The 54,871-nt window shown below is 57.8% G+C and carries 62 protein-coding genes, 3 tRNA genes and 1 pseudogene (1 of these 66 cut by a window edge); 59 read left to right on the top strand and 7 right to left on the bottom strand.

The window, feature by feature from the left end:
• From VFO93_RS20865 to VFO93_RS20680, 38 genes are all read left to right on the top strand, one after another.
• Positions 1 to 40: transfer RNA gene (locus VFO93_RS20865), tRNA-Gly, on the top strand (it extends 33 nt beyond the left edge of the window).
• Positions 41 to 69: 29 nt separating this feature from the next.
• Positions 70 to 141: transfer RNA gene (locus VFO93_RS20860), tRNA-Thr, on the top strand.
• 173 nt (positions 142 to 314) lie between these two features.
• Positions 315 to 1,502, top strand: coding sequence for an elongation factor Tu (gene tuf / locus VFO93_RS20855; protein ID WP_144846808.1), 1,188 nt, complete (start codon positions 315 to 317; stop codon positions 1,500 to 1,502).
• A gap of 161 nt (positions 1,503 to 1,663) precedes the next feature.
• Positions 1,664 to 1,737, top strand: a tRNA-Trp gene (locus VFO93_RS20850).
• 55 nt (positions 1,738 to 1,792) lie between these two features.
• Entirely contained in the window at positions 1,793 to 1,990 is a 198-nt protein-coding gene (gene secE, locus VFO93_RS20845; RefSeq protein WP_325136309.1) for a preprotein translocase subunit SecE, read from the top strand.
• Positions 1,991 to 2,001: 11 nt separating this feature from the next.
• A complete protein-coding gene (gene nusG / locus VFO93_RS20840; RefSeq protein WP_325136308.1) occupies positions 2,002 to 2,559 on the top strand; it encodes a transcription termination/antitermination protein NusG in 558 nt (185 codons plus the stop codon).
• 114 nt (positions 2,560 to 2,673) lie between these two features.
• Positions 2,674 to 3,117 (top strand): 50S ribosomal protein L11, encoded by a 444-nt coding sequence (gene rplK / locus VFO93_RS20835; RefSeq protein WP_208131242.1) that lies wholly within the window; start codon positions 2,674 to 2,676, stop codon positions 3,115 to 3,117.
• A 20-nt stretch (positions 3,118 to 3,137) separates the two neighbouring features.
• On the top strand, positions 3,138 to 3,836 hold the full coding sequence (gene rplA / locus VFO93_RS20830) for a 50S ribosomal protein L1 (protein WP_198990950.1): 699 nt from the start codon (positions 3,138 to 3,140) through the stop codon (positions 3,834 to 3,836).
• Positions 3,837 to 3,851: 15 nt separating this feature from the next.
• Positions 3,852 to 4,406: a 50S ribosomal protein L10 gene (gene rplJ, locus VFO93_RS20825; protein ID WP_325136307.1), complete on the top strand. Its 555-nt coding sequence runs from the start codon at positions 3,852 to 3,854 to the stop codon at positions 4,404 to 4,406.
• A gap of 62 nt (positions 4,407 to 4,468) precedes the next feature.
• Positions 4,469 to 4,849, top strand: coding sequence for a 50S ribosomal protein L7/L12 (gene rplL, locus VFO93_RS20820; protein WP_144846826.1), 381 nt, complete (start codon positions 4,469 to 4,471; stop codon positions 4,847 to 4,849).
• A gap of 419 nt (positions 4,850 to 5,268) precedes the next feature.
• Positions 5,269 to 9,135 (top strand): DNA-directed RNA polymerase subunit beta, encoded by a 3,867-nt coding sequence (rpoB, locus tag VFO93_RS20815; RefSeq protein ID WP_325136323.1) that lies wholly within the window; start codon positions 5,269 to 5,271, stop codon positions 9,133 to 9,135.
• Between the two features lie 298 nt (positions 9,136 to 9,433).
• Entirely contained in the window at positions 9,434 to 13,786 is a 4,353-nt protein-coding gene (gene rpoC / locus VFO93_RS20810; RefSeq protein WP_325136305.1) for a DNA-directed RNA polymerase subunit beta', read from the top strand.
• A 419-nt stretch (positions 13,787 to 14,205) separates the two neighbouring features.
• Entirely contained in the window at positions 14,206 to 14,532 is a 327-nt protein-coding gene (locus tag VFO93_RS20805; RefSeq protein ID WP_144846832.1) for a DUF3467 domain-containing protein, read from the top strand.
• 132 nt (positions 14,533 to 14,664) lie between these two features.
• Positions 14,665 to 15,093, top strand: a complete 429-nt coding sequence (gene rpsL / locus VFO93_RS20800; RefSeq protein ID WP_173116037.1) for a 30S ribosomal protein S12 — start codon at positions 14,665 to 14,667, stop codon at positions 15,091 to 15,093.
• 98 nt (positions 15,094 to 15,191) lie between these two features.
• On the top strand, positions 15,192 to 15,659 hold the full coding sequence (rpsG, locus tag VFO93_RS20795; protein WP_144846837.1) for a 30S ribosomal protein S7: 468 nt from the start codon (positions 15,192 to 15,194) through the stop codon (positions 15,657 to 15,659).
• A gap of 110 nt (positions 15,660 to 15,769) precedes the next feature.
• Complete coding sequence (gene fusA, locus VFO93_RS20790; protein WP_325136304.1) at positions 15,770 to 17,908, top strand: elongation factor G; 2,139 nt, start codon at positions 15,770 to 15,772, stop codon at positions 17,906 to 17,908.
• Between the two features lie 46 nt (positions 17,909 to 17,954).
• Entirely contained in the window at positions 17,955 to 18,260 is a 306-nt protein-coding gene (gene rpsJ, locus VFO93_RS20785; RefSeq protein ID WP_144846844.1) for a 30S ribosomal protein S10, read from the top strand.
• A gap of 1,004 nt (positions 18,261 to 19,264) precedes the next feature.
• The gene (locus VFO93_RS20780; protein ID WP_325136303.1) at positions 19,265 to 19,468 is read left to right on the top strand and encodes a hypothetical protein; all 204 of its coding nucleotides are present in this window, start codon (positions 19,265 to 19,267) and stop codon (positions 19,466 to 19,468) included.
• Positions 19,469 to 19,480: 12 nt separating this feature from the next.
• Positions 19,481 to 20,068 carry a hypothetical protein gene (locus tag VFO93_RS20775; protein ID WP_325136302.1) on the top strand — a complete coding sequence of 196 codons (588 nt, stop codon included), beginning with the start codon at positions 19,481 to 19,483 and terminating at the stop codon, positions 20,066 to 20,068.
• Complete coding sequence (locus VFO93_RS20770) at positions 20,065 to 20,643, top strand: phage baseplate assembly protein V (protein ID WP_325136301.1); 579 nt, start codon at positions 20,065 to 20,067, stop codon at positions 20,641 to 20,643. The genes VFO93_RS20775 and VFO93_RS20770 overlap by 4 nt, the downstream gene beginning before the upstream one ends.
• 21 nt (positions 20,644 to 20,664) lie before the next feature.
• Entirely contained in the window at positions 20,665 to 22,281 is a 1,617-nt protein-coding gene (locus tag VFO93_RS20765; RefSeq protein ID WP_325136300.1) for a polymorphic toxin-type HINT domain-containing protein, read from the top strand.
• Positions 22,282 to 22,294: 13 nt separating this feature from the next.
• On the top strand, positions 22,295 to 22,747 hold the full coding sequence (locus VFO93_RS20760; RefSeq protein ID WP_325136299.1) for an SMI1/KNR4 family protein: 453 nt from the start codon (positions 22,295 to 22,297) through the stop codon (positions 22,745 to 22,747).
• The gene (locus tag VFO93_RS20755; protein ID WP_325136298.1) at positions 22,747 to 23,199 is read left to right on the top strand and encodes an immunity protein YezG family protein; all 453 of its coding nucleotides are present in this window, start codon (positions 22,747 to 22,749) and stop codon (positions 23,197 to 23,199) included. Before VFO93_RS20760 ends, VFO93_RS20755 begins: the two co-directional genes overlap by 1 nt.
• A gap of 351 nt (positions 23,200 to 23,550) precedes the next feature.
• Positions 23,551 to 24,171 carry a 50S ribosomal protein L3 gene (gene rplC / locus VFO93_RS20750; protein ID WP_325136297.1) on the top strand — a complete coding sequence of 207 codons (621 nt, stop codon included), beginning with the start codon at positions 23,551 to 23,553 and terminating at the stop codon, positions 24,169 to 24,171.
• A gap of 19 nt (positions 24,172 to 24,190) precedes the next feature.
• Complete coding sequence (rplD, locus tag VFO93_RS20745; RefSeq protein ID WP_325136296.1) at positions 24,191 to 24,838, top strand: 50S ribosomal protein L4; 648 nt, start codon at positions 24,191 to 24,193, stop codon at positions 24,836 to 24,838.
• Positions 24,838 to 25,125 carry a 50S ribosomal protein L23 gene (rplW, locus tag VFO93_RS20740; protein ID WP_325136295.1) on the top strand — a complete coding sequence of 96 codons (288 nt, stop codon included), beginning with the start codon at positions 24,838 to 24,840 and terminating at the stop codon, positions 25,123 to 25,125. The genes rplD and rplW overlap by 1 nt, the downstream gene beginning before the upstream one ends.
• A gap of 33 nt (positions 25,126 to 25,158) precedes the next feature.
• Positions 25,159 to 25,986 carry a 50S ribosomal protein L2 gene (rplB, locus tag VFO93_RS20735; protein ID WP_325136294.1) on the top strand — a complete coding sequence of 276 codons (828 nt, stop codon included), beginning with the start codon at positions 25,159 to 25,161 and terminating at the stop codon, positions 25,984 to 25,986.
• 3 nt (positions 25,987 to 25,989) lie between these two features.
• Positions 25,990 to 26,268, top strand: a complete 279-nt coding sequence (rpsS, locus tag VFO93_RS20730; protein WP_068340444.1) for a 30S ribosomal protein S19 — start codon at positions 25,990 to 25,992, stop codon at positions 26,266 to 26,268.
• Position 26,269: 1 nt separating this feature from the next.
• Entirely contained in the window at positions 26,270 to 26,695 is a 426-nt protein-coding gene (rplV, locus tag VFO93_RS20725; RefSeq protein ID WP_305018565.1) for a 50S ribosomal protein L22, read from the top strand.
• A gap of 6 nt (positions 26,696 to 26,701) precedes the next feature.
• Positions 26,702 to 27,589: a 30S ribosomal protein S3 gene (gene rpsC, locus VFO93_RS20720; protein ID WP_325136293.1), complete on the top strand. Its 888-nt coding sequence runs from the start codon at positions 26,702 to 26,704 to the stop codon at positions 27,587 to 27,589.
• Between the two features lie 93 nt (positions 27,590 to 27,682).
• Positions 27,683 to 28,111 (top strand): 50S ribosomal protein L16, encoded by a 429-nt coding sequence (rplP, locus tag VFO93_RS20715; RefSeq protein WP_068340453.1) that lies wholly within the window; start codon positions 27,683 to 27,685, stop codon positions 28,109 to 28,111.
• A 4-nt stretch (positions 28,112 to 28,115) separates the two neighbouring features.
• Positions 28,116 to 28,325: a 50S ribosomal protein L29 gene (gene rpmC / locus VFO93_RS20710; protein WP_173116020.1), complete on the top strand. Its 210-nt coding sequence runs from the start codon at positions 28,116 to 28,118 to the stop codon at positions 28,323 to 28,325.
• A gap of 2 nt (positions 28,326 to 28,327) precedes the next feature.
• Entirely contained in the window at positions 28,328 to 28,627 is a 300-nt protein-coding gene (rpsQ, locus tag VFO93_RS20705) for a 30S ribosomal protein S17 (RefSeq protein WP_151086037.1), read from the top strand.
• A gap of 9 nt (positions 28,628 to 28,636) precedes the next feature.
• Positions 28,637 to 29,005, top strand: coding sequence for a 50S ribosomal protein L14 (rplN, locus tag VFO93_RS20700; RefSeq protein ID WP_068340463.1), 369 nt, complete (start codon positions 28,637 to 28,639; stop codon positions 29,003 to 29,005).
• Positions 29,006 to 29,008: 3 nt separating this feature from the next.
• The gene (gene rplX, locus VFO93_RS20695; protein ID WP_208131281.1) at positions 29,009 to 29,272 is read left to right on the top strand and encodes a 50S ribosomal protein L24; all 264 of its coding nucleotides are present in this window, start codon (positions 29,009 to 29,011) and stop codon (positions 29,270 to 29,272) included.
• Between the two features lie 14 nt (positions 29,273 to 29,286).
• Positions 29,287 to 29,844, top strand: a complete 558-nt coding sequence (gene rplE, locus VFO93_RS20690; protein ID WP_173116018.1) for a 50S ribosomal protein L5 — start codon at positions 29,287 to 29,289, stop codon at positions 29,842 to 29,844.
• The gene (gene rpsN / locus VFO93_RS20685) at positions 29,844 to 30,113 is read left to right on the top strand and encodes a 30S ribosomal protein S14 (RefSeq protein WP_144846881.1); all 270 of its coding nucleotides are present in this window, start codon (positions 29,844 to 29,846) and stop codon (positions 30,111 to 30,113) included. The genes rplE and rpsN overlap by 1 nt, the downstream gene beginning before the upstream one ends.
• 84 nt (positions 30,114 to 30,197) lie before the next feature.
• The gene (locus VFO93_RS20680; RefSeq protein WP_325136292.1) at positions 30,198 to 30,605 is read left to right on the top strand and encodes a hypothetical protein; all 408 of its coding nucleotides are present in this window, start codon (positions 30,198 to 30,200) and stop codon (positions 30,603 to 30,605) included.
• Between the two features lie 33 nt (positions 30,606 to 30,638).
• On the opposite strand, the gene VFO93_RS20675 is transcribed toward VFO93_RS20680, so the two are convergent.
• The 6 genes from VFO93_RS20675 to VFO93_RS20650 form a co-directional block, all read right to left on the bottom strand.
• Positions 30,639 to 30,860 (bottom strand): hypothetical protein, encoded by a 222-nt coding sequence (locus tag VFO93_RS20675; protein WP_325136291.1) that lies wholly within the window; start codon positions 30,858 to 30,860, stop codon positions 30,639 to 30,641.
• Between the two features lie 182 nt (positions 30,861 to 31,042).
• Positions 31,043 to 32,155: an efflux RND transporter periplasmic adaptor subunit gene (locus VFO93_RS20670; RefSeq protein ID WP_325136290.1), complete on the bottom strand. Its 1,113-nt coding sequence runs from the start codon at positions 32,153 to 32,155 to the stop codon at positions 31,043 to 31,045.
• 51 nt (positions 32,156 to 32,206) lie between these two features.
• Positions 32,207 to 35,464, bottom strand: a complete 3,258-nt coding sequence (locus VFO93_RS20665) for an efflux RND transporter permease subunit (RefSeq protein ID WP_325136289.1) — start codon at positions 35,462 to 35,464, stop codon at positions 32,207 to 32,209.
• Between the two features lie 37 nt (positions 35,465 to 35,501).
• Positions 35,502 to 36,899: a TolC family protein gene (locus VFO93_RS20660; protein ID WP_325136288.1), complete on the bottom strand. Its 1,398-nt coding sequence runs from the start codon at positions 36,897 to 36,899 to the stop codon at positions 35,502 to 35,504.
• A gap of 82 nt (positions 36,900 to 36,981) precedes the next feature.
• Positions 36,982 to 38,358, bottom strand: a complete 1,377-nt coding sequence (locus VFO93_RS20655; protein ID WP_325136287.1) for a HAMP domain-containing sensor histidine kinase — start codon at positions 38,356 to 38,358, stop codon at positions 36,982 to 36,984.
• Between the two features lie 42 nt (positions 38,359 to 38,400).
• Positions 38,401 to 39,075, bottom strand: coding sequence for a response regulator transcription factor (locus VFO93_RS20650; RefSeq protein WP_325136286.1), 675 nt, complete (start codon positions 39,073 to 39,075; stop codon positions 38,401 to 38,403).
• A 300-nt stretch (positions 39,076 to 39,375) separates the two neighbouring features.
• Here VFO93_RS20650 and rpsH point away from each other — a divergent pair, with 300 nt between their 5' ends.
• The 15 genes from rpsH (at position 39,376) to rplQ (ending at position 48,012) form a co-directional block, all read left to right on the top strand.
• Positions 39,376 to 39,774 (top strand): 30S ribosomal protein S8, encoded by a 399-nt coding sequence (gene rpsH, locus VFO93_RS20645; RefSeq protein WP_144846899.1) that lies wholly within the window; start codon positions 39,376 to 39,378, stop codon positions 39,772 to 39,774.
• A gap of 23 nt (positions 39,775 to 39,797) precedes the next feature.
• The gene (gene rplF / locus VFO93_RS20640) at positions 39,798 to 40,355 is read left to right on the top strand and encodes a 50S ribosomal protein L6 (protein ID WP_325136285.1); all 558 of its coding nucleotides are present in this window, start codon (positions 39,798 to 39,800) and stop codon (positions 40,353 to 40,355) included.
• A 9-nt stretch (positions 40,356 to 40,364) separates the two neighbouring features.
• A complete protein-coding gene (gene rplR, locus VFO93_RS20635) occupies positions 40,365 to 40,715 on the top strand; it encodes a 50S ribosomal protein L18 (protein ID WP_144846905.1) in 351 nt (116 codons plus the stop codon).
• A 6-nt stretch (positions 40,716 to 40,721) separates the two neighbouring features.
• A complete protein-coding gene (gene rpsE, locus VFO93_RS20630; RefSeq protein WP_144846908.1) occupies positions 40,722 to 41,339 on the top strand; it encodes a 30S ribosomal protein S5 in 618 nt (205 codons plus the stop codon).
• Positions 41,340 to 41,346: 7 nt separating this feature from the next.
• Complete coding sequence (gene rpmD, locus VFO93_RS20625) at positions 41,347 to 41,526, top strand: 50S ribosomal protein L30 (RefSeq protein ID WP_173116012.1); 180 nt, start codon at positions 41,347 to 41,349, stop codon at positions 41,524 to 41,526.
• Positions 41,527 to 41,541: 15 nt separating this feature from the next.
• Positions 41,542 to 41,988, top strand: coding sequence for a 50S ribosomal protein L15 (rplO, locus tag VFO93_RS20620; protein ID WP_173116010.1), 447 nt, complete (start codon positions 41,542 to 41,544; stop codon positions 41,986 to 41,988).
• A 22-nt stretch (positions 41,989 to 42,010) separates the two neighbouring features.
• On the top strand, positions 42,011 to 43,327 hold the full coding sequence (gene secY / locus VFO93_RS20615) for a preprotein translocase subunit SecY (RefSeq protein WP_325136284.1): 1,317 nt from the start codon (positions 42,011 to 42,013) through the stop codon (positions 43,325 to 43,327).
• A gap of 9 nt (positions 43,328 to 43,336) precedes the next feature.
• A complete protein-coding gene (gene map / locus VFO93_RS20610; RefSeq protein WP_325136283.1) occupies positions 43,337 to 44,119 on the top strand; it encodes a type I methionyl aminopeptidase in 783 nt (260 codons plus the stop codon).
• 5 nt (positions 44,120 to 44,124) lie between these two features.
• Positions 44,125 to 44,343 (top strand): translation initiation factor IF-1, encoded by a 219-nt coding sequence (infA, locus tag VFO93_RS20605; RefSeq protein WP_035567874.1) that lies wholly within the window; start codon positions 44,125 to 44,127, stop codon positions 44,341 to 44,343.
• A 23-nt stretch (positions 44,344 to 44,366) separates the two neighbouring features.
• On the top strand, positions 44,367 to 44,483 hold the full coding sequence (gene rpmJ, locus VFO93_RS20600; protein ID WP_068340511.1) for a 50S ribosomal protein L36: 117 nt from the start codon (positions 44,367 to 44,369) through the stop codon (positions 44,481 to 44,483).
• A 114-nt stretch (positions 44,484 to 44,597) separates the two neighbouring features.
• Positions 44,598 to 44,975 (top strand): 30S ribosomal protein S13, encoded by a 378-nt coding sequence (rpsM, locus tag VFO93_RS20595; protein WP_144846922.1) that lies wholly within the window; start codon positions 44,598 to 44,600, stop codon positions 44,973 to 44,975.
• Between the two features lie 84 nt (positions 44,976 to 45,059).
• On the top strand, positions 45,060 to 45,452 hold the full coding sequence (gene rpsK / locus VFO93_RS20590; protein ID WP_144846925.1) for a 30S ribosomal protein S11: 393 nt from the start codon (positions 45,060 to 45,062) through the stop codon (positions 45,450 to 45,452).
• A gap of 26 nt (positions 45,453 to 45,478) precedes the next feature.
• Entirely contained in the window at positions 45,479 to 46,084 is a 606-nt protein-coding gene (rpsD, locus tag VFO93_RS20585) for a 30S ribosomal protein S4 (protein ID WP_325136282.1), read from the top strand.
• 182 nt (positions 46,085 to 46,266) lie between these two features.
• Positions 46,267 to 47,256 carry a DNA-directed RNA polymerase subunit alpha gene (locus tag VFO93_RS20580; RefSeq protein ID WP_325136281.1) on the top strand — a complete coding sequence of 330 codons (990 nt, stop codon included), beginning with the start codon at positions 46,267 to 46,269 and terminating at the stop codon, positions 47,254 to 47,256.
• Positions 47,257 to 47,436: 180 nt separating this feature from the next.
• The gene (gene rplQ / locus VFO93_RS20575; protein WP_325136280.1) at positions 47,437 to 48,012 is read left to right on the top strand and encodes a 50S ribosomal protein L17; all 576 of its coding nucleotides are present in this window, start codon (positions 47,437 to 47,439) and stop codon (positions 48,010 to 48,012) included.
• 51 nt (positions 48,013 to 48,063) lie between these two features.
• Here rplQ and VFO93_RS20570 read toward each other — a convergent pair whose 3' ends face one another.
• A complete protein-coding gene (locus VFO93_RS20570) occupies positions 48,064 to 48,570 on the bottom strand; it encodes a hypothetical protein (RefSeq protein WP_325136279.1) in 507 nt (168 codons plus the stop codon).
• A 163-nt stretch (positions 48,571 to 48,733) separates the two neighbouring features.
• Here VFO93_RS20570 and VFO93_RS20565 point away from each other — a divergent pair, with 163 nt between their 5' ends.
• The 6 genes and pseudogenes from VFO93_RS20565 to VFO93_RS20545 all read left to right on the top strand — a co-directional run bounded on the left by VFO93_RS20565 (position 48,734) and on the right by VFO93_RS20545 (position 54,845).
• A complete protein-coding gene (locus VFO93_RS20565; protein ID WP_325136278.1) occupies positions 48,734 to 49,309 on the top strand; it encodes a sigma-70 family RNA polymerase sigma factor in 576 nt (191 codons plus the stop codon).
• Positions 49,310 to 49,441: 132 nt separating this feature from the next.
• On the top strand, positions 49,442 to 50,233 hold the full coding sequence (locus VFO93_RS20560; protein ID WP_325136277.1) for a hypothetical protein: 792 nt from the start codon (positions 49,442 to 49,444) through the stop codon (positions 50,231 to 50,233).
• Positions 50,223 to 51,425, top strand: a complete 1,203-nt coding sequence (locus VFO93_RS20555; RefSeq protein ID WP_325136276.1) for a hypothetical protein — start codon at positions 50,223 to 50,225, stop codon at positions 51,423 to 51,425. Before VFO93_RS20560 ends, VFO93_RS20555 begins: the two co-directional genes overlap by 11 nt.
• 108 nt (positions 51,426 to 51,533) lie before the next feature.
• Positions 51,534 to 52,688: a hypothetical protein gene (locus tag VFO93_RS20550; protein WP_325136275.1), complete on the top strand. Its 1,155-nt coding sequence runs from the start codon at positions 51,534 to 51,536 to the stop codon at positions 52,686 to 52,688.
• Positions 52,689 to 52,880 (top strand): annotated as a pseudogene (locus VFO93_RS22420) (hypothetical protein); the annotation flags it as partial. It abuts the gene before it with no gap.
• A gap of 123 nt (positions 52,881 to 53,003) precedes the next feature.
• A complete protein-coding gene (locus VFO93_RS20545) occupies positions 53,004 to 54,845 on the top strand; it encodes a toxin-antitoxin system YwqK family antitoxin (protein ID WP_325136274.1) in 1,842 nt (613 codons plus the stop codon).
• Positions 54,846 to 54,871: the final 26 nt, after the last annotated feature.

Here is a 54,871-nt window from a genome sequence, read left to right as displayed (position 1 = left end):
TCCAAGCTGCAGGTCGCGGGTTCGAACCTCGTCTCCCGCTCTCGGTCAATACTTTAAAACACGTTTTAAGCCGTTTTAGCTCAGTGGTAGAGCACTTCCTTGGTAAGGAAGAGGTCATGGGTTCAAATCCCATAAATGGCTCAGCAAATACGGCGTTGCTTATCTTTGTGAGAAGAAGCGCCGGGTCAGCAATCGAAAGCGATACGCAGCACTCAAGCCTGAATTGGCCCAAGCTGGGTTTCGCTTTTCTTGTGTAGGGCCCTTTTTAGTTGCTTTTCAGTTTTTAATTCCCTCTTTTTTCTCAACTCTTTACAATGGCTAAAGAAAATTTCGACCGGTCGAAGCCGCACGTAAACATCGGCACCATCGGTCACGTTGACCACGGCAAGACGACCCTGACCGCAGCTATCACCACGGTGCTGGCTAACCAGGGCCTGGCTGAAAAGCGCGACTTCTCCTCGATTGACAACGCCCCCGAGGAAAAAGAGCGTGGTATCACCATCAACACTGCTCACGTAGAGTACGCTACCGCTAACCGTCACTACGCACACGTTGACTGCCCCGGTCACGCTGACTACGTGAAGAACATGGTAACGGGTGCTGCCCAGATGGACGGCGCTATCCTCGTAGTAGCTGCTACCGACGGCCCGATGCCCCAGACCCGTGAGCACATCCTGCTCGCTCGTCAGGTAGGTGTTCCTCAGCTGGTTGTGTTCATGAACAAAGTGGACATGGTGGATGACCCCGAGCTGCTCGAGCTCGTAGAAATGGAAATCCGCGAACTGCTGTCGTTCTACAACTTCGACGGTGACAACATCCCCGTTATCCAGGGTTCGGCCCTTGGCGGCCTGAACGGCGACGCCAACTGGGTTCCCAAAATCAACGAGTTGATGGACGCGGTTGACTCGTTCATTCCGATTCCTGCTCGTCTGACCGACCTGCCCTTCCTGATGCCGGTAGAAGACGTGTTCTCGATTACGGGTCGTGGTACTGTTGCCACCGGCCGTATCGAGCGCGGTATCATCAACTCGGGTGAGCAAGTTGACATCCTCGGCATGGGTGCCGAAGGCCTGAAGTCGACGGTAACGGGTGTGGAAATGTTCCGCAAAATCCTGGACCGTGGCGAGGCTGGTGACAACGTAGGTCTGCTGCTCCGCGGTATTGAAAAAGAAGCCATCCGTCGCGGCATGGTTATCTGCAAGCCCGGCTCGGTGAAGCCCCACCAGAAGTTCAAGGCTGAGGTGTACGTGCTCTCGAAAGAGGAAGGCGGCCGCCATACTCCTTTCTTCAACAACTACCGTCCGCAGTTCTACCTGCGTACCACCGACGTTACCGGCATCATCACCCTCCCCGAGGGCGTTGAAATGGTAATGCCCGGCGACAACATCACCATCACGGTTGAGCTCATCAACAAGGTGGCAATGGAGAAAGGCCTCCGCTTCGCTATCCGTGAGGGTGGCCGTACGGTAGGTGCCGGTCAGGTAACCGAAATCCTCGACTAGTTTTAGCGGAAACGCTAAATGCAAAAACGCCCCCGAGCAATCGGGGGCGTTTTTTTATAAAAAGTTGTTAACGCATTGTCTACAAGTTTGTAGTTTATTTGGCAAACTTTGCTTACCTTTGCACTCCCATTGACAAACAACGTCAATAAGGAGCCGCATACACGAGTGTAGTTCAAGGGTAGAATAGAGGTCTCCAAAACCTTTGATGGGAGTTCGAATCTCTCCACTCGTGCCACCTAGGGCCGCCGCTTGGCGGCTCTTTTTTACGCCGGTACCGGCTTGATTGCGACATGGCTAAGCTGAACAACTATTTCCGCGACACCATCGAGGAAATGCGTTACAACGTAACGTGGCCCTCGACCACCGAGCTGCAAAAGAGCGCCGGCCTGGTACTCATTGGTTCCCTGGTATTCGCTGCCGTAGTCGGCGTTATGGATGTGAGCTTTAACAAAGCTCTCGAAGCATTCTACCAGTCTTTCGCTCGCTAGGTTTATAAAGAATGGCAGAGCTAAAATGGTACGTGGTGCGCTCGGTGAGCGGCCAAGAGAAAAAGGCAAAGACCTACATGGAGACCGAAATCGGTCGCCACAACTTGCAGGACTTGCTGCCGCAAGTGCTGATTCCGGTTGAGAAGGTATTTGAGATGCGCAACGGCAAAAAGCGCGTGCGCGAGCGGAACCTGTATCCTGGCTACATCATCATTCACTCGGACGTAACGCACGGCGAGGTGCTGAACATCATCACCTCGACCCCCGGCGTAATTGGCTTCCTAGGCGATAAGGAAACGAAAACGGCCAACGCCAAGCCCGTTCCCCTGTCGATGAACGAAGTAAACCGCCTGCTGGGCGTAGTAGACGAGGCCGAGGAGAAATCAGCCGAAATCGAAACCCCTTTCACGGTGGGCGAACTGGTGAAGGTTATCGATGGTCCGTTCAACGGCTTCAGCGGCAACGTCAACGAAGTGTTCGAAGAGCGTAAGAAACTGAATGTTATCGTGAAAATTTTTGGCCGTGCCCAGCCCGTAGAGCTGAGCTACACGCAGGTCGAAAAAGAGTAGCTACTGTTATACGTCGCCTGATATCCACTCCGATTAGGCGGGGCTTCCACTAGGAGTTTTTTTTACTGAGGTTGGCGCGAGTTACGTCACGACAGCCACAGCTTTACACACCAAATGGCCAAAGAAATTAGAGGTTACCTGAAACTTCAGGTAAAGGGAGGCGCGGCGAATCCTGCCCCGCCAATTGGACCTGCGCTTGGTAGTAAAGGCTTGAATATCATGGAGTTTTGCAAGCAATTCAATGCGCGCACCCAAGATAAAGCTGGCCAAATCTGCCCCGTCCTGATTACGATGTACACCGATAAGTCTTTTGACTTCGTCATTAAGACTCCGCCGGTACCGGTTCTCCTCATGGATGCCGCTAAGTTGCAGAACGGTTCGAAAGAGCCGAACCGTAACAAAGTAGGCTCGGTGACCTGGGACCAGGTTCGTACCATCGCCGAAACCAAAATGCCCGACTTGAACGCTTTCAAAGTGGAGTCGGCCATGAAGCAAGTAGCCGGTACGGCTCGCAGCATGGGTATCACCGTGAAGGGCGACTCGCCTTTTGCTGAATAACTAACCGGAGGACATACACAATGGCAGCAATCAGCAAAAAGCGCAAGGAAGCCCTTGCCAAACACGACCTGACGCAGGTACGCAGCCTGCTCGAAGCCGCACAGGTAGTGAAGGACATCACCTTCACGAAGTTCGACGCTTCGGTTGACATCGACGTGCGCCTCGGCGTAGACCCCCGCAAAGCCGACCAAATGGTACGCGGTGTAGCCACCCTGCCCCACGGCACTGGCAAAACCGTTCGCGTGCTGGCTCTGGTAACTCCCGACAAGGAGGCCGAAGCTACCGCCGCCGGCGCTGACTTCGTGGGTCTGGACGACTACATCTCGAAAATCGAGAAAGGTTGGACCGACATCGATGTTATTATCACCATGCCTTCGGTAATGGCGAAAGTTGGCCGCCTAGGTCGCGTACTGGGTCCCCGTGGCCTGATGCCGAACCCCAAGTCGGGCACCGTAACCACCGACGTAGCCAAGGCTGTACAAGAAGTGAAAGCTGGTAAAATCGACTTCAAGGTTGACAAAACCGGTATCATTCACTGCTCGGTAGGTAAAGTATCGTTCGAGCCCAGCAAGCTGGCTGAGAACGCGCTGGAAGTAATTCAGACGCTCGGTCGCCTGAAGCCTTCTTCGTCGAAAGGCACCTACATCAAGAGCATCACCTTGAGCAGCACCATGTCGCCCGGCGTACCGGTTGACAGCACGGTTTCTTCCGCTAACTAATTAAACCAACCAGCCATGATTCGGGAAGATAAACAAGCCCTCGTGGATGAGTTGAGCGAGAAGTTCCAGTCGCACAACGCATTCTATATCGCCGATGCCTCGGGCATGTCGGTAGCCAAAATCAACGAATTCCGTCGCCTCTGCTTCAACCGTGGCATGGAGTTCAAAGTGTACAAAAACTCGTTCATCCGCAAGGCGCTCGACACCCTAGGTGGCGACACCAGCGAAATGGACGCGGCGCTGAAAGGCCAGTCGGGCGTACTGTTCTCGAAAGAGAGCGGCAACGCTCCCGCCAAGCTGCTGAAGGACTTCTACAAGTCGCAGGCTTACCCCCGCGGCGTAGAACCCAAGCCCGCGCTGAAAGGTGCCTACGTAGACGCTAGCATCTTCATCGGTGCTAACCAGCTCGAAGGCCTCACCACCATCAAAGGCAAGCAGGAACTGCTCGGTGAACTCATCGGCCTGCTGCAATCGCCCGCCAAAAACGTTATCTCTGCTCTGTCGAGCGGTGGTAATAAGCTGGCTGGCATCCTCAAAACGCTTTCCGAAAAAGAAGAAGCTGCAGGCTAACCGCTGCTCATCCTTTTCAACTTTCAATTTTCAATACAACCTTTTTTTAATAATCTACAGAAATGGCAGATTTGAAAGCCTTCGCTGAGCAGCTTGTTAGCCTCACCGTTAAAGAAGTAAACGAACTCGCAGGCATCCTGAAGGATGAGTACGGCATCGAGCCCGCTGCTGCTGCTCCCGTAATGGTAGCTGGTGGTGGTGCTGGCGCTGCTGCTGAGGCTCCCGAGGAGAAGACTTCGTTCGACGTAATCCTGAAAGCTGCTGGTGGCCAGAAGCTGGCAGTAGTTAAGCTGGTGAAAGACCTGACCGGCCTGGGCCTGAAAGAGGCTAAAGAACTGGTTGACGGTGCTCCCAAGCCCCTGAAAGAAGGCATCGCTAAGGACGAAGCCGAAGCTCTGAAGAAGCAGCTTGAAGAAGCTGGTGCTGAAGTAGAAGTTAAGTAGGTTCGCCTACGGGCTTGCTCCCGCAACGGATTAGGCCTGGCACGTAGCCAGGTCTTTTCCTGTTTGTAGAGAATAAGTTAAGAGTTGCAACCAAAAGCCGTTGCTTGGGGTTGTCTTACGCTAGCAGTTTTCTTCTCTGTTGCTTAAATGGAGCGAAGTGCAATGAAGGACCTTATCACGTTAAACGTCGCTGGAGTTTTGGACTCATTTGACAATCAACGTGGTAAGGTCCTTTCCTGCGCTTGTGACTGTTGAGTTTGTCTGAAGGCTTTGACCGTAGGTGCAGGTGTGAGAGCAAACTTCCAGACTCAACGCAACCAGAGAGTTAACGCGCGCAGCTAGAATAGCTTACGTGTACATTTTTAAAACCTTTCCAATTGGCTACACCGCAAGCAACTGAGGCCGCCGAAGTCAAACACCTGACTGGGGCCAGTGAGCGAATCAATTTCGCCAAGATTAAGAAAGTTATCGAGTACCCGGACTTCCTGGACGTGCAAGTGCAGTCGTTCCAGGAGTTCTTTCAGCTCGAAACTGCCGCCGCGAGCCGCACCAATGAGGGTTTGTTCAAGGTATTTGCCGAGAACTTCCCGATTTCGGATTCGCGCGAAAACTTCGTCCTGAACTTTATCGACTATCACGTTGACCCGCCGAAATACACGGTGGATGAGTGCATCGACCGCGGCCTGACGTACGCCGTGCCGCTGAAAGCGAAGCTGCAACTCATTTGCAACGATAAGGATAACGAGGACTTCCAGACCATTGAGCAGGAAGTTTTCTTGGGCAACATTCCGTACATGACGGAAAAAGGCTCGTTTGTTATTAACGGCGCTGAGCGCGTTATCGTATCGCAGCTGCACCGCTCGCCGGGCGTGTTCTTCGCCCAGAGCAAGCACACTAACGGTACGAAGCTGTATTCGGCCCGCATTATCCCGTTCAAAGGCTCGTGGATTGAGTTTGCCACGGACGTGAACAACGTGATGTACGCCTACATCGACCGGAAGAAGAAATTCCCGGTTACGACGCTGCTGCGTGCCATCGGCTACGGCACCGACAAGGACATTCTGGACTTGTTCGGCCTGAGCGAAGAGCTGAAAGCAGATAAGAAGACCCTCAAAAAGGCCGTTGGCCGCAAGCTGGCCGCCCGCGTGCTCCGCACCTGGACGGAAGACTTCGTGGACGAGGACACCGGCGAGGTAGTTTCTATCGACCGTAACGAAGTGTTGCTGGAGCGTGACTCGGTTATCGAGGAAGCTGATATCGACACTATCGTAGACGCGGGTGCCAAGTCGGTAATTCTGCACAAGGAGAATGTGAACATTGCGGATTTCGCAATCATTTACAACACCTTGCAGAAGGACAATTCGAACTCGGAGAAAGAAGCTGTTGAGCAGATTTACCGTCAGCTCCGTAACACGGAGGCTCCCGACGAAGAAACCGCCCGTGACATCATCCAGAAGCTGTTCTTCTCGGACAAGCGCTACGACCTCGGGGAAGTAGGCCGCTACCGGATTAACAAGAAGCTGCAAATCGACATGAGCCAAGAGGCTCGGGTACTGACGAACGAGGACATCGTGCTCATCGTGAAGTACCTGATTGGCCTCATCAACTCGAAGGCCATTGTCGATGACATTGACCACTTGAGCAACCGCCGTGTGCGCACGGTAGGGGAGCAGCTCTACGCCCAGTTCGGCGTGGGTCTGGCCCGTATGGCCCGTACCATCAAGGAGCGCATGAACGTGCGCGACAACGAGGATTTCAAGCCGGTTGACCTGATTAACGCCCGCACGCTGTCGAGCGTGATTAACTCGTTCTTCGGTACCAACCAGCTGTCGCAGTTCATGGACCAAACCAACCCGCTGGCCGAGGTGACGCACAAGCGTCGCGTATCGGCGCTCGGGCCGGGAGGTCTGTCGCGTGAGCGTGCTGGCTTCGAGGTACGTGACGTACACTACACGCACTACGGTCGCCTTTGCACCATTGAGACGCCGGAAGGCCCGAACATCGGGCTGATTTCGTCGCTCTGTGTACACGCTCGTGTGAACTCGATGGGCTTCATTGAGACGCCTTACCGGACGGTAAGCGCTGGCACGGTGGACATGACCGAGAACGTGAAGTTCCTGACCGCTGAGGAAGAGGATACGCACCACATCGCGCAGGCCAACTCGCTGCTGAGCAACGAGGGCAAGCTGACGCAAGAGCTGGTGAAGGGTCGCTTTGAAGGTGACTTCCCGGTAGTAGGCCCAGAGGAATACTCCTACATGGACGTGGCCCCGAACCAGATTGTATCGGTAGCTGCTTCGCTGATTCCGTTCCTGGAGCACGACGACGCCAACCGTGCGCTCATGGGCTCGAACATGCAACGCCAGGCAGTGCCGCTGCTCCGCCCGCAGGCCCCGATTGTGGGTACGGGTCTGGAAGGCCGCACGGCTATCGACTCGCGCGCGCTCATCATTGCTGAAGGCGATGGCGTAGTGGATTCGGTAGATGCTAACCGCATCATCATCAAGTACGACCTGAGCGACGACGAACTGTCGGTAAGCTTCGACGCGGACCGCAAGACGTACAGCCTCATCAAGTTCCGCCGTACCAACCAGGACACTTGCCTCAACCTCACGCCGCTGGTGAAAAACGGTGAGCGCGTAACCAAAGGCCAGGTGCTTTGCGAAGGCTACGGCACCAACCGCGGTGAGCTGGCCCTGGGCCGCAACATGCAGGTAGCGTTCATGCCGTGGCAGGGCTACAACTTCGAGGACGCTATCGTTATCTCGGAGCGCGTAGTTCGCGACGACATCTTCACTTCGATTCACATTGAGGAGTTTGAGCTGGAAGTGCGCGAGACCAAGCGCGGCGAAGAAGAGCTGACGTCGGAGATTCCGAACGTGAGCGAAGAAGCCGTGCGCAACCTCGACGACAACGGTATCATCCGCCTAGGTGCTGAAGTTCGCGAAGGTGACATCCTCATCGGTAAGATTACGCCCAAGGGCGAAACCGACCCGACCCCAGAAGAGAAATTGCTCCGCGCCATTTTCGGTGACAAAGCTGGCGATGTGAAGGATGCCTCGCTCAAAGCGCCGCCCTCATTGAACGGGGTAGTTATCGGCACCAAGCTGTTCTCGCGTCCCAAAAAGGACAAGAACTTGCGCGCTAAGTCGAAGAAAGAGGTAGAAGACCTGAAAGAAGGCTACGCTCGCGAACTGCGCGGCGTGAAGGCTATCATGATTGATAAGCTGGTAGCTTTGCTGGAAGGTAAAACCTCACAAGGTATCAAGCACCGCTTTGGTGATGAGGTACTTGCTAAGGGCGTGAAGTTTGGCCGGAAGAACATCAGCGAAGCGTTGTTCCCCGACAAAAACGCCTACCGCGACGAGAGCAACTACGCCGTGCCGGAAGAGGTGAACCTCTTCAAAGACCTGCAACTCGAAGGCTGGACGGCCGACGCCCGCGTGAATGAGATGCTTCAGCACCTCATCAAAAACTACGCGAAGCGCCGCAACACTATCACCGCCCGCTTCAAGCGCGACCGTTTCACGCTGGAGGTTGGTGATGAACTGCCTGCCGGCATTGTGCAGCTTGCCAAAGTATACATCGCCAAAAAGCGCAAGCTAAAGGTGGGTGACAAGATGGCCGGCCGCCACGGTAACAAAGGGGTAGTAGCCCGCATCGTGCGCGATGAGGATATGCCCTTCCTGCCCGACGGTACGCCGATGGACATCGTCTTGAACCCCCTAGGTGTACCAAGCCGCATGAACATCGGTCAGATTTACGAGACGGTACTTGGCTGGGCTGGCCTGAAGCTGGGCCGCACCTACGCTACGCCCATCTTCGATGGCGCTACGGAGGATGAGGTGTCGCGTGAACTGACCGAAGCTGGCCTGCCCGACTGGGGCCGTGCCTACCTGCACGATGGTCTCACGGGTGACCGCTTCGACCAGCCGGTAACCGTGGGTGTGATTTACATGCTCAAGCTCGGTCACTTGGTTGACGACAAGATGCACGCTCGTTCTATTGGGCCATACTCGCTCATCACGCAGCAGCCGTTGGGTGGTAAGGCGCAGTTCGGTGGCCAGCGCTTCGGCGAGATGGAGGTATGGGCACTGGAGGCCTTCGGTGCTTCCAACGTGCTGCAGGAAATCCTGACCATCAAGTCTGATGACGTGGTAGGCCGTGCCAAGGCATACGAAGCCATCGTAAAAGGTGACATTCTGCCCAAGCCGAATATCCCCGAATCGTTCAACGTACTGATTCACGAACTCCGTGGTCTGGCGTTGGAGATTTCACTGGACTAGGTTGATTGAATAGGTTGATTGTCGGTACGCGAGTGCTGACAACCAACTTTCAATCATTTCGCCCACAATAGAAATAAACAATAGATAGTCCCGCTGCAAAGCGCCCCGCTCACGATACTACTGCCCCGAGACAGGTCAGGGTAGCACAAGGTGGGAAGCGCGGCTGCCGAGGGGCAAAAACAAGACCTAGCGAAAAACTACTGCGTGGCGTACCTGTCCGACCCGCAGAGCACTTTTCGTAGCGTCGCACTGTTATGGCTCGCTATAACAGCAGAAATCAACCGCTAAAACCATTAGAATGGCTTTTGCAAAAAATAAGAAGTTAGTCCAAGACTTCTCTAAGGTTACTATCTCGCTGGCCTCTCCCGAAGGTATTCTGGAGCGGAGCACGGGTGAAGTAGTAAAGCCGGAAACGATTAACTACCGTACCTACAAGCCCGAAATGGGCGGCCTGTTCTGCGAGCGCATTTTCGGTCCCGTGAAGGACTGGGAGTGCCACTGCGGCAAATACAAGCGCATTCGCTACAAGGGCATCATCTGCGACCGTTGCGGCGTAGAGGTGACCGAGAAGAAGGTGCGCCGCGAGCGCATGGGCCACATTGAGTTGGTGGTGCCCGTAGCCCATATCTGGTACTTCAAGAGCCTGCCGAACAAAATCGGCTACCTGCTGGGCCTGCCCACCAAGAAGCTCGACCAGATTATTTACTACGAGCGCTACGTAGTGGTGCAGCCCGGCGTGCAAGCCGAAGAAGGTGTGCAGCAGCTCGACTTCCTCACCGAAGACGAGTACCTGGATATCATCGACAAGCTGCCCCGCGAAAACCAGATGCTGCCCAACGATGACCCGCAGAAGTTCATCGCCAAAATGGGTGCCGACGCGCTGCAAATGCTGCTCGAGCGCATCAACCTCGACGAGTTGAGCTACTCGCTCCGCGACTCGGCCGCGCACGAAACTTCGCAGCAGCGTAAGGCTGAGGCCCTGAAGCGACTGCGCGTAGTGGAAGCTTTCCGCGACGCCGCTACCCGCGTGGAAAACAAGCCTGAGTGGATGGTCATCCGCATGGTGCCAGTTATTCCGCCCGAACTGCGCCCGCTGGTGCCGCTGGACGGTGGTCGCTTCGCGACTTCCGACTTGAACGACTTGTACCGCCGCGTTATCATTCGTAACAACCGCCTCAAGCGCCTGATTGAAATCAAGGCTCCCGAGGTGATTCTGCGGAACGAGAAGCGCATGCTGCAAGAGGCCGTTGACTCGCTCTTCGACAACTCGCGCAAGGTGAATGCCGTGCGCGCTGAAGGCAACCGTGCTCTCAAGTCGCTGTCCGATATGCTGAAAGGCAAGCAAGGCCGCTTCCGTCAGAACCTGCTCGGTAAGCGTGTTGACTACTCGGGTCGTTCGGTTATCGTGGTAGGCCCCGAGCTGAAACTGCACGAGTGCGGCCTGCCCAAGAACATGGCGGCCGAGCTGTTCAAGCCGTTCATTATCCGCAAACTCATCGAGCGCGGTATTGTGAAGACGGTGAAGTCGGCCAAGAAAATCGTGGACCGCAAGGACGCCGTAGTGTGGGACATCCTGGAGAATGTGCTGAAAGGCCACCCGGTGCTCCTCAACCGTGCTCCTACGCTGCACCGCTTGGGTATCCAGGCGTTCCAGCCGCGCCTCATCGAGGGCAAGGCTATTCAGCTGCACCCGCTCGTTTGTACGGCCTTCAACGCTGACTTTGACGGTGACCAGATGGCTGTGCACGTGCCCCTCGGCCCGGCCGCTATCCTAGAGGCCTCGATGCTCATGCTGGCGTCGCACAATATCCTGAACCCCGCCAACGGCGCACCCATCGCGGTCCCGTCGCAGGACATGGTTCTGGGCTTGTACTACGTGACGAAGGGCAAGCGCTCGACGCCCGAGGAGACCATCCAGGGCGAAGGTCGCACGTTCTACTCCGACGAGGAGGTAGTGATTGCGCTCAACGAGAAGCAGTTGTCGAAGCATGCCTACATCAAGGTGAAAACCATGGTGCGCGACGAGAACGACGACCTCGTGCCCCGCATCATCGAAACCGTGGCCGGCCGCGTGCTCTTCAACCAGCTCGTGCCCAAGGAAGTAGGTTTCGTAGATGAGCTGCTGACCAAGAAGAAGCTGCAGCAGATTATCTCGATGGTGTTCAAGCGTACGGGCATGGCCCGCACGGCTGCGTTCCTCGATGATATCAAAACCCTCGGCTTCCAGTCGGCCTACAAAGGCGGTCTGAGCATGGGTCTGGGTGATATCCAGATTCCGAAAGAGAAGGACGAGCTTATCAAGCGCGCGCAGGCCGACGTAGCTGCCGTAACGCAGAACTACCAGATGGGTCTGATTACCAATAACGAGCGTTACAACGCCGTTATCGACGTCTGGACGAAAATCAACTCGCAGATTACGGAGACGCTGATGGGTCGCCTCGAAAAGGAGAACCAGGGCTTCAACTCCATCTACATGATGATGCACTCGGGCGCGCGTGGCTCGCGTGAGCAGATTCGTCAGCTCGGCGGTATGCGTGGCCTGATGGCCAAGCCCCAGAAGTCGCTGCAAGGTTCGGTAGGCGAGATTATCGAAAACCCGATTCTGTCGAACTTCAAAGAAGGCCTCGACGTAATCGAATACTTCATCTCGACGCACGGTGCTCGTAAAGGTCTGGCTGACACGGCAATGAAAACGGCTGACGCCGGCTACCTGACCCGCCGTCTGGTAGACGTGTCGCAGGACGTTATCGTGAACGAGCCGGATTGCGGCACGTTGCGCGGTACCGAAACCTTCGCCCTGAAAGACAACGAGGACATCGTGGAGCCGCTCTCCGAGCGTATTCTCGGCCGCACGGCCGTGCACGACATCATCGACCCGCTGACCGACGAGCTGATTCTGGCCGCTGGTGAGCAAATTACGGAGGAGACTACCCGCCGCATCGACGCTACCAGCATCGAGTCGGTAGAGATTCGCTCGGTGCTGACTTGCGAAAGCAAGCGCGGCATCTGCGCCAAGTGCTACGGCCGTAACCTGGCCACCGGCCGCATGGTGCAGAAGGGTGAAGCCGTGGGTGTTATCGCCGCGCAGTCGATTGGTGAGCCTGGCACGCAGCTGACGCTTCGCACGTTCCACGTAGGTGGTACGGCCTCTAACATTTCGGTAGAGCCGAACATTCGTGCCAAGTTCAACGGCGTGATTGAGTTCGAAGATATCCGCACCGTGGCAGGCGTCAACGCTGAAGGCGCTGGCACCAACGTAGTGATGGGTCGCTCGGGCGAAATTCGCATCGTGGAGAAAGGCACCGGCAAAGTGTTCATCGCCAACCACGTGCCTTACGGCTCTTTCTTGCTGGTGAAAGAAGGCCAGGAGGTAGAGAAGGGCCAGGAACTCGTAAACTGGGACCCGTACAACGCCGTTATTCTGGCCGAGTTCGATGGTACCATCCAGTACGATGCCATCACCGAAGGTATTACCTACCGCGAGGAGGCCGACGAACAGACGGGCTTCCGCGAGAAGGTGATTACCGAATCGAAGGACAAGGCGCAAAACCCGTCTATCATTCTGATTCCGGCCAAAGGTGCCGATGCCGACGCCAACAAGTCGTACTCGATGCCGGTAGGCGCTCACTTGAACGTCGAAAACGGCACGAAAGTGAAAGCCGGCCACATCCTGGCGAAGATTCCCCGCGCCGTGGGCAAAACCCGCGACATTACGGGTGGTCTGCCGCGTGTAGTAGAGTTGTTCGAAGCCCGCAACCCGTCGAACCCGGCGGTAGTATCGGAAATCGATGGCGTTATTACCTACGGCTCGGTGAAGCGTGGTAACCGCGAAATCTTCGTGGAGTCGAAAGACGGCGTGAAGCGGAAGTACATGGTGCCGCTGTCAAAGTTTATCCTCGTGCAGGACAACGACTTCGTGCGGGCCGGTGCCCCGCTCTCCGACGGTGCCATCACCCCGAACGACATCCTGAACATTCAGGGTCCGGGCGCGGTGCAGGAATACCTCGTGAACGAGATTCAGGAAGTATACCGCTTGCAGGGTGTGAAAATCAACGATAAGCACATTGAAGTTATCGTCCGCCAGATGATGCAGAAAGTGCTCGTGATGGACGCCGGCGACACGAGCTTCCTCGAAAACCAGCTGGTTGATAAGGGCTCGCTGATGGAAGAGAACGATGTTATCATCGACATGAAAGTGGTGGTAGATGCCGGCGATTCGTCGGAGCTGCGCCCCGGTCAGATTATCTCTTCCCGCAAGCTGCGCGACGAAAACTCGTCGCTCCGCCGCCGCGACCTCAAGCTGGCCGAAGTACGCGACGCCCAGCCCGCCGTGTCGAAGCCCACATTGCAAGGCATCACGCAGGCCTCGCTGGGTACTGCTTCGTTTATCTCGGCCGCTTCGTTCCAGGAGACGACCAAGGTGCTGAGCGAAGCCGCTATCCGTGGCAAAGCCGACGAGCTGCTGGGCCTGAAGGAGAACGTAATCGTAGGTCACCTCATCCCCGCCGGTACTGGCCTCCGCGAGTATCAGGGTATCGAGGTTACTTCGAAAGACGACCTGGCTGCCCGCCAGAACGCCGCTGCTGCCGAGCCGGCCGCGCCCACCAAGCGCGCCTCGCGTGCCAAGCGCGAGACCAGCGTTTCGGAATAACGAATGAAGTAGGTTTGTAAGAGAAACCCCCGGTTGGCGTAAAAGCCGGCCGGGGGTTTTTGTATGTTTGTTAAAAGTATCAAGCTAAGTAGCATATGAGCGAGCCTGTAAAACGCTACTCGTTAGTTTACTTTCTAGTTGGTTGCAGCATCTTATTATTTACTTGGTACATTCTACCGCTCGCGCATAGTGCGTTTCGAGCTTATTACGGAGACGATTATGACCACCGCGTTGTAGGACGTTTTGTTGTGCTCATTTCAATCCTGTCGAACGCACTTACATTCTATACATTCACTAATAAAAGCTGTGGATTGAGTAGATTATTTTTAATAGTATGTCAGTCAATAAGCCTATTATTGACAACTGTTAAGCTATGCTTCGAACTATTCTTCTGGTAGCTTTTATTACTTGCTATTCTCATGCAACCATCCCAACCCCAAAACCCCGACCCAAACGCGCTCAATATCGAGCTAAGCGAAGAAATAGCTGAAGGCGAATACGCCAACCTAGCCCTGATTGCTCACAGCACCAGCGAGTTCGTGGTGGACTTTATCCGCATGATGCCCGGCGTGCCCAAGGCCAAGGTGAAAGCCCGCATCGTGCTCACGCCCGAGCACGCCAAGCGGTTGCTGTCGGCGCTGGAAGAGAATATTCAGCGCTTCGAGCAGAGCTACGGCCCCATCAAGCTGCACCAGGAAACCCCGAGCTACCCGATGAACTTCGGCGGGGCGGTAGGGGAGGCCTAGGGGCACTATAGGCAGCGGCGGCGCAGACGGAAGATTAACTTTTTCAGCAAGTTTGCTATTGCCAAACCTTTTTCTTACCTTTGCAGGCCTGAAAATTTGGGAGCAAACGGCTCCTGTTCAACCAATCGCTAAATGCCAACCATTAACCAACTCGTACGGAAAGGCCGTGAGGCTTTGACTACCAAGTCGAAGTCACCCGCCCTTGATTCGTGCCCGCAGCGTCGGGGCGTGTGCACCCGTGTGTACACCACCACGCCTAAGAAGCCGAACTCGGCTATGCGCAAAGTGGCCCGTGTGCGCCTTACCAACGGTAAGGAAGTAAACGCATACATCCCCGGTGAAGGCCACAACCTCCAGGAGCACAGCATCGTGCTCATCCGCGGAGGCCGGGTAAAAGACTTGCCAGGTGTTCGTTACCACATCATCCGTGGTGCCCTCGACACGGCAGGTGTAAGCGGCCGCTTGCAGCGTCGCTCGAAGTACGGCGCCAAGCGTCCGAAGCCGGGCCAGGTTGCAGCCGCTGGTAAAGGTGGTAAACCGGCACCCGGTAAGAAAAAGTAATTAGTTAGTGCTTGGTGCTTGGTGCTTAGTGCTTGGTAAGAAAGAAATTTCTACCAGCCTAAGCACCAAGCACTAGGCACCAAGCACTACCAACTATCATGCGTAAGTCAAAACCGAAAAAGCGCATTCTCCTGCCGGACCCCAAGTTCAAGGAGACGCTCGTAACCCGCTTCGTCAACTACATGATGTATGACGGGAAAAAGAACCTGGCCTACACCATTTTCTACGATGCCGTAGAGCAGGTGGAGACCCGTACCAAAGAGAACGGCCTCGAAATGTGGCGCAAAGCGTTGAATAACGTAATGCCGACCGTAGAGGTAAAGAGCCGCCGCGTAGGTGGTGCTACGTTCCAAGTGCCGATTGAAGTGCGTGCTGACCGCCGCATTGCTGTTGGTTCGAAGTGGCTGATTCAGTACGCTCGTCGTCGTGGTGAGAAAACCATGAAAGACAAGCTGGCTGGTGAAATCATTGCTGCTGCCAAAGGTGAAGGTGCTGCCGTTAAGAAAAAGGACGACACCCACCGGATGGCTGAAGCCAACAAGGCCTTCTCGCACTTCCGTTTCTAATATATCGGGCGTTTAGCGGGTTGTTGAGTTTAGATTGAATGTTTAGCCGACTTTGGTTGTCTTCCTCTCTGAACTCAACAATCCGCTAACGCGCTATTTAACCTACCGTAATGGCAGTCAACAAAGACCTTCAGTACCTGCGCAACATTGGTATCATGGCCCACATCGATGCGGGCAAGACTACCACTTCGGAGCGCATTCTCTACTACACGGGTAAAACCCACAAAATCGGGGAGGTACACGACGGTGCCGCCACGATGGACTGGATGGAGCAGGAGCAGGAGCGTGGTATCACCATCACCTCGGCCGCTACTACTACCTTCTGGAACTACCCCACCGACGCGAAGGGCAACCAGACCGGCGAAACCAAGCAGTACAAGATTAACCTCATCGACACCCCCGGTCACGTTGACTTTACGGTGGAAGTAGAGCGTTCGTTGCGTGTACTCGACGGTGCCGTGGCTTTGTTCTGCGCCGTATCGGGCGTAGAGCCGCAGTCGGAAACCGTATGGCGTCAGGCTGACAAATACCACGTGCCGCGTATCTGCTTCGTCAACAAGATGGACCGCGCCGGCGCTGACTTCTTCAAGGCTGTTAATGAAATCAAGGATAAACTCGGCGCTAATCCTGTGCCGCTGCAAATCCCGATTGGCGCTGAGGATACCTTTAAAGGCGTAGTTGACCTGCTGACTGGCAAAGCCATCGTGTGGGACGACAAAACCGAAGGCAAATCGTACGACGAGATTCCCGTTCCCGAGGACCTCGTTGACACGGTTGCCGAGTGGCGCGAGAAGCTCATCGAGAGCGTTGCCGAGTACGACGACACTCTGATGGAGAAATTCTTCGAGGACCCGGACAGCATTACCCGCGAAGAAATGATGGACGTTATCCGCAAGGCGGTTATCGACATGAAGTTCTCGCCCGTATTGTGCGGCTCGGCCTTCAAGAACAAGGGTGTGCAGACCATGCTGGATGCCGTAATGGCCTACCTGCCGTCGCCGCTCGACATGCCCGCCATCGAGGGTACCAACCCCGAAACCGGCGAGCCCATCGAGCGTCACCCCGACAACTCAGAGCCCTTCACCGCTTTGGCGTTCAAAATCGCTACCGACCCCTACGTAGGTCGTCTGTGCTTCTTCCGCTGCTACAGCGGTCAGCTCGACGGTGGTTCGTACGTACTGAACAACCGCACCGGCAAGAAGGAGCGTATCTCGCGCCTCATGCAGATGCACTCCAACAAGCAGAACCCGATTGAGAAAATCCAAGCGGGTGATATTGCAGCTGGCGTTGGCTTCAAAGACATTAAGACCGGTGACACGCTGACCGACGAAAAGAACCCAGTAGTTCTGGAGTCGATGAGCTTCCCCGAGCCGGTAATCGGCTACGCTATTGAGCCTAAGACGCAAGCTGACGTAGACAAAATGGGTATGGCTATCGCCAAGCTCATCGAGGAAGACCCCACGCTGCGCGTTAACACCGACGAGGAAACCGGCCAGACTATCCTGCGTGGTATGGGTGAATTACACCTTGAAATCATCATCGACCGTATGCGTCGGGAGTTCAAAGTGGAAATCAACCAAGGTGCTCCTCAGGTTGCTTACAAAGAGATGCTCACCAAGAAGGTTGAGCACCGCGAAACCTACAAGAAGCAAACCGGTGGCCGTGGTAAATTCGGCGACATTGTGTTTGAACTTGGCCCGAAAGAAACCGAGCCCGAAAAGGCTGGTCTAGAGTTCGACAACGCCATCGTAGGTGGTGTTATCCCCCGCGAATTCATTCAGCCCATCCAGAAAGGTTTCGAAGAAGCCATGAAGCGCGGGCCGTTGGCTGGCTTCCCCATCGAAACGATGAAGGTGCGTCTGTTCCACGGTTCGTACCACGACGTTGACTCGGACGCCCTGTCGTTCGAACTCGCTGCCCGTGATGGCTTCCGTGAAGCTGCTCGCAAAGCCGGTCCGAAACTGCTCGAGCCCATCATGGCTGTTGAAGTAGTTTGCCCCGACGAGTACACGGGTCCCGTAACTGGTGACTTGAACCGTCGTCGTGGTCTGATGAAAGGCATGGACACCAAAGGCGGTGCTCAGGTTATCAAGGCTGACGTTCCGCTGTCGGAACTGTTCGGCTACGTAACTGACCTGCGCACCCTGTCTTCGGGCCGTGCCTCGGCGTCGCTTACCTTCTCGCACTACGAGCAGGTGCCCACCAACATGGCCGACGCCATTGTGGCCAAAACCAAAGGCGGCCGCTAGTATTTATTCAGCTTGTCAACCCTAGGGCAATCGGCCCTAACCAACCATGAACCAAAAAATCAGAATCAAGCTGAAAAGCTACGACCACAACCTGGTCGATAAGTCTTCCGAGAAAATCGTGAAGGCCGTAAAAGCTACTGGTGCCATCGTAAGCGGCCCCATTCCGTTGCCTACGGAAAAGGAGAAGTACACGGTGCTGCGCTCGCCCCACGTAAACAAGAAGAGCCGGGAGCAATTCCAGCTCTGCACCTACAAGCGTCTGGTTGACATTTTCTCGACCAGCAGCAAGACGGTAGATGCGCTGATGAAGCTGGAACTGCCCAGCGGCGTTGACGTTGAAATCAAAGTCTGAGCCTAGCGCTTGAAATAAGTAGAAGCCCCGTCGGTCATTGGCCGGCGGGGCTTTTTCGCGTTTGGTCGTTTATTCGTGGAATTGCTTGGGAATGGGTATAGAGACGCATTATGGCATCTCACATTAGGCGAGTTTAGTAGCAATAAGATGTAAATAGGCATACCTATTTTGGATTAGCTACCAATGCTGAAGAGGCTTAACTGCCCACTCATGAGCGCACTCAGACCTTGGAAGGTGGGCCAGTAACAACGTAAGCTGAGCTTTAATAAGCAGTGGTGTTCAGGCTTATCTTCACCTGAGCAAATGAACTGGCCTTGCTACCTGTTTCAAGTAAATGCCTCGTAGTTGTTTGAAAGCCAGTAGGTTATTATGAAAATAGCTGCTGCCACCAAGCATGAGTACCTCTATACGCGGGTAGCTACCTACAGTGGCAGGGGTGGCCCGACCACGGCTGACCTCAGCGACCCGCAACATCCGGCTACCCCTACGCGGGCGGGGCGATTTGTCATAACCTCGATTGGCCCGCACACTACGATGCAGACGGGCACGGGGGCGCGGGTGTGGTCGGCGGTGGCCTGGGGCACGCCCTTGCGGCTCGACCCCAAAGGCATAGTGCAGATAAAGCTGCCGGGCAAAGACTGGCAGCGGCTCACGAGCCTGCCTGCGTGGCGACACCTCGACCACGACCAGGCCCGCGTGGCCAGCGACATTGAGAACCGCAATCTGCTATTGTGGACGCCCGTGCTGGGCGCATTTGCCAAGAACCCCAACGCGACCCCCATCAGCCTGTACCGCAAAATACCGGATAAGTGGGTATTCAATGACTTTGGCCACGTGGCGGTGAAGTACTACCGCGATGTAAATCACAACGGCCGCCAAGATGCTATGGAGGTTGAGCGTACGCTGTCCGATTTCATTCACACAACCCCCAATCACGAGCTTTTCGAGTTGCTCAATAATAAAGCTAATGCAGGCATTAGTAGCCCGCTCACAGCTTCGCACGGGTGCGTGCACGCGCTGCCGGGCGAGCCAGCTCGGCCACGTTGCGCTACGTGGCGCAGTATGGCGAGAGCGACTTTGCTTTTCTGCACCGGCTGGCCGCGCAGCATGGCGAGTGGCTGTACTACGATGGGGCCACCCTTTGCCTGGGTAGGCCCGCCGGCCCGGCGCTGCCCTTCGAGGCCGATGGCGTGCGGGCGGGCTGCTAGCTGCGGCTGGGCGTGCAGGCCCCCGATACCGTGGTGGCGCAGTACCAGCCGGGCCAGTACCGCGTGCTGCGGGCCGACTCCAGCGGGCAAGCCGTGGGGTGGGCCGGGCAGCAGCCCCTCACGGCTTTTGCGGCGCAGACTTCGGCTAGCGTTTTTCCGGCAGCGGGGATGCGGGCACCGGCGGTGTCGCTGGCCGACCAGGCGGCGCTGACCCAATACGCCGCGCAGCTCAAGTCGCAGCAGGCCGCCCGGCTGGTTACGTGCAAGGGCTGGGCCGAAGACCCCAATATGAAGCTGGGCAGCACGATAGAAGTAACCGGCAAGGGCATGGGCACGCTGGCGGTGGCCAGCGAGTCGTATGGCAACTACCTGCTCACGACCCTGACGCACATCGTGGACGAGGACAACTACCACAACGTGTTTGAGGCGGTGCCCAGCGCGGCCGAGCACCCACCGCTAAACCCCCACGCGCAGCTCCCGGTGGGCCATCCCGAGCTGGCCGAAGTCATCGACCGGCAAGACCCCGAGCGCCTGGGGCGGCTGCGGCTGCGTCACCAGTGGCCCAGCCCGCCGACGCCGAAACCGACTGGGTTCGCATGACCACGCCTTACTCGGGCGATGGCAAAGGCCAGCTTTTCAGCCCCGAGGTAGGCTCGCAGGTGCTGGTGGGCTACGAGCAAAATCGGGCCGAAACGCCCGTGGTGCTCGGCAACATGGTGCACAGCCAAAACAAGCAGAATGCCTTTTACAGCCCCGCCGACAACTACCTGAATGGCCTGCAAACGGCCGGCGGCAACAAGTTTGTGATGACGGATACCAAGGGCGACCAGAAGATTCTGATTTCCAATTCCAACAACAAAGGCACCGCGATAGAAGTCGGCTTCAATGGCGATGGGAGCATCAGTATCAAAAGCAACGGGCCAATCAGCCTGCTGGCGGGCGGCGACATTCTGCTGGATAGCAAAAAGAATATTACGATAAAAGCGGGTAACAACCTGACGCTCCTGACCAAAAAGCAGGTGCAGGTAGCCGCTGAGGATGAAGGCATCGCGCTGGAAGCTAAGCAGACGCTCGACCTATCGGCCGAAGACCTGACCGCCGACTTCCGCAACAACCTGAATATGACGGCCAGCGCCCAGGCCAAAATCAAGTCGCAGGACACGGACATTATTTAGCACTAGCCAGCCCACCCGCTTATGCCGCACCCACTGGAGTACGTGACGACCGGGGCCCTGCTGCAATGCAGCCAAGGCACGGTGCCCATGCCGTTTAAGACTACGCCGCGCACCAGCAAGATAGCCGGGCTGGTGGCCGGCAACGCGCTGGACAAGGTTTCGCTGCTCAATATTCCCTCGTTCGTTATCTGCCAAAAGCAGACCCAAATGGCGGGCGGTACGCCGGTACCCTGCGTGCCCGCGCCGCTGCTGTGGCAAGACACGTACCCTGCCAAAGTGGGAGGAGCCGATACACTGCTGTTTCGCTCCTGCATCAACTGCCCGCTGGGCCAGGGCAAAATCGAGTTTCTGACTTCGGGCCAGCTCCCAATTCCACCTGAGCTAAGCCAGCAGATTAAGGAAACTAAGGAAGACGCCGACGAGGCCCTCAAGCAAGCTGAGCTGGAAAAAAACTCGGTAGGGGAGGCCGGCCTGCTGGAAGGTGCCATTCCTGTCTGGGGCTCGGGCCGCGACCTGATTCACTCCATTCAGACGGGCGACAAAGTGGGAATGGCCGTGAACGCAGCCTTTCTGGTGTGGGACGTGGCCTCAGTAGCGGCGGGCATCTTCAGCTTTGGCACGGCCACCGTGGCCATGGCCGGGGCCAAAGCCGGTGTACGCGGCCTGATTAAGGCAGGGGGCAAGGTAGCGCTGGGCGCGGCCAAAAAGCAGATGGCGAGCCTGGCCCTCAAAAGCGCGGCCCTGAAAAACGGGTTGAAGAACATCCGCCCCTTTCTGGCCAAGATTCCGCGCATTTGCGTCACGGCCTGCTTTCCGGCCGGCACGCCGGTAGCCGTGGAGGGCGGCTATAAAAACATCGAGGAGCTACGCACGGGCGACCTGGTGTGGGCGTGGCACGAAGAAACGGGCGACCTGGCCCTCAAACCCGTGCTGCAAACCATGCGCCGCGAGTCGGACGCTTTGGTCGAGTTACAGGTAGGTGCCGATACGGTGCAGGCCACGCCCGAGCACCCGTTTTGGGCCAATGGCGCCTGGACCGACGCGGGTGACCTAGTGAGGGGCGACGAGCTGTTGCGCTCCGACGGGCTGACTATGCCCGTGGGAGCGGTCAGGCACCGTAGCGAGCAGACTACCACGGTCTACAACGTGGAGGTAGCCGACTGGCACACCTACCTCGTCAGCTGGTGGATGTTTGTTGTGCACAACGCAACCATTTGCCTCACTAAAACCCTGAAATCGCTCAAAACGGCTGGGGGTAAAGTCATTACCAATAGCAAATACCGGGGCAAGCTCAATCCCATTGCAAAAGGCAAAGGCTTTAAGGTGCCCATTAAAAAGAACGGCTACCCCGATTTTAGCAAATACCTATATAAGGGGCCGGGCAAAAACACCGTTACTATCGAGATGACGGGTAAGTACGGGGATGATTTTGCTGAAGCAAACCGCCTGGCCGGCCACACTAAAACGCCCAAAGGATATACCTGGCACCATACCGAAGTAGTAAACAGCAATGGCGGTAAGCTCTACAATGAAATAGAACTGGTAAAAACAAACGCGCACCAAGCCGCCAGACACTCGGGTGGGGCGCAACTGTACCGCGAGCTTACGGGTAGAACCGGCCGGCTAGGCTACCGCTAGCCATTTATAAGTTATGATACATTTGGAAGAGAGCAACCCCTACGGTCCCGTTAATCCGGTTGACATTGTTGAGTTTGAGGAAACCAATGAGGTTTCACTACCTGCTGATTACAAGAATTTTTTGCTTGAGCACAATGGAGGGCGTCCCGAGCCAAATATTTTGTCGGAGCCTGCTACCGACGTTCAATGGTTGTTTGGGATGATAGAAGAGCCAGCCTGGGCCAGCTTATTCAATGCGCTGGATGTGTATGAAGGACGTATTCCGGCCTGGTACATGCCAATCGGCATCGACTCGGGAGGCAATCTATTTATCATGTCCCTTTTTGAGGAAAACAAAGGGATTATTGCTTTGTGGTGGCACGAAGACGAAGCCGAGCAAAACGGTGCAGACTATTTCGACAATCTTACCCCAGTTGCCGACTCGTTTACCGAGTTTGTCTCTCTATTAACCGACCAACACTACTAATGCCTAGCCCTACCCAACCACAACTAGCCGCGAGCCTGGCCAACATCCTACGAATTGCCACTGCACTGATACCCGAGCCAGACTGGCACACTATCCATATTGAGGGGCACATTGTCGGGTCTATTACCGAAGTAAAAACCTGGTATACGCGTAAGGATTCAACTGATAGGGTACCGTTTGATACCTTCAATCTGGCCTATATCAATGAGGATTCTAAAAACAATAAAATCGGCACCTTTATAGAGCAGCTCAGGGAGCTAACCTATGACCCCGCCAGAGGGGCATGGTACACTGTATCGCTTGATTTCCATCGCAATGGGGTGCAGCCAAGCATAAGCTACAACTACTACGACCAGCCCAGCTTTGGCTTGCCTGTGCCACTTACCATCTATAAAAAGGATTTGAAGGTTTTTCCTCGCCCTGCCTCAGCCATGCCCGAGTGGCTGAAGTAGCTGCTACAGCTCCAAAGCGATACGCGGAAGCCGGGTAGCTTTCCCAAGCAGTGCCCGCATAGCCTGTAGCAAAGCGATAGACACACTGCCAAAGCCGGAACTACTCAGCGGTGTTGGCAGTGAAAGCAAAATCAGCAAAAGAGCCCCGCCGGTAACTGCCAGCGGGGCTCTTTTGCTAATTAGGGCCAGGAATGTGTAGCCTAAGGCCGGGCGTAGGAGCTAACCGCCTCACTGCTACATTTATTTCTCGTTCACCCTGGTTTTTCCCGAAAAAAACTCTTACCTTTGCACTCCCTTAGCGAAAAGGCCACTCGGGCCTTTTCTTTTTGTGTCATTTAATATCCACACAGAATGCCTGGCATCATCGGTAAAAAAATCGGTATGACAAGCCTCTTCACTCCGGACGGGAAGAACATTCCTTGCACGCTCATCGAAGCGGGTCCGTGCGTAGTGACGCAGGTTAAGACTGTCGAAAGCGACGGTTACAACGCGGTTCAAATCGCTTACGGCGAGAAGAAAGCGAAAAATACCACTAAGGCACTGGCTGGCCACTTCGCCAAAGCCGGCACTACCCCCAAGAAGCGTCTGGTAGAGTTCCGCACGGAAGACGTAGCCACCTACTCGCTCGGCAGCACGGTTGAAACCTCGCTGTTCGAAGAAGGTGAGTTCGTTGACGTAGTTGGTACCTCGAAAGGTAAAGGCTTCCAAGGTGTTGTAAAGCGCTACAATTTCCAAGGTGTGGGTGGCCAAACCCACGGTCAGCACAACCGTCTGCGTCACCCCGGTTCTATCGGTGCGTGCTCGTGGCCTTCGCGCGTATTCAAAGGAATGCGCATGGGTGGCCGCATGGGCACCGACCGCGTCAAGATTCAGAACCTGAAAGTGATGCGTATTGTAGCTGACAAGAACCTGATTCTGGTGAGCGGCTCGGTGCCCGGTGCCAAGAATGGCTACGTGTACCTGGAGAAATAATCTGCTAAGCTTACTAGAGATGGAACTGTCCGTATTCAATAGCAAAGGCGAAGACACCGGCCGCAAGGTTACGCTGTCCGACGCCGTGTTCGGCCACGAGCCGAACGAGCACGTCATGTACCTCGACGTGAAGCAGTACCTGGCCAACCAGCGCCAGGGTACGCACAAATCGAAGCAGCGCGCTGAAGTAGCCCGCACCACCAAGAAACTGAAGAAGCAGAAAGGCACCGGCGGTGCCCGTGCTGGTTCGATGAAGTCGGGTGTATTCGTAGGTGGTGGCCGGATGTTCGGTCCCCAGCCCCGCGACTATGGCTTCAAGCTGAACAAAAAAACCAAGCGTGTTGCTCGTCTGTCGGCCCTGTCGGCCCTGGCCCGCGCTGGCAAAGTAGCCCTGGTTGAAAACCTGGCGTTCAGCGCTCCCCGCACCAAGGACTTCGTGGCCGTTCTAGATGGCCTGAAGCTCAACAACGGTCGCAAGACCTTGTACGTGGCCGGCGAAGCTGCTGACAAAAACCTGCTTCTCAGCGCCCGCAACGTGCAGAAAGTGAAGGTTTCGACTGCCGTAGGCCTCAACACCCACGACATTCTGAACACCGACACCCTGCTCATCAGCGAGGATGGCCTGCGTTCGCTGGAGCAATTGTACACCTCTAACTCCGCCGAATAATGAGCACGCTGAAACGCCCCATTATCACCGAGAAGGCTACCAGCCTCACCGAAACCGGCCGCTACGTATTCGAAGTGGAACGCACGGCTAACAAGGTGCAGATTAAGAAAGACATCGAGCAGCTTTACGGCGTTACCGTGATTGGCATCAACACGATGCGCACGATTGGCAAAGTGAAGTCGAAGGCCACTAAGGCCGGCCAGGTTTCGGGCCGTCGCTCGCACGGCAAGAAAGCCGTCGTGACCCTGAAAGATGGTGACATCATTGATTTCTACGGCAATATCTAATTGCCTTCGCCGCAAAAGCCCAACTAGCTAGTAATGGCACTTAAAAAACTCAGACCAACCACGCCAGGCCAACGCTTCCGCGTGGCCCCGGCCTTCGACGAGCTCACTTCGTCGACGCCGGAGAAGTCGTTGCTGACCTCGCTCAAGAAGAGCGGCGGTCGTAACTCTTCGGGTAAAATGTCGAACCGCTACATCGGCGGTGGACACAAAACCCAGTATCGTATCGTTGACTTCAAACGTGACAAAGCCGGGGTTCCGGCCACGGTGAAGACCATCGAATACGACCCGAACCGTACCGCTCGTATTGCTTTGCTGCACTACGCCGACGGCGAGAAGCGCTACATCATCGCCCCCGCTGGCCTGAATGTAGATACCGTTATCGTATCGGGTCCCGGTGTAGCTCCCGAAGTTGGCAACGCTCTGCCGCTCCGCGAGATGCCCCTCGGTACCATCGTGCACAACATCGAGTTGCAGCCCGGTCAGGGCGCGGCTATCGCTCGCTCGGCTGGCACCTACGCCCAGCTCGTAGCTCGCGAAGACCGTTATGCCACGCTGAAATTGCCTTCGGGCGAGATGCGCATGGTGCTCGTTACCTGCACCGCCACGGTGGGCACGGTATCGAACGGTGACCACATGAACGTTGTGATGGGCAAAGCCGGTCGCAACCGTTGGGCTGGTCGTCGCCCCCGCGTTCGTGGTGTAGCCATGAACCCTGTTGACCACCCCATGGGTGGTGGTGAAGGTAAGTCGTCGGGTGGTCACCCGCGCAGCCGCAACGGCATCTTCGCTAAGGGTCAGAAGACCCGCAACAAGAACAAGTATTCTGAGAACCTGATTGTCAGCCGCAAAGGCAAGAAGTAATATATGGCACGTTCACTCAAAAAAGGGCCGTACATTGACTTCCGGCTCGAGAAAAAGGTAGAAGCGCTGGAAAGCGCTGGCAAAAAGTCGGTGGTAAAGACCTGGTCGCGCCGCTCGATGATTTCGCCTGACTTCGTGGGTCACACCTTCGCAGTCCACAACGGGAACAAGTTCATCCCGGTCTATGTAACTGAAAACATGGTCGGCCACAAGCTCGGCGAGTTTGCGCCCACGCGCAACTTCCGCGGCCACGTCGCCAAAAAAGATAAAGGCAAGCGTTAAGATGGAAGCAGTAGCCAAACTCCGTAACGTGCCTACCTCGCCGCGCAAAATGCGCCTGGTAGCCAATCTGGTACGCGGCAAGCGCGTAACCCAGGCCCTCGGCCTGCTCCGCTTTGAGGCTAACTCGGGTGCTGAGCGCGTGGAGAAACTGCTCTTGTCGGCCCTGGCCAACTGGCAGCAGAAGAACCCCGACGAGCGCATCGAAGACGCCAACCTTTGCGTGACCGAGATTTCGGTAGACGAAGGACGCCAGCTGAAGCGCCTGCGCCCCGCCCCCCAGGGCCGTGGCCACCGCATCCGCAAGCGCTCGAACCACATCACGCTGACGGTAGGCCCGCAGCGTGAGTCGCAGATGTCGAAGAAAGAGCTGAACGCTCTGACCCGCCTCGCCGCTGCTACCCCCACCGAAACCCCCGCCAACGCTTAATTTATCATGGGACAGAAAGTAAATCCCGTTGGTTTCCGACTCGGCGTTATCAAAGGCTGGGACTCAAACTGGTACGGCGGCAAGGATTTTGCCGACAAACTCGTTGAAGACGAGAAAATCCGCAAGTACATCAACGCCCGTATCCAAAAGGGTGGTATCTCGCGCATCGTTATCGAGCGCACCCTGAAGCGGATTACCATCACCATCAACACGGCTCGCCCGGGTGTGGTAATCGGTAAAGGCGGCCAGGAGGTTGATAAGATTAAGGACGAACTCAAGGAAATCACCAAGAAGGACGTTCAAATCAACATCTTCGAGATTAAGCGCCCCGAGCTGGACGCTCGCCTAGTAGGCGAGAGCATCGCTCAGCAGCTGGCTGCCCGTATCTCGTTCCGTCGCGCCATGAAGATGTCCATCCAGGCTGCTATGCGGGCTGGTGCTGAAGGCATCAAAATTCAGTGCGGTGGCCGCCTAGGTGGTGCTGAGATTGCTCGCTCGGAGCAATACAAAGAAGGTCGTACCCCGCTGCACACGCTGCGCGCCGACATCGACTATGCTCTGTCAGAAGCCCAAACGGTGTATGGCAAAATCGGCATCAAGGTGTGGGTAATGCGTGGTGAGGTATTCGGCAAGCCCGACCTCTCGCCTAACCAGGTTCCGGCTGGTCAGCAAGGTGGTGATGACCGTGGTGGCCGTGGTGGCGACCGTGGCCCGCGCCGCGATGGTGACCGCAACGACCGTGGTCCGCGTCGTGATGGCGACCGTGGCCCACGTCGTGACGGCGCCGCTGGCGGCCCCCGTGGCGGCCAAGGCGGTGGTAACCGTGGTGGTCAAGGTAGTGGCCCCGCTGGCGGTGGCAACCGCGGCGGCCAAGGTGGCGGTCCCCGTCGCTAGGTTAAATTAAACTAGTCTGAGCCGTATCCTGAATCATTTTGTTCAGGGTACGGTTCACTGCTAATATTTTTCAAGTTTTCTTTTTTTACTCAAATGTTACAACCGAAAAGGACCAAGTATCGCAAGATGCAAAAGGGTCGCGTAACAGGCCTAGCCTACCGCGGCAGCTCCATAGACTTCGGTTCGTTCGCGCTTAAGTCACTGGAAATCTCTTGGATTACGGCTCGCCAGATTGAGGCTGCCCGTATTGCCATGACCCGTGCCATGAAACGCGAAGGGCAAGTATGGATTCGCATTTTCCCAGATAAGCCAATTACCAAGAAGCCTGCTGAAGTGCGGATGGGTAAGGGTAAAGGTTCGCCCGAATATTGGGTAGCCTGCGTGAAGCCTGGCCAAATCATGTTTGAATCGGATGGCGTGAGCCTCGAAACCGCAAAAGAGTCGCTGCGTCTGGCGGCTCAGAAGCTGCCGGTTCGTACCTCATTTGTAGTTCGTCGCGACTACGTAGAGAACGCTGCTTAATTCGATGAAAAACGAAGAAATCCGCGCCCTGTCGCTCGACGACCTGCGCACTCAGATTAAAACCGAGCAAACCAACGGCCAGCAGATGCGCTTCGCGCACGCTATCAGCCCGCTCGAAAACCCCGGCCGTCTGAAGGCCAACCGCAAAACCGTTGCTCGCCTGCAAACGGAGCTTTCGCGTCGGAACAATGAGCAGGCTTCTAACAAAGCTTAGTAATGGAACCGACTCAAGAAAACCTGCTGCCGGCTCACGATGCTGCTTCGGACCGCAACATGCGGAAAGAAATCGTGGGCAAGGTGACCAGCAACAAGATGGATAAGTCCATCACAGTTGCGGTAGTAGCCAAGCACCAGCACCCGATTTACGGCAAATTCGTGAGCAAGACCACCAAGTTCCACGCCCACGACGAGAAAAACGAGTGTGGCGAAGGTGACCTGGTGCGCATCATGAGCACCCGCCCCCTGAGCAAGACTAAGCGCTGGCGCTTGGTTGAAATTGTTGAACGTGCTAAATAATCCTGAACGATGATACAGCAAGAATCCCGCCTCACGGTAGCCGACAATAGCGGCGCCAAGGAAGTGCTCTGCATCCGCGTACTGGGTGGCACGGGCAAGAAATACGCTACGGTTGGTGATAAAATCGTGGTAGCCATTAAGTCGGCTATCCCTTCGGGCAATGCCAAGAAAGGTACTGTTAGCAAGGCTGTTATCGTACGCGTGAAGAAAGAAATCCGTCGTAAGGATGGTTCTTACATCCGCTTCGACGACAACGCTGCCGTACTGCTCAACAACAACGATGAGCCCCGCGGCACGCGCATTTTCGGGCCAGTAGCCCGCGAACTGCGCGAGAAGCAGTTCATGAAAATCGTATCGTTAGCCCCCGAAGTAATTTAAGTTATGGCAACGAAACAGAAAGCAGCCCCCGTTCAGCTGCACGTGAAGACGGGCGACAACGTACTCGTAATTGCCGGCGACGAAAAGGGCAAGCGTGGCGTTATCAAGTCGGTGAACCGCTCTACCCAGCGCGTCATCGTAGAAGGCCTGAACCTGGTAACCAAGCACAACAAGCCGAGTGCGAAGAACCCCCAGGGCGGCATTACCAAAATCGAAAGCCCCATTCACGTTTCGAACGTGAAGAAGGTTGATTCGGCCACCGCTTAATCCGCACTACGACCATGGCCCGTCTAAAAGATAAATACGAGAAAGAGGTGGTACCCGCGCTCCAGGAGAAATTCCAGTACAAGAGCATCATGCAGGTACCGCGCATCACCAAAATCTGCATCAACCGTGGCATCGGTGCCGCTGTTGCTGACAAGAAGCTGGTAGACAACGGGGTAGAGGAGCTGACGACCATCACCGGTCAGAAAGCTGTTCCGACCATCGCCAAGCGTTCGGTTTCTAACTTCAAACTCCGTGAGGGCATGCCCATCGGTGCGCGCGTAACGCTGCGCGGCGAGCGGATGTATGAATTCCTGGACCGTTTGCTGACCGTAGCCCTACCCCGGGTACGTGACTTCAAAGGCATCAACGATAAGGGCTTCGACGGCCGGGGTAACTATACCCTCGGCGTGAAGGAGCAGATTATCTTCCCCGAAATTTCGATTGATAAAATCAAAGGAATCTCTGGTATGGATATCACCTTCGTAACGACGGCCGAAAACGATGAGCAGAGCTATGAGCTGCTCCGCGCCTTCGGTATGCCCTTCGCTAACGCTAAAAAGGAAGCTGAATAATGGCTAAAGAATCCATCAAAGCCCGGGCCCGCAAGCGCGTTGCCCTGGTAGCCCGCTACGCTGAGAAGCGCAAGGCCCTGAAAGCTGCCGGTGACTACGCTGGCCTCGACAAGCTTCCCCGCAACGCGTCGCCCGTGCGCCTGCACAACCGCGACATGATTGACGGCCGCCCCCGTGGCTACATGCGCAAGTTTGGCATCAGCCGCGTTCGCTTCCGCGAAATGGCGCTGGCTGGTAAGATTCCCGGCGTGACGAAGTCGAGCTGGTAGATTTTAGCCTTTTTGGCTGTATGTTTGATATGCGCTTCAGTTTCGACTGGGGCGCATATTTTCGTTTAAAACCGACCTAAAATCATGCAAGAAATAGCAACACAACTTTTGACACTGTCACTTCATCTAATAGCTGATACGCAGAACGAAGATGAATTTAAAAGTGCCGTTGGTTTGGCAAATGTAGCCGATACCTATGGTCCAATGCTGCTTAATTTTTCGCAAGAAGGTCAATATTATTTTGATAAGTATAATGTTTTTCATGGAAAAGGATTTTTCAATATTAATAATGGATTGCTGAATAGGGTGGAAATAGAATGTCTGGCTAAAAATTTATTCAAAGAGATGAGAGAATTGTCTCTCACTACAGAGGGATTTTCTAAAGACACGCCATTTACCGTAGCAGGTATGCATACTGTGTATAATGGAAAAATAATTAAAATTGATTTTTACTCAGAGAGCAATATAATAGGTTTTACGCTTCAGGATTAAATTTTTCATGATTTGACATGTTTTGCGCTTACATTATTCATAATAATTATGGTGATAAGTGCAAAAATGCATTTTAGTTGTATTGTAAATTGCTATTACATCCACTTCAAGATGAGGATTTTGGGCTACCCATAATTTCTTGACTTGGTCAAAAGTCAAGTCATCTAATACATGCTGAAATTTAGCATTGCCATACAGGGCAGATGTGTCTTCTCCATAAAGAAGACCATAAACTCGGATGTCATAAGTTGTCATGATAGAGAAGTAGTGTTTTGATGTTGGTGATGGTTGAAGAGTAGCTTATCAGTTACTCTTGTTACTCTTGCATAGCAAAAGTATAGAAAGGAAATCTAAGCTCAGTCTAAAACTTCAGACAAGAAACTCCGAGTAGCCCAAAGCCGCCCCGGCCGCTACGGGCGGCGCGGCTGCGGACCCAATTACTGCACGGCCACTTGCACGGCTTGCTGGTCGGCAACATCCTCAGTGCCGTTCTTCAGTACTACGTCGCCGGCTTTGAGCTTGCCGAATACCTGGACTTGGTCGTGGTTCTCGTCGCCTTGCTGAACATCGATTAGGCTGGCGTGGCCGCTGGCTACGCGGATGACGTAGGTGCGCTCGGCGGTGGTGACTAGGGCACTTTTGGGGACGAAGATGCTGCTTTGGGGGCGGGTGATGGGCAGGCTAGCCGAGGCGAACATGCCGGGCTTTAGCTCTTCCTTTGGGTTGGGAATGTCGATTTCGACCTGCTCGGAACGGGTGGCGGCTTGCACGCTGCCAGCGATGCGGCTGATGCGGCCCGTGAAGGTGCGGCCGGGGTAAGACTTTACGGAGAAATCTACCGGGTTGCCTTGGCGCATGTCGGCCACGTAGGCTTCGGGCACGGCTACGCGCAGGCGTAGCCGATTGAGCTGCCGCAGCTTGAAGAGGGGTAGGGCACCGGGGCCGCTGGCCCCCACGGCCGCGCCGGGCGACAGGTTGCGCTCGGTGATGACGCCAGTGAAGGGCGCGGTGAGGTGTAGGTAGTTGGTCATTTGCCGGGCGGCGTTGTAGTGCGAGCGGGCAGCGGCCACGTTCAGGCTGTCGGTAATGACCTGGGTGCGGGCCTGGGCTAGCTGAAGCGGCGCGATGGCCCCGGCGGTGCGCGCCGTTTGGCGCAGGCGCTGGTAGGTGCCGCGGCTGGATTGCAACACGGCCTCGGCAGCCTTTTGCTTGGACGCGGCTTCGTTGAGGGCAGCAGTCAGCTCGGGGGCATCGAGGTCGGCCAGCACCTGGCCCTGGCGCACGTGGTCGCCGATGTCGGCGTGCAGGCGCTGCACGTAGGCGCTCACGCGGGGCGAGATGTCGGTTTGGAAATAGCTTTCCAACTCGCCGGGCAAACTCAGCGACTGGGCGGGCTGCGTGGCGGTGACGCGCACGGCTTCCAGCTGCGAGTCGGCGGGTATTTCGCTTTCGGGCTTGGTAGTGGCGACGTCGGAGGAATCGGCCGACGAGCAGCCACTCAAGAGCCCGGCTGCGCCGCAAAAAATCAGAAGAAAAGAACGAGCGCGCATGAGAAGGGCAGGCAGAAAATCAAATGGAAAATTGAGCGGGTAGCGCGGCTGTTAGTGCGCCACCAGTTCCGGTTCTTCGACGGCGGCAGTAGGCTGGCCGTCGTACACCGGGCTGTGCTCGTCGTCGGGGTCGAGCGACACTGAGGCGAAGGTGGTTTTGCGCTGCACGGCGGCGAAGGCGATGGGTAGTATCAGCAGCGCCGCCACCGTGGAGGCCAGCAGGCCGCCGATAACGGCGCGGCCCAGTGGGGCGGTTTGCTCGCCGCTTTCGCCCAGGCCCGAAGCCATCGGCAGCATCCCGGCTATCATCGCGATGCTGGTCATGAGGATGGGGCGCAGGCGGGCGGCACCGGCGGCGCGGGCGGCGGCCACGGCATCGCGGTAGCGCAGGCGCAGGGTTTCGGCATTGGTAATGACTAGCACGGCATTGGCCACCGACACGCCCACCGACATGATGAGGCCCATGTAGGATTGCAGATTGAGCGTTTGGCCCGTGGCCAGCAGCAGGGCTAGTGAGCCGGCCAGCACGGCGGGCACCGTCACGAGCACCACGCCGGCCACTTTAAACGACTGATAATTGGCGGCTAGCAGTAGGAAAATAACCACGATGGCTAGCCCCAGGCCGGTTTGCAGGCTGCTCAGGGTTTCCTGCAACAGCTGGGCTAGCCCGCGTACCTCCACTGCCGAGCCCTTGGGCGGCGTGCCGGCCTGCTTAATGGCCCGTTGCACGGCCTTGGTGGCGGTGCCGAGGTCTTTGCCCGCGATATTGGCCGACACGGTGATGATGCGGCGCGGCCCGATGCGGTCGTACTCGCCGGGGATGGTGGTCGAGCGCAGCGTGGCCACGTCGCCTAGGGTGGGGCGGAGCTGGCCGGGTATCATGGGCACGCTCAGCATGTCGGCCTTGGAGGTCATGTCGCGGGCGGCCAGCTGCACCTGCACCTGGTAGGAAAAGCCCTTGCCCTGGTCGAGCCAGAGGTTTTTGGCCGTGAAGCGGCTGCTCGACGTAGCCGCCACCAGCGAGCGCGAAATCTGGTCGGGCGTGAGGCCGAACTGCGCGGCGCGCTCGCGGTCTACCTCCACCTGCACGGTAGGGTAGCGTAGCGGCTGGTTGATGCGAACGTCGCGCAGGTACGGAATCTGGCGCAGGCGCGTCAGCAGCTTCTCAGCGTAGGCCTGGCCCTCGGTCAGGTCTTTGCCGCCCACTAGCACTTCGATGGGCGTTTGGGCACCCTGGCTCATGATTTTGTCGGTGAGCTCGATGGGCTCGAAGCTGATTTGTACGTCGGGCACCTGCTTGGCCACGGCCTGGCGAATCTGGTCCTTGAGCGCGTCGAGGTTTTTGACTTCGTAGTCTTCGGCCAGATTCACCTGCAAGTCGGCCTCGTGCGGGCCGGCGTTGAACACGTAGAGCGCGCTGGTGCCGTAGCTGCTGGGCGTCATGCCCACGAAAGCCGAGGTAATGGCTACGTTCTGCGGCCCCACCAGCTGCCCGATGATGTTGATAACCTGCTTGGTGCGGGCCTCGGTGCGCTCGATGCGCAAGCCCTGCGGCGCGATAAGTCGCAGCTGAAACTGCCGTGAGTGCGTGATTTTGGGCATCATGTCCTGCCCGATGAAGTAGAAGCAGCCACCAATCAGCCCCGCGCACACCACGCCGTACACCGTGAGCACTAGGGCCCGGTGCGCCAGCAGGCGGTCGAGCAGGCGCAGGTAGCCCTGCTTGATGCGCTCGAAGCCGGTGGCACGCTCGTCGGGCGTGGCGGCGGGCTGGGCTTCGAGCAGGTCGTCGTCGGCTTCGGCCTGGGCCTCGGCAGGCGAGGTAGGAACAGCATGGTGGCCATCTTTCAGCCACCAGTTGGCCACCACCGGCACGAAGCTCTGCGACAGCAAATACGACACGATGATGGAGAAGCCCACCGCCAGCGACAGCGGCACGAACATGCCCCGCGGCACGCCCGTCATCAAAAACGACGGCGCAAACACCGCCAGAATGCTGAGCGTGATGAGCAGTAGCGGAAACGACACCTCCTGGCTGGCATCCAGAATGGCGCGGGCCTTGGGCTTGCCCATTTCCAGGTGCTGGTGAATGTTTTCAATCACCACCGTGGCCTGGTCAACCAGGATGCCGATGGCCAGCGACAGCCCCGACAGCGTCATCAGGTTGATACTCTGGCCAGTGAGCTGCAACAACAGTACGGCCGATAGTATCGAGGCCGGAATGGTGAGAATCACGATGAGAGACGAGCGCAAGTCGCGCAAAAACAGCAGCACGACCAAACCCGTGAGCAGCGCTCCTAGCCCGCCCTCAAACGCCAGGCTATGCACGGCCTGCGTCACGTACACCGATTGGTCGAACTCGTAGCTAAGGTGAATATTGTCGGGCAGCAGGGCCTGCATTTCGGGTAGCTTGGCGCGCAGCGCCTGCACCACGCTCATGGTCGAGGCATCGGCCGATTTCGTGACTGGGATGTACACCGAGCGCTTGCCGTTGATGAGCGCGTAGCCCACCGGCGTATCGGTGGCATCCTCCACGCGGGCCATGTCGCGGATAAACACGGTGGGGCCAACGCCTTGGCGCAGCGGAATATCCAGAAACTCGGGCACCCGGCCGATGGTGGCGTTGCTGGGCGTGAGCACCGTGTAGTCGCCCATGCTCACGGCCCCGGCCGGCGACACCTGGTTGTTGCGCACGATGGCCGCCACGATGGCATCGGGCGTGAGTTGGTAGCTTTTCATGCGCTCGGGGTCCACGCGCACCACGATGGTGCGCTCGTTGCCCCCAAACGGCGACGGCGCCGACGCCCCCGGAATCTGCGAAAACAAGGGCCGCACCCGCGTCGAGGCCAAGTCCTGCATCTGCCCCAGCGTGGCCGTGCTGCTGCTAAACACCAGTTCGCCCACTGGCAGCGACGACGCATCGAAGCGCACTACGATGGGCGGCACCGTGCCCGGTGGAAAGTAATTGAGCACTCGGCTCACCTGCGAGGCGACCTCGCCGGCTGCCTGGGCCATGTTGGTTTCTTCGTAAAACGTACATTTCACGAGGCACAAACCCTGGATGTTCTTCACCTCCACGTTCTTAATGCCCGAAACGTAGAGCATCTGGTTCTGGTAGCGCGTGGCAATGAAGCCTTCCATCTGGGCGGGCGTCATGCCGCCGTAGGGCTGCGCGATGTAGATGGTGGGCAAATTCAGCCGCGGAAAAATATCGACCGGAATGCGCCCCAGGGCCAGCCCCGCAAACACGAGGACGCCCACCAGCGCCACCAGCACGGCAATGGGTTTGGCAAGAGATGCTTTTATCATAACAACTTGCTAAATAAGTAGTAGAGTAGGGAAACTGCTAAGGCAGCTGGCTGGTAAGCTCGCTGAGGTTACCGCTCGTGGCGGCGCGCAGTAGCAGCGCCCGCCACACGTTGTTGATGGCGATAGCTTGGTCGGTTTCGGCGCGATTGAGTACCAGCGTGGCCTGCGTGAGCACCACTAGATTGTCGAGGCCGGCGTTGTAGCGTGCCTGGGCCTGGGTGTAGGCGCGGCTGGCGGCATCGAGCTGGGCGGGCGCGGCTAGGGCGCTCTGCTGGGCCAAGTCGATTTGCAGGCGGGTATTCTGCTGCTCGGTGCGCAGCTGTAATTCCTGCTGGCTGTACTCGGCGCGGGCCTGCTCCGAGCGGGCTAGCTGGGCCGTGGCGGCGCGCTTGCTGTGTATCAGCTCCGTGACGCGCCAGGTGAGCGCCGCGCCCACCGCGTAGTTGTACACCTTAAAAGGCAGCCCGGCCCCTAGCGACGGGTCGATGGCAAACGACCCATCGGCACTGGCCGACGAGGCCGCGCCCGAGCCACGCCCCCAGGTAGCGCCCACTAGCGAAAGGGTAGGGCGATTGTTAAAGGCCAGGGTTTTGGCCAGGGCATCGCTGGCCGATACGCGCTGCCGGTAAGCCAGTAGGGTAGGGTGCCGCAGCAGCGTGCTGCTATCGATAGCTGGGGGTAGGGCGGGCAGCTTGGTAAAAAACAGCGCCGAATCGGCCAGGGCCAGCCGCTGCGTGGGCATACCTAGCAGGCCAGCCAGCCGCACGCGCTGCTGCTCGGCCTGCTGCCGGCTCACCAGTACTTGCAGTTGGGCGCGGGCGGCCTCGGCGTTGGCCGTCGAGCTATCGATGCCGGCCTGCACGCCAGCGCGGGTGGCGGCCAATATCACCCGCCGCACGCTCTGGGTGCGGCGCAGGTTGGCGGCTTGCAGCGCCACGGCTTTCTGGGCCGACAGGGCTAACAGGTAGGCATCGGCCACCTGCACTTGGTGCGTGAATAGCTCTTGGTCGTACTCAGCCTGAGCTTGGCTCACGCCGGCCTGGGCGCGCTGCACATCGGCGCGGTAGCGGCCGAAGGTCACCGCCGGCCAATCGATGTATAGCATCCCCTGGCTAGCCCATGAAGCTTGGTTGCTGGTATAGCCGCGCACCCCCGACACATTGGGGCCGATGCCGCCCAGCAGCGCGCCGCGCGCTTGGTTAGAGGTGCCATCGAGCGCTTGGGCCTGGGCCGTGAGCTGCGGCAGGTAGTTGGCGCGCACGGTACGCACGTCGGCCGTGGCGGCAATGATTCCCGCTTGGCGGGCGCGCAGGCTGGGGTAGTTGATGCGGGCTAATTCCAAGGCCTGCGGCAGCGTGAGCGATGTCTGGGCCTGGCCCCAGCCCACCAGCGGCCACCCCACCAACCCTAGCCAGATAAATCGAAGTACGGACATGATGCCGCAAACTTCACTTAGGGGTATTAGCCTGGTATTAGCACCAGATTAGAAGTTATTAGAATGACTCGCGGCCGCCAGCTTACTCAACCGCTGGCAGTAGCGGCAGCTCCACTTCGGCCACCGTACCGCCGCCCGGCCGGGGCCGCAGCCACAGCTGGCCCTGGTGTAGATGGATAATCTGCTGCGCCAGCGTGAGCCCGATGCCGAAGCCACTCACGTGCTGGCTATTCGTGCCCCGCGTCAGCGGCTGAAAAATGCGCTCCGCGTCGGCCGGCGCGATACCAATGCCCCGGTCCTCAATAGTAAGGCGAATGGCTAGGTCGGTGTGCATTTCGAGGCGCAGCGCCACCGGCTGGCCGTTTGAGTACTTGCACGCGTTGTCTACGAGGTTGGTAAGCGCCGTGCGTAGCAAGTGGCTATTGCCCAGCACGGTAGGCGCGCTCAACTGCTGCTGTACACCCTCACCCACGGCCAGCGCCAGGCGCTGGGCCGGCCGTTGGTGCTGCACGGTGTCAATTACATCAAGCAGCAAATCCATGAGTTCCAGTGGGTGGCGCTCCAGGCGAGTGCCTAGCCCCTCCAGGTGGGCCAGGTGCAGCAAGCCGTTGGCCAGCGCGGTCAGCTTATCCAGTTCCTGCGCCGCCTGCCGGATGCCCTCGCGCAGGCTAGCCGCATCGGCGTCATAGGCTAGCGACGTTTCAAGCCAGCCCTTAACAGTAGTGAGCGGCGTGCGCAGCTCGTGCGAGGCCTGCGCGATAAAAGCCTGCTGGCTTTGCGCCAGCGCCTCCTGGCGAGCTAGCAGACTGTTGAAAGCCGCCGCCAGCTCGCCCGCTTCGTCGTGCGCGTGCAGCGGCCGCAGCCGAAACGGTTGCGTGAGGCTGGGTTGCCGCAGTTGGGCAATCAGCCGATTAAAAGGTAGGATTGCCCAACGGGCAAACACCAGCCCAAGTCCCGACACCAGCACTACCGCGCCCAGAAAGCCATATAATAAGGTAAGCAGTAGCGTGTGTTCGCGGGTGAAGCCGGCATTGTCGTAAGCCGTAACCACGGCCAAGTACAGCCCCGGCTCGTTCTCGTGCCGAAACGTTAGCGCCACGCCTTCCTTGCGGTAAAGATGATGAGGGCTGGCGAAGTCAAACGCTACCCGCCCTTCCTGTCGCACCTCGGCCTGAAAAGCAGGCGAGGCTGTATAGTCGCCCGCATTCGGGCTCGCGTACAGGAGCTGGCCGGTAGGGCTGTAGATATAGCCCGCCTGCTCGGGCAGCGTGGCTAGGGCCTTATCTACCCGTTCATCATCCAGTATCTGGTATAGTAGCTCAGCCTTGCGCACCAGCCGCTGCTGGAACGCCTGAGTCCGAAAATCCGCGTAGCTCCAATACACATAGGCCGAAAAGGCCAGCAGCAGGACGCTCACCAGCCCCGTGAACCAAAGGAGTAGCTTATGGCGAATCTGCACGGCGAATAGCTAAAGAGGCGTGAACGATGGAGCTGGCTAGCCTCATCCTTGCAGCAGGTAGCCGCGCCCTACGATGGTATGCAGAAGCTTGGGCTCAAACTTCTTATCAATCTTGTTGCGCAGGTAGTTGATATACACGTCGATGACGTTGGTATTAGTGTCGAAGTGTAAATCCCAGACCTTCTCCGCGATGTCGATGCGGCTCACACTCTTGCCCTTATTCACCAGCAGATACTCTAGCAGCGCATATTCGCGGGTCGTTAGCTCGATGCGCTGGCCGGCGCGGTGCACGAGGCGCGTGTCGGTGTCCATCTCCAGGTCGGCCGCGCGCAGTACGGCGTGCTGGCCCGCGTAGGCGCTGCTGCGCCGGGCCAGCGCCCGGATGCGCAGCAGCAACTCCCGAAACTCGAACGGTTTGACGAGGTAGTCATCAGCCCCCGCCCCGAAGCCGCTTTCCTTGTCCTGCAAGCCATCGAGCGCCGTGAGCAGCAGCACCGCCTGGCGCGGCGAGTGCTGCTTGATATAGCGGCACAGTTCAAAACCATTCATGCCCGGCAGGTTCACGTCGAGCACCACCACGTCAAACGGCTGCTGGTCGAACAGCCGCTGGCCCATTGTGCCATCAAAGGCCACCTTTAGCTCGTAGCCCTCGGCCGCGATGCCCTTCTGAATAAAAGAAGCCAGGCTGGCCTCGTCCTCAACCAGTAGAATCTTCATGCTGGAGCGCAAAGTAACGGCTAGCCCGGGCTCGAGCGGCCGGATATCCGCTAATACCGTTAAAAATTATCGCCGACGCAGTTGTATAAGTCTCAGACTTCAACGTACCTTTGCAGCCCGAAACAGAATACCCGTGGGCTCGCCCACCCGATATTTGGCAGGTTGCCGAAAGAAACCATGGGCCGCGCCCCGAAAGCCGAGCCCAGTAGTCTTAACTGAAATTTCGCTGTAGGGCTGCTAGCTACTGCTGCGAAATTTTCTTATCTTTGCGGCCCCAAGTTGTGGGCCAATTACAACCAAATGAATACTGACCCGATTGCAGATTACCTGACCCGGTTGCGCAACGCCATCAAGGCGAACCACCGGGTAGTGGAAATCCCGGCCAGCAACATCAAAAAGGAAATCACGAAAGTGCTCTACCACAAGGGCTACATTCAGAGCTACCGTTTTGATGATACTTCGGCCCAAGGTGTGATTAAAATCGCCCTGAAGTATAACCCCACCACGAAAGCCCCGGCTATCACCAAGCTGGAGCGCGTGAGCACCCCCGGCCTGCGTCAGTATCGGCACGTCGAGAACCTGCCCCGCGTACTGAGCGGTTTGGGCGTGGCCATCCTGTCGACCTCGAAAGGGGTAATGACCGAAAAGGAGGCTAAAAACGAGAACGTGGGCGGCGAGGTGCTGTGCTACGTGTACTAACCTGCTAAGCACTAGTATTCTATATGTCCCGCATTGGTAAACTGCCGATTAGCCTGCCCAGCGGTGTGCAGGTTTCGGTCGACAACGACAACACCGTAACGGTGAAAGGCCCCAAGGGCACGCTGACCCAGCAAGTAGACCGTGACATCACGGTAGCTACCGAGGACGGCAACGTGGTGGTAACCCGCCCTACCGAGCAGAAGCGCCATAAGGCCATGCACGGCCTCTACCGCGCCCTCATCAACAACATGATTACCGGCGTGAGCGCTGGCTACGAGCACAAGCTCGAGCTGGTAGGCGTAGGTTACAAGGCGGCCCTCAACGGCAAAGCCCTGGAACTGTCGCTCGGCTACTCGCACAACGTGTACCTGGCCCTGCCGCCCGACGTGTCGGCTACCGCCGTCACGGAAAAAGGTAAGAACCCCATCGTAACCCTGACCAGCATCGACAAGCAGTTGGTGGGCCAGGTAGCCGCCAAAATCCGCTCGTTGCGGAAAGTTGAGCCTTACAAAGGCAAAGGTGTGCGCTTCGTGGGTGAAATCGTTCGTCGTAAAGCCGGCAAGACTGCCGCTAAAAAGTAATCTAGTATCATGGCTTTCGATAAAGCATCTCGCCGGAAGCGCATTCAGCGCATCATCCGCACGAAAGTGTCCGGCACGCCGGAGCGCCCGCGCCTGTCGGTGTTCCGCTCCAACACGGGCATCTACGCCCAGATTATCGACGACACGGCTGGCCGCACGCTGGCTGCCGCTTCGTCGAAGAAGGTAACCGCCGAAGGTGGTAATGGCGTGGCCCTGGCCGCCGCCGTAGGCCGCGAAATCGCCGCTAAGGCGCAGGAGGCTGGCATTACCAAAGTAGTGTTCGACCGCTCGGGCTACCTCTATCACGGTCGCGTTAAATCATTGGCAGAAGGAGCCCGCGAAGGCGGCCTCAATTTCTAAGGCATCATGGCAGAGTATAACAACAACAACCGTGGTGGTGGTGCCGGTGGCAACGACCGTGGTGGTAACAACCGCGGTGGCAACGACCGCCGCGGCAACGACCGCGGTGGCCGCGGCAACAACGATAACGCCGTGCAAGGCGATTCGGATTTCAAAGAGAAAGTAGTAGCCATCAACCGCGTAGCCAAAGTGGTGAAAGGTGGTCGTCGCTTCAGCTTCTCGGCTATCGTAGTGGTAGGCGACGGCAAAGGCAACGTAGGCTACGGCCTGGGCAAAGCCAACGAAGTAACAGATGCCATTGCCAAAGGCATTGATGACGCTCGCAAAAACGTGGTGAAAGTGCCGCTGTATAAGCACACCGTACCCCACGTAATGGAAGGCCGCTACGGCGGAGGTTTCGTACTCGTGCAGCCCGCTGCGGCCGGTACGGGCGTAATCGCCGGCGGTGCCATGCGCGCCGTGTTCGAATCGGCTGGTATCAAAGACGTACTGGCTAAGTCGAAAGGCTCGTCGAACCCCCACAACGTAGTAAAGGCTACCTTTGCTGCCCTCGCCAAAATGCGCGACCCGATGCAAATCGCTCAGGCGCGCGGCATTTCACTCGCTCGCGTATTTAACGGTTAGTACGACCATGCCACAGATTCAAGTAAAGCTCGTGCGCAGCGCCATCGACCGCCCCGAGCGCCAGAAGCGTACCGTAGAGGCCCTCGGCCTCAATAAAATGAACAGCGTTGCTACGCACGAAGCCAACCCCAGCATCCTGGGCATGGTGAAGTCGATTCAGCACCTGCTGGAAGTAACCGAACTGTAAGCGTTTATCCCAGTCATGAATCTTTCCAATCTAAAACCTGCCGCTGGCGCAACGCGCAACAACAAGCGTCTCGGTCGTGGTGAAGGCTCGGGCGGCGGTGGTACCGCTACCCGTGGCCACAAGGGCGCCAAATCGCGCTCGGGCTACTCGCGCAAGTCGGGCTTCGAAGGCGGTCAAATGCCTTTGCAGCGCCGCGTGCCGAAGTTCGGCTTCAAAAACATCAACCGCGTTGAGTACAAAGGCATCAACCTGGATGTAATCCAGGGCCTGCTCGAGAGCGGTGCCGTAACTTCGATGGACCAGGCGTATTTTGTGCAGGCTGGCCTAGTGTCGAAGAACGCCAAAATCAAAGTTCTGGGTCGTGGTGAACTCACCACCGCCCTCGAAGTACACGCTCACGCTTTCTCGAAATCGGCCGTTGAGGCTATCGAAAAGGCCGGTGGCAAAGTAGTTACGCTGTAGTTTCTATTGTTATCGACTAGCAATGAAGAAGTTTATCGAAACGATAAAAAATATTTTTGCGATTGAGGATTTGCGTACGCGAATCCTCAATACGCTGTTTTTCATTGCTATCTACCGGCTGGGCTGCTACGTAGTCCTCCCCGGTGTAGACCCTACCCAACTAAAGCAAGGCACCGGCGGCGTATTCGGTATTCTGGATACGCTGCTTGGTGGGGCTTTTAGCCACGCGTCGATTTTCGCGCTGGGTATCATGCCCTACATCTCGGCTTCCATCGTGTTGCAGCTGCTCACGATTGCCGTGCCGTATTTCCAAAAGCTGCAAAAAGAAGGCGAGTCGGGTCGGAAGAAAATCAACCAGTACACCCGCGTGCTCACCATCCCGATTGTGATGGCGCAGTCCGTGGGCTTTCTGGCGACGATTAACGCCGAGGCTATCGTGAATCCCGGCACGTTCTTCACCATCTCCACCATGCTCATCATCACGGCCGGAACGCTGTTTTGCATGTGGCTAGGGGAGAAAATCACCGACAAGGGCATTGGCAACGGTATCTCCATGATTATCATGATTGGTATAGTGTCGCGCCTCCCCGGTGCTCTCATCGGCGAAGCTGCCGCTAAGGGTGTCAACAAGTCGCTGATTTTCTTGCTAGAACTGGTGGTACTGTTCTTGGTAGTAATGGCCGTTATCGTGCTAACGCAAGCTGTTCGCCGCATTCCGGTGCAGTATGCTAAGCAGGTAGGCGGTGCCACGCAACTCGACGCTCAGCGTCAGTTCATCCCGCTGAAGGTTAATGCTGCTGGCGTTATGCCTATCATCTTCGCCCAGTCGCTGATGTTCGTACCGAGCATCGCTGCCTCGGCTTGGGATAAGAATAGCGACCTAGCAGCTACTATCGCGGCGTATTTCTCGCCCGAGCATTGGGTGTACAACACGGTGTTCGCACTGCTGATTGTCATCTTCACGTATTTCTACACTGCCATCAGCGTCAATCCCAATCAAATTGCAGACGACCTGAAACGCAGTGGTGGCTTTGTGCCGGGTGTAAAGCCGGGCCGCGATACGTCAGAGTTCATCGATGAAATACTGACTCGCGTGACCCTGCCGGGTGCCGTGGCGCTGGCGCTTATCGCCATCTTCCCGACGCTGGCTTTGTTGCTCGGCGTTACCCGTCCGTTGTCGCTGTTTTACGGGGGGACTTCGCTTATCATCATGGTAGGCGTGGTGCTGGATACGCTCAACCAAGTAGAAAGCTACTTGCTGATGCGCCACTACGACGGCATGATGAAATCGGGTAAATTGCGCGGTCGGCCTTCGCAGCCGATTGCCATTGCCTCCTAAGTAGCACGAATGGCAACTGGTGTTATTCAGTATAAAACTGAAGAAGAAATAGATTTAATGCGCGCCGCCGGGCAACTGTTGGCGCGTGCACACGGCGAGGTAGCTGCGCTGGTGCGCGAGGGAGTCACGACGCGGGAGCTAGACCGCCGCGCCGAGGAGTTCATCCGCGACCACGGGGCTACCCCTTCGTTCAAAGGATTATACGGTTTTCCGCACAGCTGCTGCCTGAGCCCAAACTCGGTAGTAGTGCACGGGTTCGCCACCGATGAGCCGCTGAAAAACGGCGATATTCTAACAGTAGACTGTGGGGTTTTCCTCAATGGCTACCACGCCGACAGCGCTTACACCTACCCAATCGGGGAAGTAGCGCCGGAGGTGCAGCGGCTACTGGATGAAACCAAAGCGTCGCTGTATAAAGGTATCGAGCAGGCCGTAGCAGGCAACCGTGTGGGCGATATCAGCTACGCTATCCAAAGCTACGTGGCCCCGAAAGGCTACGGTGTGGTGCGCGAACTGGTCGGCCATGGGGTAGGGGCTAGCCTCCACGAGAAGCCCGAAGTGCCGAACTATGGCAAGCGGGGCTCGGGGCCGCTGTTGCAAACCGGTATGACGCTCGCCATTGAGCCGATGATTACCCTCGGCAAGAAGGACGTGGTGCAGGAGAAGGATGGCTGGACCATCCGGACCCGTGATAAAAAGCCGGCGGCGCACTTTGAGCACACCGTTGTTGTTCGGAAAGACAAGGCAGAGATTCTGACCTCCTTTGACTACATAGAAAAAGCACTGCAATAGCCCTTATGGCAAAACAAGCCTCCATCGAGCAGGACGGTACCATCCTCGAAGCCCTTTCCAACGCCATGTTTCGCGTGGAATTGGAAAATGGCCACCAGCTGATTGCCCACATCTCGGGTAAGATGCGGATGCACTACATCAAGATTCTGCCCGGCGACAAGGTAAAGCTCGAAATGTCGCCCTACGACTTGTCGAAAGGCCGCATTAAGTATCGTTACAAGTAATTTTTTTCGTTCTTTTCAAGGTCATGAAAGTAAAAACCTCGGTGAAGAAACGTAGCGTTGATTGCAAAATCATCCGCCGCAACGGCAAGCTCTACGTTATCAACAAGAAGAACCCCCGCTTCAAACAGCGTCAGGGCTAAACCAATTTTCAGAAACCCGGAGCCTTGGGTACTGGTTAGGTTGAACTTTTATTCAGCTAGCCGCCTTCCAAGCCGCTGCCGGGCTTTCTGGTCCGCAAACATCTCACAACCACTATGGCTCGTATCGCAGGGGTAGACATCCCGGACAACAAGCGCGGCGAAATCGCCCTGACTTACATTTTCGGCATTGGCCGGAGCAACTCGGTTAAAATCCTCACCAAAGCTGGCATCGATGTCAACAAAAAGGTGAAAGACTGGACCGAGGCTGAAGCTGGCGAAATCCGCGCCATTATCGCCGCTGAGCACAAAACCGAAGGCGTACTGCGCTCGGAAATTCAGCTCAACATCAAGCGTCTGATGGACATTGGCTGCTACCGCGGCCTCCGTCACCGCAAAGGTCTTCCCGTTCGTGGTCAGCGCACCAAGAACAACTCGCGTACCCGCAAGGGCAAGCGTAAGACCGTGGCCGGCAAGAAGAAAGCAACGAAATAACCCGTAGCGGCAATCGGCTCTGCCTGATGCTCTTCGTGAGCGTGAGGCGGAGCCAACACCTGCCGCGTTTATAGCGATAACCAAATGGCACAAAAAAGAAAAGACAAAGCCAAGAAGCGGCTTGTCGTGGTGGAGCAGGTGGGCCAGGTCCACATCCGCGCCTCCTTCAATAACATCATCATCTCGGTAACCAACTCCAACGGCCAGGTTATTTCCTGGGCTTCGGCGGGTAAAATGGGTTTCCGTGGTTCGAAGAAAAACACGCCTTACGCTGCCCAGATGGCAGCTAGCGATTGCGGTAAAGTAGCCCACGACTTGGGTATGCGCAAAGCCGAAGTGTTCGTGAAAGGCCCAGGTGCTGGCCGCGAGTCGGCCATCCGTGCCCTCGGCAACATTGGTATCGAAGTGACGACCATCCGCGACGTGACGCCGCTGCCGCACAACGGCTGCCGCCCGCCCAAGCGTCGCCGCGTTTGATTTTTTACTTCTGATATTTTTCTAAAATGGCACGTTATACTGGCCCTACCGCCAAAATCGCCCGTCGCTTTTCGGAGCCGATTTTCGGCCCGAGCAAAGCGCTCAACAAAAAGAACTACCCCCCCGGCCAGCACGGCCGTGGCCGTCGCAAGAAGCAGTCGGAATATGCTGTCCAGCTGATGGAGAAGCAGAAGGTGAAATACCTGTACGGCGTGCTGGAGAAGCAGTTCGAAAACCTATTCCACAAGGCTGCTGTATTGCCCGGCATCACCGGCGATAACCTGCTCGGCCTGCTGGAGTCGCGCCTCGACAACGTAGTTTACCGCCTTGGTATTGCCAGCACCCGTCGTGCTGCTCGCCAGCTGGTGTCGCACAAGCACATCACGGTAAACGGTGAGGTAGTAAACATTCCTTCGTACAAACTGCGTCCCGGCGACCTCGTTGGTGTGCGTGAGAAGTCGAAGTCGCTCGAAGCTATCACCACTTCGCTGACTGTGCGCAACTCGCGTCAGTTCTCGTGGCTGGAGTGGGACGGCAAAGACATGGTGGGCAAATTCACCAACATGCCGTCGCGTGACCTGATTCCGGAGAAAATCACGGAGCAGCTCATCGTCGAACTGTATTCGAAGTAATAGTGGCACTTGGTGCGGCCCGGACGCTGTTCGGGCCGCACTTATGCTAAGCCGGTGCCACTATCCTGCTGCTACTGAGCGCGGAAGGGCACTAAAACTACCAAGCGGTGGTTTTGGGTGGCTACCCAAATTTGAGCAAGCCTAGGCTTGCTTTTCCTGTTACATCATTAACTGCCCCACATATGTCAATCTTAGCTTTTCAAATGCCGGAGAAAGTGGTAATGGAGAAATCCGACGACTTCACCGGGTCATTTGAATTCAAGCCTCTGGAAAAAGGCTACGGCGTAACGATTGGGAATGCGCTGCGTCGCATTCTGCTGTCGTCGCTGGAGGGCTTCGCCATTACGTCGGTGCGCACGACTTCGGTGCTGCACGAGTTTTCGACGATTGAAGGCGTGATTGAGGACATGTCCGAAATCATCCTGAACCTCAAGCAGGTGCGCTTCAAGAAAATCAGCGACGCCATTGAGGACAAGATTACGGTGCGCATCAGCGGGCAAGACAGCTTCACGGCGGGCGATATCGGCAAATTTGCCGTGGGCTTCCAGATTCTGAACCCCAAGCTGGTTATTTGCAACCTCGACCCGGCCAAAGAGCTGGAGTTTGAGTTGACGGTAGCGCGTGGCCGTGGCTACGTGCCCGCCGACGAGAACAAGCCCGCCGACCAGGTTTTCGGTCAGATTGCTATCGATGCTATCTACACGCCCATCAAGAACGTGAAGTACAGCATCGAGAACACACGCGTAGAGCAGAAAACTGACTACGAGCGTCTGCTGATTGAAATCTCGACCGACGGCTCGATTCACCCCGAGGAGGCGCTAAAAGGTGCTGCTAACATCCTCATTCAGCACTTCATGCTATTCTCGGACAGCACGATGCAGCTGAGTGGCAACCGCCCCGTGGCGGCTGAGCCTATTGACGAGGAAACTCTCGCTATGCGCAAAGTCCTCAAGACGTCGCTCGGCGAGATGGACCTGTCGGTACGTGCTTACAACTGCCTAAAGGCGGCTGACATCAAGACGCTGGGCGAGTTGGTACAGCTCGACATGGCCGACATGATGAAGTTCCGCAACTTCGGTAAGAAGAGCCTCACCGAGTTGGAAAACCTGGTAGAAGAGAAGGGCCTGCACTTCGGCATGGACCTGAGCAAGTACCGCCTGGACGAAGACTAGTATTTTGTGCTTAGTGCCCGGTGTTCAGTGCATGGTGAAATTCCAAGCACGAGGCACCAAACACTAAGCACTTCTTTTTTTATTCAACCCGCTGCGCCCTAGGGATTAGGGTTCTAATGAGGTTCCTCGCGACCCGCCGTGGTCCTGGTCCGCAAGCGTAGCATTTAACCCATCTGTCCGATGCGACACGGTAAAAAAATCAATCACCTGGGCCGTACTACCGCCCACCGCCACGCGATGCTGTCGAACATGGCTACGTCGCTCATCCTCCACAAGCGCGTAACTACGACGGTTGCCAAGGCCAAAGCCCTGCGCCAGTATGTAGAGCCCCTGCTGACCAAGGCTAAGGACGACACGACGCATTCGCGCCGGACTGTGTTTGCTACCCTGCAAAACAAGGAGAGCCTGAAGGAGCTGTACGGCGTAGTAGCTGAGAAAATCGGCCAGCGCCCCGGTGGCTACACCCGCATTCTGAAGCTGAGCGCCAACCGCGCCGGTGACAACGCCGATATGTGCATCATCGAGCTGGTGGACTTCAACGAAACCTTGCTCGAATCGAAGAACGCTGCTGAGACCAAGACTACTACCACCCGTCGTTCGCGTCGCCGTGGTGGCAAGTCGGAAGCTGCTGGCAACGAAGCTGGTACGTCGGCTGCCGTAGTAGCTGAAGACGCTCCGGCCGTTTCGGCTACCGAAGCTGAAGCTACCACGCTGGATGCTCCGGCTGACGAGAAGCAGACGCCTGCGGCTGAGTAGTCCTCGCAAATAGCTGAAAAGGGGCTGTACCAACAGGTACAGCCCCTTTTTTCATGCCTTTACGTGCTTCTTTACCCACTCGGGAAGCTTGCCTTTGACAGCCAATGCTCCCACTTCCTCTAACTTTTTATTGCCAGTGCCGCTCTGTGCTTTGTGGGTAGCAAGCATGTTTTGGATGCCCGCTGTGGCAAGGGCAAGTTTGTCCTTGGTGCCGGGGTTTTGGAGAGCGTGGCGCGTCCAGCCACCCATGAAGGCGATGAGCAGCGCCCCATCGTTGTAGGATAAATCGGATACATACTCCTCTATCGCTACCGAAACGGTCGGCGAGCCGCTTATCCACTGCACCAGGAAGGTGTTGGCGGCGCGGCGTTCTTCACTGTCGTTGGGGAGGGGTGAGGTTTCCAGCCAATCGATAGTAGCCAAGACTTGCGGGACGTAGCGGTCGTAGTCGGACGCGGCTTTGAAGCTGTAGCTGGCTGGAACGGGCGAAGGAGTGGTTTGCGCCAGCGTAGTGGTGGAAACTAGTAAGCTCACGGCAAGAAATAGATACTTTGGCATACAGGAAGAATAAGGTTTTTGCAATGATAAAGCAGGAAATAGTGGCCTGGTAACAGGGTAGCTAATATTGGGAAGGGATGCAACCAGACCAACCTAGTCGCTGTCTGTTAGCTACCAATTGGAAAGCGGCCGACCTTTGTGCCTTGCCCAGATTAACTTTCGTATGGAAGCAGTAGCCTATATCGACATCAATGCCCCGCTGGTAGAGCGCTGCCGCCTCAACGACCGCCAGGCGCAGGCCGAGCTGTACCGCCGCTATTCCAAGGCGATGTTCAACGCCGCCCTGCGCATCACCGGCGACTATGCCGAGGCCGAGGACGTGTTGCAAGAGTCGTTTCTGAGCGCGTTTCGCGAGCTGAGCGGCTACAAGGGCGACTCGTCGTTCGGGGCCTGGCTCAAGCGCATCGTGGTGAACAAGAGCATCAATTGCCTGCGCCAGCGGCGCTTGCAGCTGGTGCCGCTCGAAGACTTCCACCACGACGCAGCCCCGCCCGAGACGGCCCGGCCCCACGCCCACGAAGATGAGGACGACATGCAGTACCGGGCCGACGTGCTGCGGCGCTGCATCCAGGAGCTGCCCGATGGCTACCGGGTAGTACTGTCGCTGTACTTGCTGGAGGGTTACGACCACCTCGAAATCGCCAGCATTCTGGGCATCACCGAATCCACGTCCAAGTCACAATACAGCCGGGCCCGGACGCGCCTACGCGAGCTGGCCCAGCAACGTGGCCTGAGCTAGAAAATAAAAACGGACTGCCTACCACTGCTTTTCAACTTCTCTTTCTTCTTCCCTGTCGGCCTTTGCGCCCCGGCACCGTATTAGCCGGAGATAAAAGCCCCCGCGCCGCCAGATTTTTAGCCGCTATCCCCAATGGACTATACCAAGCAAGACCGCCTCGAAGCCTACGTGGAGCGCCACCGGGCCGACTTTGACCTGCACGAGCCGCGCCCCGACCTGTGGGCCGCGCTAGAGCAGCAGCTACATGGCGAGGCTGCGCCCGCTCCGGTGATGAGCATCGTGGCCGACAACAGCGAACCCGCGGAAATGGGTCGCCAGCTGCCTTTCGGCCAGCCGACCCCGGAGGCCACGCCCGCCAAGCGCCGCACTTGGCGCGAGCACTACAGCATCGCGGCTGCGCTGGCGGTGCTGCTGCTGGCTGCTGGCCTGGGCGAATTCTGGAAATCGGGCCGCGTTGCGGCCGAGCGCGGCGCGGTAAGCCAGGCCGCACCCGGCCGCAACGCCGACGCAGCGCTCTACCTCTCGCCCACCGGCGAGCTCACACCGAGCCCCGTAAGCCAGAACCTGAACGCCCGCCTCGACACTGCCGTGCGCGGCATGGAAACCTACTACGTGAGCCAGCTCGCCGACCGCAAGGCCGAGCTCAGCCAGCTCGCGCCCGAAGACGCGGCCGAGTGGGGCCGCGACCTGGTAGACCTCGACACGCTCTACCAGCGCCTCAAGCGCGAGCTGCCCCGCCACCCCCAGCCAGAGGTAGTGCTCACGGCCATGAACAAAAACCTGCAAACCCGCCTCGACATCTTGGACCGGCAGCTGGAGCTGCGCGACCCCGGCCAAACGGCCCTGGCCCGCGAAAACCGCAGCGAGTACGCCTTGGCCGACAGCCGGCAGTTTTCGGAAGCTTCGCTGCGCCATGACCGCTAGCCGCCGCCTGCTTACGGGCCTGCTGCTGGGCTGGCTGGTGGCTGGTCCGCTGGCTGCCTACCCGGCCGCGTTGGCCAGAGTCGGTTCTGCCGGGCAAACGCCCGTGCAGGACGGCCCTACCCAAACTGGCCAGCAAAACCCCAGCGATGGCACCGACGGCGACCAAACCGTGCCGCCCGCCGAGCAACGCCGCCACCTAAGCCGCCGCTTTGCGGTGGGGAAGGCCGGGCGCTCGTTTGCGCTGGACACGCGCTACGGCCGGGTGCAGATTAATGCCTGGAATAAAAACGAAATCAAGGTAGAAACCGAGCTGGTGGCGCGGGCCGAAACGCCCGAGGCCGCCACCCAGCTGCTGGGCGCGCTCGGGGTGCAGTACCTCGACTACGACGCCAGCACGGGTGGCGTCAGCGTGAGCTCGCAGTTTGGCGCTGCGCTGCGGGGCAAGTGCGGCGGCGGCCGGCGCTACGAGGTCAACTACGTCATCTGGCTGCCACGCACTACGCCGCTACGGGTGGCCGCCGCTTTCGCCGACGTGACGTTGGTAGGCGACTGGCAGGGCACTACCCAGCTGGCCGTGGACTACGGCACGCTGCGCACCGCCCGGCTGGCGGGCGCGCGCAACGTCATCCACATCGCCAACGGCGACGCGACCATTCCGGCCGTGAAGCAGGCCACCTTCGAGGCTAGCTATGCCAAGCTGCGCCTCGCCGAGGGCGAGCGGGTGGAGCTGCGCAGCAATTACTCCGACATCGACATGGGCACCGTGCAGGATTTGACGGTGCACAGCAAGTACGGCGACGTGGCCCTGGGCCGCGTGCGCAACCTGCGCGGCTCGTCGGGCTACTCGCGTGTTAGCGTGGAGAAGCTGAGCGAGGGGCTGGACATGGCCGTGCGCTACTGCCCCGATTTTGAGGTGCGCGACATGGGGGCCAATTTCCGGCAGATAAACCTGGATGGCGGTTTCAGCACCATCCGGCTGGGCTTTGCGGAGGCCACGCCGAGCTTTCAGTTTGATGTGAGCACCGAGCAGGGGCAGCTGCTGGTCGATAAAAAGCTGGTGCGCGTGCTGTCGGCGGGCGAAACGCAGGGCGTGGCCGACGTGCTGGGAGTGTACGGCGGCCGGGTGCCCGCACCCGGCGCGGGCAGCGTCAACATCAAGGTGCGCTACGGCACGGTGCGGTTCAGCAAATAAAAAATTGCAGGCTGCTGGGAACAAGTGAAAAGCTGGTGAATAGCGGCTTATACTTGCGGGCTTATTGGCTGGGCTGCCCGTTGCGGCTGGCGTAAGCACCTAGCCAGTATGCACCTGCGACACTACGGGGCTGCCCTCGCCCTGCTCTCCTTGCCCGGCCTCAGCCTGGCCCAAACCACCGCCGCGCCCACCCTGCCCGACGCCAAAAAGCTCATCAAGGAAGGCGTGGCGCTGCACGACGCCGAGAAGTACGACGAGGCTGTGGCCCGCTACCGCCTCGTGACGCCCGGCGACAGCTCCTACGCCCTGGCCCAGGCCGAGCTGGCGTTGAGCCTAGTTGCCGCCAAAAAATACGAAGACGGCCTGGCCGCCGCCCGCCGCTCGCTGGCCCTCGATGCCTTTCAGCCCACGCTCTATAGCACGATGGGCTCGGCGTATGAGGAGTTGAAGCAGGCCGACCAGGCCGGCAAGGCCTACGCCGATGGCCTCAAGCTGTTTCCGTACAGCTATAATCTGCTGCTTAATAAAGCTGCTACCGAGCTCACTATGAACCAGCTGGTCCCCGCGCTCGCTACCCTGCAGCGGTGCGTGGAGCTACAGCCGGGCCGGCCCGGCGTACACCGCCTGCTGGGCCTGGCCGCCGCGCGCCAGGGCCACACCACCCACGCCATGCTGAGCTGGCTGATGTACCTGGCCATCGAGCCCAACGGCGGCTACAGCCAGTCGATGCTGATAAACCTGGAGCGCATGGCCCAGAACGTGCCGGTGCTGGAGCCCAAGGACATGCTCACGCCAGTGTCTTCCAACGCGGCGTTTGAGGAGCTGGACCAGCTGATAACCAGCAAGGTGGCGCTCGATGTGGGCTACGTATCGAAGGTCAAGTTCAAGGCCGCGATTGTGAAGCAGTTGCAGCTGATAGTAGAGAAATACCCCGACGCGGCCGACCCCGCCACCGACTTCTGGGCGCGGGCGTATGGGCCGGCTATCAAGGCGCTGCGGCAGGGCGACAACCTGACGACCTTCAGCTACCTCATTTTGAGCTCGGCCGAAGACAAATCGGCGCAGCAGTGGGTGAAAGGCAACAAGAGCAAGCTCGACAAGCTCATCAACTCCATCGATGAGCCACTGCTATCCTTGCGCAACGAGCAGCCGCTGCCCACCGGCACTGGCCGGGCCAAGGCCTGGTACGATGATGGCGTGCTCGAAGCACTCGGCGCGGGCGAAAAAGACGCCCAGGGCAAGATGCAGCCCACCGGCGACTAGCTGCTTATCGACAAAGACGCCAGCGTAGCCCAGCGCGGAGCCTTTGCGGCAGGTAAACGCACCGGCAAGTGGCTGCTGCTGCGCCCCGATGGCACCACCGAGGCCGAGCAGCAGTACGGGGCCGACGGCAAGCTCGACGGCCTCACGCGGCACTACTACCCCGGCGGCCAGCTCAAAAGCGAAAGCCCCTACCGCCAGGGCAAGCTTGAAGGGCTGAACAAGCAGTACGCCGAAAGCGGCGAGCTGTCGGAAAGCCAGCAGCTGACGAACAACGACTACGAGGGCGACGCCATCGAATACTACCCCAGCGGGGCCGTGAATACGCGCATCGCTATGAAGGCCGACAAGCGCAACGGCCGCCTCGAAGGCGTGTACCCCGACGGCACCCCCGAGGTAAGCAGCAGCTACGCCGATGGCAAGCCCCAGGGCGAGGTACTGGTATATTACCCCGACAAGACGCTCGAAAAGAAAGCCAGCTACGACCAGGGCGAGCTCAACGGCCCCTACGCCACCTACTTTGCCAACGGCAAGCCGCGCGAAACCGGGCAGTACACCAAAGGCAAGCGCACCGGCGCCTGGAAGGAGTTTTACGCCAGCGGCCTACCCAGCCTTGAAGAAACCTACGACGCCAACGGCGAGCGCCACGGCGTGGCCGTGGACTACGACGAGCAGGGCCGCCGCCAGGCCACCATCGGCTACGAGCACGGCCTCATCGCGCGCATGACCAGCCTCGACGCCACCGGCAAAGTGCTCTCCGACACGCCCACCAAAAAGGGCCGCGTGCCCGTGAAAAACTATGACGCCGACGGCCGCCTCAAGGCCACCGGCGAGGTCGAAAACGGCTACCTAGCTGGCGAGTGGAAAATGTATTACCCCGATGGCGCGCTACGCGAAATCAAGCACTACGGCCCCAAAGCCCGGCTCGTGGGCCTCAGCGAAACGTACTACAACAACGGCCAGCTGCGCCAGCGCCGCGAGTTCAATGCCGAGGGCGAGGGCGAAGGCTACTTCGAGCAGTACTACGCCGATGGCGCGCTCAGCCAGACCGGCTTTATGCACGCGGGCGAAAATCAGGGCGTGTGGAAATCATATTACCCCACCGGCAAGCTCAGCCAGGAGCGCGAGTACTTCAAAGGCGAGCTCAGCGGGCCGCTGCGCTCGTACACGCCCGGCGGCAAGCTCACCGAGGAAAAGCTGTACGCCTTCGGCAAACTGCGCGAGCAGACGGCCTACGACTCGACGGGCAAGGTAGTGGACCACTATGACAAGGTTCCCACCCTCAAGGAGCTGGTGCTGCACTACCCCGGCCGCCCCACCCAGGTAATGAACCGCGCCGCCGTGCGCAACGGCCTCTTCGAAGGCCCCAGCACCTGGCTGTTTGCCAGCGGCAAGCCCGAGTCGGAAACGCCCATGCACGGCGGCAAGCGCTACGGCCGCTACCTATCGCACTATCCCAATGGGCAGACCCGCGCCGAAGGCCAGTACCTGAACGGCCAGCGCTACGGCCAGTTCAGCAGCTACTACCCCGGCGGGCAGCTCAGCAGCCAGGGCAGCTACCGCGCCGACGAGCCGGTGGGCGAGTGGAAATTCTACTTCCCCAACGGCCAGCTCGAGAAGGTGGTGCCCTATGACGAGGACGGCGAGGTGCACGGCCGGTTTTTGCTGTATAACCCGGCCGGCGAGCTGCTGCTCACGCGCCAGTACGTGGCCGGTACGCTGGTGGGTTACCTCGCCCCCGGCGCGGCCGCCGATGCCAAGCCCCAGCCGCTCGCGCCCGCGGGCGGCGCGGTGCAGGTAGCCTTTGCCAACGGCAAGCCCGCCGCCAGCCAGACCTACCGCCAGGGCTACCCCGACGCGACGTGGGTGTACTACTACAGCTCGGGCCAGGTATTCCGGCGCATGGCGCACCAAAAAGGCCTTTCGAGCGGCCCCACCGTGAGCTACTGGCCCAACGGCAAGCTCATGGAAGAGGAAAGCTACCTGCACGACGAGCTGCACGGCCGCTGCCGCTACTACCGCCCCGATGGCACTCTGGAGCGCGAGGAAACCTACCGCGCCGGCGAGCGCTCGGGGCCCAGCACGACTTATGACGCGCAGGGCAAGCCGCTGACTACTACCTATTATTGGAATAACTCGGAGTATGCCCCTGTACCGTAAGCTTTAGCTTGCGAGCGAGCGCAGCG

The sequence above is a fragment of the Hymenobacter sp. genome (assembly GCF_035709525.1).
In the GTDB taxonomy this organism is placed as follows: domain Bacteria; phylum Bacteroidota; class Bacteroidia; order Cytophagales; family Hymenobacteraceae; genus Hymenobacter.
This window is presented reverse-complemented; position numbering and strand designations above follow the sequence as displayed.

What these genes read in the sequence shown, in the direction of transcription:
- VFO93_RS20670 (WP_325136290.1), bottom strand. Translation starts at nt 32,155, where the DNA reads ATGCGCGCTCGTTCTTTTCTTCTGATTTTTTGCGGCGCAGCCGGGCTC.
- rplW (WP_325136295.1), top strand. Translation starts at nt 24,838, where the DNA reads ATGAGCACGCTGAAACGCCCCATTATCACCGAGAAGGCTACCAGCCTC.
- VFO93_RS20755 (WP_325136298.1), top strand. Translation starts at nt 22,747, where the DNA reads ATGCCTAGCCCTACCCAACCACAACTAGCCGCGAGCCTGGCCAACATC.
- rpsC (WP_325136293.1), top strand. Translation starts at nt 26,702, where the DNA reads ATGGGACAGAAAGTAAATCCCGTTGGTTTCCGACTCGGCGTTATCAAA.
- VFO93_RS20550 (WP_325136275.1), top strand. Translation starts at nt 51,534, where the DNA reads ATGCACCTGCGACACTACGGGGCTGCCCTCGCCCTGCTCTCCTTGCCC.
- rplX (WP_208131281.1), top strand. Translation starts at nt 29,009, where the DNA reads ATGGCAACGAAACAGAAAGCAGCCCCCGTTCAGCTGCACGTGAAGACG.
- rpsH (WP_144846899.1), top strand. Translation starts at nt 39,376, where the DNA reads ATGAATACTGACCCGATTGCAGATTACCTGACCCGGTTGCGCAACGCC.
- secY (WP_325136284.1), top strand. Translation starts at nt 42,011, where the DNA reads ATGAAGAAGTTTATCGAAACGATAAAAAATATTTTTGCGATTGAGGAT.
- fusA (WP_325136304.1), top strand. Translation starts at nt 15,770, where the DNA reads ATGGCAGTCAACAAAGACCTTCAGTACCTGCGCAACATTGGTATCATG.
- VFO93_RS20765 (WP_325136300.1), top strand. Translation starts at nt 20,665, where the DNA reads ATGCCGCACCCACTGGAGTACGTGACGACCGGGGCCCTGCTGCAATGC.
- VFO93_RS20650 (WP_325136286.1), bottom strand. Translation starts at nt 39,075, where the DNA reads ATGAAGATTCTACTGGTTGAGGACGAGGCCAGCCTGGCTTCTTTTATT.
- rpsQ (WP_151086037.1), top strand. Translation starts at nt 28,328, where the DNA reads ATGGAACCGACTCAAGAAAACCTGCTGCCGGCTCACGATGCTGCTTCG.
- VFO93_RS20680 (WP_325136292.1), top strand. Translation starts at nt 30,198, where the DNA reads ATGCAAGAAATAGCAACACAACTTTTGACACTGTCACTTCATCTAATA.
- rplR (WP_144846905.1), top strand. Translation starts at nt 40,365, where the DNA reads ATGGCTTTCGATAAAGCATCTCGCCGGAAGCGCATTCAGCGCATCATC.
- rpmD (WP_173116012.1), top strand. Translation starts at nt 41,347, where the DNA reads ATGCCACAGATTCAAGTAAAGCTCGTGCGCAGCGCCATCGACCGCCCC.
- rpsE (WP_144846908.1), top strand. Translation starts at nt 40,722, where the DNA reads ATGGCAGAGTATAACAACAACAACCGTGGTGGTGGTGCCGGTGGCAAC.
- tuf (WP_144846808.1), top strand. Translation starts at nt 315, where the DNA reads ATGGCTAAAGAAAATTTCGACCGGTCGAAGCCGCACGTAAACATCGGC.
- rpsK (WP_144846925.1), top strand. Translation starts at nt 45,060, where the DNA reads ATGGCACAAAAAAGAAAAGACAAAGCCAAGAAGCGGCTTGTCGTGGTG.
- VFO93_RS20770 (WP_325136301.1), top strand. Translation starts at nt 20,065, where the DNA reads ATGACCACGCCTTACTCGGGCGATGGCAAAGGCCAGCTTTTCAGCCCC.
- rpsG (WP_144846837.1), top strand. Translation starts at nt 15,192, where the DNA reads ATGCGTAAGTCAAAACCGAAAAAGCGCATTCTCCTGCCGGACCCCAAG.
- rplQ (WP_325136280.1), top strand. Translation starts at nt 47,437, where the DNA reads ATGCGACACGGTAAAAAAATCAATCACCTGGGCCGTACTACCGCCCAC.
- VFO93_RS20555 (WP_325136276.1), top strand. Translation starts at nt 50,223, where the DNA reads ATGACCGCTAGCCGCCGCCTGCTTACGGGCCTGCTGCTGGGCTGGCTG.
- VFO93_RS20675 (WP_325136291.1), bottom strand. Translation starts at nt 30,860, where the DNA reads ATGACAACTTATGACATCCGAGTTTATGGTCTTCTTTATGGAGAAGAC.
- rplL (WP_144846826.1), top strand. Translation starts at nt 4,469, where the DNA reads ATGGCAGATTTGAAAGCCTTCGCTGAGCAGCTTGTTAGCCTCACCGTT.
- rplC (WP_325136297.1), top strand. Translation starts at nt 23,551, where the DNA reads ATGCCTGGCATCATCGGTAAAAAAATCGGTATGACAAGCCTCTTCACT.
- rpsS (WP_068340444.1), top strand. Translation starts at nt 25,990, where the DNA reads ATGGCACGTTCACTCAAAAAAGGGCCGTACATTGACTTCCGGCTCGAG.
- rplK (WP_208131242.1), top strand. Translation starts at nt 2,674, where the DNA reads ATGGCCAAAGAAATTAGAGGTTACCTGAAACTTCAGGTAAAGGGAGGC.
- VFO93_RS20580 (WP_325136281.1), top strand. Translation starts at nt 46,267, where the DNA reads ATGTCAATCTTAGCTTTTCAAATGCCGGAGAAAGTGGTAATGGAGAAA.
- rpsL (WP_173116037.1), top strand. Translation starts at nt 14,665, where the DNA reads ATGCCAACCATTAACCAACTCGTACGGAAAGGCCGTGAGGCTTTGACT.
- map (WP_325136283.1), top strand. Translation starts at nt 43,337, where the DNA reads ATGGCAACTGGTGTTATTCAGTATAAAACTGAAGAAGAAATAGATTTA.
- VFO93_RS20760 (WP_325136299.1), top strand. Translation starts at nt 22,295, where the DNA reads ATGATACATTTGGAAGAGAGCAACCCCTACGGTCCCGTTAATCCGGTT.
- rplP (WP_068340453.1), top strand. Translation starts at nt 27,683, where the DNA reads ATGTTACAACCGAAAAGGACCAAGTATCGCAAGATGCAAAAGGGTCGC.
- infA (WP_035567874.1), top strand. Translation starts at nt 44,125, where the DNA reads ATGGCAAAACAAGCCTCCATCGAGCAGGACGGTACCATCCTCGAAGCC.
- rplF (WP_325136285.1), top strand. Translation starts at nt 39,798, where the DNA reads ATGTCCCGCATTGGTAAACTGCCGATTAGCCTGCCCAGCGGTGTGCAG.
- rpmJ (WP_068340511.1), top strand. Translation starts at nt 44,367, where the DNA reads ATGAAAGTAAAAACCTCGGTGAAGAAACGTAGCGTTGATTGCAAAATC.
- VFO93_RS20560 (WP_325136277.1), top strand. Translation starts at nt 49,442, where the DNA reads ATGGACTATACCAAGCAAGACCGCCTCGAAGCCTACGTGGAGCGCCAC.
- rpsM (WP_144846922.1), top strand. Translation starts at nt 44,598, where the DNA reads ATGGCTCGTATCGCAGGGGTAGACATCCCGGACAACAAGCGCGGCGAA.
- rplE (WP_173116018.1), top strand. Translation starts at nt 29,287, where the DNA reads ATGGCCCGTCTAAAAGATAAATACGAGAAAGAGGTGGTACCCGCGCTC.
- rplV (WP_305018565.1), top strand. Translation starts at nt 26,270, where the DNA reads ATGGAAGCAGTAGCCAAACTCCGTAACGTGCCTACCTCGCCGCGCAAA.
- VFO93_RS20565 (WP_325136278.1), top strand. Translation starts at nt 48,734, where the DNA reads ATGGAAGCAGTAGCCTATATCGACATCAATGCCCCGCTGGTAGAGCGC.
- nusG (WP_325136308.1), top strand. Translation starts at nt 2,002, where the DNA reads ATGGCAGAGCTAAAATGGTACGTGGTGCGCTCGGTGAGCGGCCAAGAG.
- rplO (WP_173116010.1), top strand. Translation starts at nt 41,542, where the DNA reads ATGAATCTTTCCAATCTAAAACCTGCCGCTGGCGCAACGCGCAACAAC.
- rpmC (WP_173116020.1), top strand. Translation starts at nt 28,116, where the DNA reads ATGAAAAACGAAGAAATCCGCGCCCTGTCGCTCGACGACCTGCGCACT.
- VFO93_RS20805 (WP_144846832.1), top strand. Translation starts at nt 14,206, where the DNA reads ATGCAACCATCCCAACCCCAAAACCCCGACCCAAACGCGCTCAATATC.
- rpsD (WP_325136282.1), top strand. Translation starts at nt 45,479, where the DNA reads ATGGCACGTTATACTGGCCCTACCGCCAAAATCGCCCGTCGCTTTTCG.
- rplJ (WP_325136307.1), top strand. Translation starts at nt 3,852, where the DNA reads ATGATTCGGGAAGATAAACAAGCCCTCGTGGATGAGTTGAGCGAGAAG.
- rplA (WP_198990950.1), top strand. Translation starts at nt 3,138, where the DNA reads ATGGCAGCAATCAGCAAAAAGCGCAAGGAAGCCCTTGCCAAACACGAC.
- secE (WP_325136309.1), top strand. Translation starts at nt 1,793, where the DNA reads ATGGCTAAGCTGAACAACTATTTCCGCGACACCATCGAGGAAATGCGT.
- rpsJ (WP_144846844.1), top strand. Translation starts at nt 17,955, where the DNA reads ATGAACCAAAAAATCAGAATCAAGCTGAAAAGCTACGACCACAACCTG.
- VFO93_RS20570 (WP_325136279.1), bottom strand. Translation starts at nt 48,570, where the DNA reads ATGCCAAAGTATCTATTTCTTGCCGTGAGCTTACTAGTTTCCACCACT.
- rpoC (WP_325136305.1), top strand. Translation starts at nt 9,434, where the DNA reads ATGGCTTTTGCAAAAAATAAGAAGTTAGTCCAAGACTTCTCTAAGGTT.
- rplD (WP_325136296.1), top strand. Translation starts at nt 24,191, where the DNA reads ATGGAACTGTCCGTATTCAATAGCAAAGGCGAAGACACCGGCCGCAAG.
- VFO93_RS20660 (WP_325136288.1), bottom strand. Translation starts at nt 36,899, where the DNA reads ATGTCCGTACTTCGATTTATCTGGCTAGGGTTGGTGGGGTGGCCGCTG.
- rpsN (WP_144846881.1), top strand. Translation starts at nt 29,844, where the DNA reads ATGGCTAAAGAATCCATCAAAGCCCGGGCCCGCAAGCGCGTTGCCCTG.
- rplN (WP_068340463.1), top strand. Translation starts at nt 28,637, where the DNA reads ATGATACAGCAAGAATCCCGCCTCACGGTAGCCGACAATAGCGGCGCC.
- VFO93_RS20665 (WP_325136289.1), bottom strand. Translation starts at nt 35,464, where the DNA reads ATGATAAAAGCATCTCTTGCCAAACCCATTGCCGTGCTGGTGGCGCTG.
- rplB (WP_325136294.1), top strand. Translation starts at nt 25,159, where the DNA reads ATGGCACTTAAAAAACTCAGACCAACCACGCCAGGCCAACGCTTCCGC.